The organism is Lentibacillus songyuanensis (assembly GCF_039548255.1).
Taxonomy (GTDB): Bacteria; Bacillota; Bacilli; order Bacillales; family Amphibacillaceae; genus Lentibacillus_C; species Lentibacillus_C songyuanensis.
Genome location: NZ_JBCLVH010000016.1, coordinates 1,832 through 59,502 on the forward strand (window position 1 = coordinate 1,832; position 57,671 = coordinate 59,502).

The window sequence follows — 57,671 nt, forward strand, 5'->3', positions numbered from 1 at the left end:
TCATTTAATTCCATTGGCAACGAATATAGCGGCAGCTGAAATTACGATTTTCGCCTTAAAACGTGGTGATTTTCAATGGCGAGAGATTGTCCGGCGTAAGAAGGAAGGTGAATCATGAAAAAAATAGGAATTACCTGTTACCCAACAGTAGGGGGATCGGGGGTTATTGCAACTGAATTAGGCATGATGCTTGCGGAAAAAGGTTATGAAATTCACTTTATCACATCCAGTTTGCCTTTTCGGCTTGATCATGTGCACCCGAGAATTTTCTATCATGAGGTAGAACTAAGTCATTATCCAGTGTTTCAGTATCCACCGTACGACCTGGCACTGGCAAGCAAAATGGCAGAAGTGATCGATCAGGAGAAATTGGATATTCTGCATGTTCATTATGCCATGCCACATGCAATATGCGCGATACTAGCGAGACAGATTGCCAATCATGACGTAAAAATTGTAACAACGCTGCACGGGACAGATATCACGGTTTTAGGGATTGACCATACATTTAAAAAGATGATCAAACATGGAATCGAACAGTCTGATGCGGTTACAGCTGTCTCCCACAGTTTAGTCAAGCAAACGGTTGATATGCTAGGTGTAACAAACGATATTTCAGTTATTTATAATTTTGTAAATGAACAGGAATACCACAAACAAAACGTTACAGCAGTACGTCAGCAATACGGAATTCAATCCGATGAGAAAGTACTGATACACATATCTAATTTTCGAAAAGTTAAACGTGTGCAAGATGTCATTTATACATTCAATATTATTCATAAACATGTAAAGTCTAAATTGCTGCTGGTTGGAGATGGTCCGGAATATTCGGATTGCCACCGACTCGTTAATCAATTACATTTACAAGAGAATGTGTTATTTTTAGGGAAACAGAAAAACGTAAGCGAATTACTTTCGGTATCGGATTTAAAATTATTATTATCGGAAAAAGAAAGCTTTGGTCTTGTCTTGTTGGAGGCAATGTCATGCGAAGTACCTGTCATTGGAACAAACGTTGGCGGGATCCCAGAAGTGATCAATCATGGAGAAACAGGATATATCGTAGAACCGGGCGAATTGGAACAAGCTGCCATCTATGCTATTTCGTTGTTACAGGATGAATCCAAACTGCGAGCATTTTCCGAGCAGGCCTTGCATCGGGCCCGGTCAGCGTTTCATTCGCGTAAAATTGTTAGCGAATATATCCAGTTATACGCTCAAGTAGCAAAAAATGAAAATGGTGATGCGAATGCAAAAAAGTCCATTTAAAAAGGCTGAACCAATATTGCAACGATTAAAGGAACATGGATATCAAGCATTTTTTGTTGGTGGCTGTGTTCGTGATCTGCTGCTCAACCGGCCGATTGGGGATATAGATATCGCCACATCGGCCAAACCTTGGCAGGTACAAGACATTTTTGAAAAAGTTCTTCCCGTGGGAATGGAGCATGGAACGGTAATTGTCCGTCATCAGCACGAATCATATGAAGTAACAACCTTTCGTTTAGATGGTACGTATAGTGATTTTCGACATCCTGATCAGGTTGAATTTATTCAAACAATTGAACAAGATTTACAGCGTCGAGACTTCACCATCAACGCCATGGCGATGGATATCGATGGGAATATGATCGATCCATTCGGTGGAAACATGGATCTAAAGCGAAAACGAATTCGTACCGTTGGGAAGGCTTCTGAGCGGTTTCATGAGGATCCGTTGCGCATGATCCGTGCATTACGTTTTGCGAGTCAACTGGGTTTTGCCATTGAAGAAACAACGCAGACAAGCATGAATAAACAACAGGAACAAATAAAAGATCTTGCCGTGGAACGAATTACATCTGAGGTAACAAAATTATTTGCCGGGTCATTTGTTAACAATGGTCTTCATTATTTACGGGAGACACAGATCTATCAACAGCTCCCTGTGATATCTGAATATCCAGATATCATCAGCCAAATACCAAGTTCTCTTCGTCCACTCCAGTCATTCGCGGAAGTGATTGCCCTATTCCATGTATTGGAACCATCGATCACCATAGAATCATGGGTAAGGCAGTGGAAGTGTTCGAATAAACAAAAACAGGAAGCCGTTCAGTTAACCAATGCGTGGTATCACTATAAAGCATATGGTTTAGACCGCTGGCTGACATATCGGCTGGATTCAATGTTCTTTCCCGGGTTTGTCCGGGTAGGAAAAAATCTTGATGAACACGTTACGCTATCAACGGATGAACTTGAGAAGCTAAGGAATTGCCTTCCGATCCGATCATTACCAGAACTGGCTGTAAACGGTAACGACTTGCAAAAGCTTTTTCCCAATAAACGAAAGGGACCTTGGATAAAGCATTTTCTCGGTGTTTTAGAGAAAAAAGTCGTTTATGGTGAATTAACGAACAATAAAAATGAACTGAAGGAATGGATAACATGGAATCCACCCGAAATAAATTAATTAAACTCCTGGCAGAAAACAAGGAAAACTATATTTCCGGACAAGTACTATCGGAAAAACTATCCATCTCCAGGGCAGCAGTTTGGAAACATATGAAGGAACTGGAAAAAGACGGATACCAAATTGAAGGTAAATCAAAAAAAGGTTATCGGATACTAGCCTTTCCTGATAAACTAAGTGAAAATACGATTCAATGGGGGCTGGATACAAGCTGGCTGGGAAAGACCGTTGTACATAAAGAAGTAACCACATCAACCCAGCATGTCGCTCATCAGCTTGCTCAAGAGCAAGCACTTCATGGCACCATCGTCGTTGCAGATGAACAGACAAAGGGGAAAGGACGAATGGACCATGCGTGGCATTCAACAAAGCATAAGGGGATTTGGATGAGCGTCATTCTCCGTCCTGCCATTTTGCCATATCTTGCACCACAGCTTACGTTACTGGCGGCTACCGTTCTGGCAGATGTATTAAAAACATATCAGATTACGCCCCAGATCAAATGGCCAAATGACCTGTTGCTGAATGGGAGAAAAACAGCCGGTATTCTTACTGAAATGCAAGCAGAACAAGATACGATCCAATATGTCGTGATTGGTATTGGAATGAATGTGAATCAATCTCATGATGATCTGCCAGCAGACATTCAAGATAAAGCGACTTCATTATTTCTTGAAACAAAGCAGCGATGGAATACAAGGAAGCTCATCCAAAACCTGTTGCGGACATTTGAAGCCGCATATGATGATTATATCCTAAACGGATTTCCAGATGTGAAGCGTAAATGGGAAAGCTATGGATTTAAAATCGGGCAACCCATTCGATTGAAGACAATGAAAACGACGTATGATGCAATTTTTATGGGTATAGCTGAAGATGGTGCATTATTAATAAACACCGGCGATGGGGAAGTAAAAAAACTGTATTCTGCAGAAATTGATTGGTTTAGCGAACAAAGGCGCAAGCACCCGTTTAGAGACGTATAAACTGCGCCCTGCCAAGCAGGGTGGTTCAGTGTTGCTGCGCAAAGCAGCGGTCTTAACTGAACATTCCTACCGTAGGAGATAAAGGAAACACGGTGAGCTGGGGGCTACAGGATGTAGGTCAGTTCGGTGTTGCGCCAGGACGTCGCGGTTTTAACCGAACTTCCCCTGAGCCGATGTTGACTTATCGTACGGAGGCGGGTGTTGGCTACTAGTCTCTGGGTGCTGGAGCCGGATTATCGCTGACAGTAAAATTAACAACGCCAAATTTTATGCTTTCTTTACTTATAAAAAAGTTGACGATCGCTGCCCTCATCTTTTTATATAAACTATTTTCTTTAACAAAGGGAGGAGAACCAAAATGCTGACAAGACTTGATTTGCAAAAAATGAAGCAAGAGAATGAGAAGATTTCCATGATTACGTCTTATGATTACCCAAGTGCCAAATTAGCCCAACAAGCTGGAGTTGATATGATTTTGGTAGGTGATTCACTTGGCATGGTAATGCTTGGATATGAATCTACTGTCCAAGTGACCGTTGACGACATGATCCACCATGCAAAAGCGGTAAAGCGGGCAGCAGATAATACATTTGTTGCGGTTGATATGCCGTTTATGTCGTTTCATATTTCACTTGATGAATCGCTGCGTCATGCCCAGCGTATTTTTCAGGAAACCAACGCCCAGGCACTTAAAATCGAAGGTGCCTCCAAAGAAATCCTGACACTAACCAAACGATTGACGGATGCTGGTATTCCAGTTGTTGCCCATGTCGGTTTAACCCCGCAATCGGTCAATGTTTTAGGCGGATTCAAAGTGCAAGGAAAAGATCAGAAGGCAGGGGAAAAACTGTTGGAAGATGCCAGACAATTAGAAGCGCATGGTGCGATTGCCGTAGTGTTGGAATGCGTACCAATGGAACTTGCCGAAATCGTCACCAGTAAACTGTCGATTCCAACGATTGGAATTGGCGGTGGTCCTTTTTGTGATGGTCAAGTACTTGTGTATCACGATATTGTCCAATATGGTGTAGACCGGTTAGCTAAATTTGTGAAACCATATGCTGATATGAATACTGCCGTGAAACAGGCAATTCAAAATTATCGCGAGGATGTTAAAAAAGGAAGCTTTCCAACCGAAGAATATAGTTTTAAAATTAAAGATCAAGCATTCCTTCCGAAACAATAGGCACCCGGATTGCGCCCTGCTCCATGTTGACTGATCGTACAGTGGAAGAGGTAGTCTACTAGTCACCATACATGGAGAAGGACGAGAAAACACAGTATGTAGGGCAGTTCGGCGTTGTGGCAGGACGCCCGCAACTTTAGCTGAACTCTTCCCAAATATGAGCAGAATTGAACCTAGTGTTATACTTTTTAAAAAAGGGTGGGCTGATGTATGGAAATTATTCGTTCACTGAACGATATGCAAACTAAATCACGAACAATTATACAACAGCAACAGTCAATCGGCCTTGTTCCAACAATGGGATTTTTTCATGAGGGACACCTATCATTAATGAAACAAGCCAAAAAAGAGAATGACGTTGTTGTAACAAGTATATTTGTCAATCCGTTACAATTTGGACCAAATGAGGATTACGAGCGCTATCCAAGAAATGAGGAAAATGATATTATGCTTGCAGAAAACGTTGGAGTGGATATCATCTTCATCCCAGACGCAGCAGAAATGTATCCAGAAAAACCGCTCATTTCAATGTCGATTGATAAACGTGCTGATGTGCTTTGCGGACGCTCAAGGCCAGGACATTTTGCCGGGGTGCTCACCGTACTAACAAAATTATTTCATTTAATTCATCCTTCTCGAGCTTATTTTGGATTGAAAGATGCGCAGCAGTTTGCCGTCGTCGATGCATTGATTAGTGATCTTAATTTCCCGATTCAGTTAATTGGTTTGCCAACCGTCAGGGAAATGGATGGGCTGGCAAAAAGCAGCCGAAACGTGAACCTGAGTGACAGCGAACGAAGCGAAGCAGTTGCCCTTTACCAGGCCTTACAAGCCGGGAGACAATTAGCGGTTGACGGGGAAAAAAATCCTGCTATCATTGTAGAAGAGGTTATGAACCGAATTGAACAGGAAACGAGCGGGTCCATTGACTATGTTGAATTATTAAGCTACCCAGCATTAAAGCCTGTTTCGAAAGTCGATCAGCGTGTTATCTTGGCGGTAGCCCTCCAATTTACGAAAGCTCGTTTAATTGATAACTTGATATGGGACAAAGATAGTCGTCCGGTCAACTTCATTAAGTAACCACTTATTTCCATGGGGTTTGCTATATCTAACAGGCCACTTATGTATATTTTATTACATTTTCGGGCGATACAATTGCTTGTTTAGAAGGGTCATGTTTCGAACCATGATGAAAGCAAAGATTCATCGTGCTCGCGTTACCGAAGCAAATCTTGATTACGTCGGAAGTATCGCAATCGATCAGCAAATTCTCAACCAGGTAGGAATTCTGCCACATGAAAAGATTTAAATCGTAAACAATAATAATGGCGCTCGTTTGGAAACCTATGTGATTCCCGGGAAACGTAACTCCGGGGTAATTTGTTTAAATGGAGCAGTTATTCAACTTGGTGACACAGTCGTTATCGTTTCTTATGCAATCGTAGAAGACGACGAATTATCAACAATTAAACCGCTGGTCGCTATCATGAACGAAGCCAATGAAAATACGCAAATAGTTGATCAAGAGCCGCCATTCACGGAAATAAAATGATACGCCAAAAGACTCTTATCGGTTAACAATGATAAGGGTTTTCCTTTCATATATGCAAGGACTCATCACTTGTCAACCTTTCCTCCAAAGCAAAAGCTGGGCAAAGGTGAGACTAGTCAAGCACCCTTGCTGTAAAAGAACCGATGAAGTAAGCAATGCTGAGTTGCAACGCCTTTGTGACCTGTATCGTGCAAACCCGAATAGTACCGGGCCTTGGACATTTTTTAAATCCACCTCAATCTTGAAGTGGAAGTCTTACTGCCCGTTGTGAATGGATAAATATATAATGGTAGCTGGTGGTTCATGGAAAAGAATAGAAGGTGACGTACATATGGATAAATTTGCCGTAATCGATCTAGAAACAACAGGTCACACACCGGCGAAGCACGATAAAATAATCGAAATCGGAATTGTCACGATCGAAAATAATCAAATCAGCAATACATTTTCTACTTTTTTAAATCCACAGCGTGATATCCCGCTATTTGTTACGAATTTAACGGGAATATCGGACAAGGATGTTGCTGATGCACCAACGTTTGAAAAAAAAGCAGATGAAATTGCTGCGATGTTTACGGATTGTTATTTAGTAGCCCACAATGTACCATTTGATTTAGGTTTTTTAAACGAAGAATTAGCAGCGCATAAAAGGGCAAGATTAACCAATCCTGTACTCGATACAGTCGAACTTGCACGTATCTTGTATCCACAAGCACCAAGCTTTAAGCTAGCCCAAATCAGCCGTTACCTGAACATACATCATGATGATCCACACCGTGCCTTGTCCGATGCCTATGTAACTGCAAAATTATTTTTGAAATTGAGACAAAAATTGGAAACACTGCCCTATGAGACGATCGATGGGCTGTTAAAACTGGAACAAACGCTTAAATCAGATATTTATGACTTATTATATCAACGCCAGCAGGAATTAGCGTTTTCAATCGAAACAGACGATGATATCATGGCGTTTCAAGGGCTGGCTTTTAAGAAACTTTCGGATGAGCAAAGCGATAAACCAACGGTCGAGACATCGTTTGGTGATTATCTAGATTCAATCTACGAGGAAGAAGGAACATTAAAGCAGGAAATGGATCATTATGAAAAAAGAGATGGGCAACGGGAAATGTCTGAGGAAATCTTTGATGCCTTCCGATCGCACCAGCATGCATTAATCGAAGCTGAAACAGGAACAGGCAAGTCGTTAGCATATTTACTTCCAGCCATTTATGAAGCAGTAAGCCAGCAGCAGCGCATTGTGATTAGTACGTATACGACACAATTACAGTCACAGCTACTTGAAGAAGAAATTCCATTGATTCATCAGCTTGTTAACTTTCCCTTTAAAGTGGCGCTCCTCAAGGGAAAGCAGCACTACATAAGTTTGGAAAAATTTGCCCATGACCTTGGACTAGATCAAAAGGAAAACTATGATGTTACCTTGACAAAGGCAATGATTCTTGTTTGGCTAACCGAAACTCAATCGGGGGACATTGATGAAATCCAATTGCCCTCAAGTGGGTACTTATTTTTCAAACGTGTTTGTGTGGAGGCAGAAGGCTATCGGGATCCGACATCCCCATGGTTTCAAAAATCATTTTATCAGCATACCAGAAGACAAGCGCAAAAGGCAGATGTGATTATTACCAATCACTCCTTGTTATGTACAGATATGTTTAACGATTATCAGTTTTTACCTGCCTATGAAAAGGCGATTATAGATGAAGCGCACCATTTGGAGGACACAGCATCGAGTCACTATGGATTGAAGGTTGATTATGCCAGTATTCACCATCGGCTCAATTATATCGGGACAACGGAGGAAGATCATTGGTTAAGTGAGCTGATAAACACATATGCCGTCGATCAACAAGAATCGTTATTAACAAATTGGAACACCATTTTCAATCAGGCAAAATATGAAGTAGATGATTTATTTCGATTTCTTTTTCAATACGTTGTTGATCAGCAGAAATATCAAAAATCGTATAGCGATATTGGCCGAACGCAGTATCGATTTGAAAATGGCAAAGAACAGAAAAAAAAATGGAATACGATAAAGGAAATGACAACTAGGCTGACTTTTTATTTTCGCGATCTCATCCACTTATTAAGCCAATTACAACAGTCCATTGAACAACAAGCAACCATGGACAAAAATGACAAAGACGCGATGCAAGGGATCACAGAAAGCCTCCAACGATTTATTGACCAGCTTGAACAATTATTTCTATTGGACGATAATGAACAACAAGATGTCAAATGGATTGAAATTGAAGCAAATGGGGCAAAGAATGCCGTTTATTTATATTGTGAACCAATTGAAATGTCCGGATTACTGGCGAAAGACTTTTTTGCACAAAAACAAAGTGTTATATTAACAAGTGCCACACTAACGATGAAACGCTCCTTTTCCTTTATTCAAAATCGGTTAGGATTGACAGCGGATCGCTTAGTGACCAAGAAGGTTTATTCCCCTTTTTCGTATCAGGATCAGGTGCAATTAATGGTGCCAAATGATTTTCCGGACGTCCGGCAGGGAAATAGTGCGGATTATATTTATTCTACTTGTGAAGCCATTTTATCATTAGCGGAAATTACGAATGGAAGAATGCTTGTTCTGTTTACATCGTATGACATGTTACGAAAAACATACAACACGCTAAAAGAAACAATGGATTTAACGACCTATACATTAATTGCACAGGGGATTTCAAGTGGAAGCAGATCAAGACTGAAGAAAAACTTTGTTCATTATGACCGTACGATCTTATTGGGAACCAATTCATTTTGGGAAGGAGTCGATATTCCAGGAGAGGATTTATCTTGTCTGGTTATTGTCCGTCTCCCATTTGAACCACCGGATCACCCCATTGTTGAAGCAAAGTCGGCCCAATTTAAAAACAATGGAAAAAATGCATTCATGGAGCTTTCCTTACCAAATGCAGTTATTCGTTTTAAACAAGGATTTGGCAGGTTAATTCGTTCTTCCAATGACAGAGGGATTGTTTTTGTTTGCGATGCGCGGTTAGTCAAAGCACGATATGGCAAGTACTTTACCGAGTCTATTCCCGAAGTTCCAATTACATTCAACTCGACAATGAAATTAATCGAAAAAGCGGAGGAATGGTTTTAGATCTTTTTAAAAAAACACTGATGCACCAGCTGATGCATCAGTTAAAGAAGAAAAAGGTATTGGCAAGGTACATTTTTTGGTTGAAATAAATACAAAACAAACAAAAGCTTGTTATACTAAATAAGGTAATCCTTGATATTTATCTTCAACTGTATCATTAGTTTAAGCATAGGTCCGTTTTAGTATGTGTAGTAAATATTGATAAATAAACGTAAAGCTTGTTTGGAGGGAATATAATTTGCAAAGAATCGAGACAGTATCAGCGATCAAAAACCAATATATAAGCATTCGTATTGGTAACTATTTATATCAATTAGTAAGGGAAGAACAATGACATGAATGTTAGGCGCGAATCACAGGTTGCCTGGTTCAAGTGGATACTAATCGTCATATGTCTCGTTCTTATTATTGGTTTCATTTATCTTGCTTATTTATATCATGCCATCCAGCAAAATAAAACAGACGGATTTCAGCAAACAAAAGCAGAAGTGATAAAGCATACAGACTTAACAGAAGTGGAAGATATATCCCGATTTCAGAGTGATAACACGTACGATATTGTTTTAGGGAAAACAAAGGACCAACAGCAGCAATACATTTTTGTTCCAAAAAATAAAAAGAGTACAAAAGATATAACGGTTGTGAATACTGCAAAAATAATAAGTAAACAGGATATCATTGACCAGTGGAAGCATCAGTGTAATCATTGCGAATTGATCAAAGTTACACCGGCAATGGTTGATGATAAAGCCTTATGGGAAGTGACTTACCGAAGCAATTCAAACAGGTATGTGTTGGATTATTTATCCATTTATGACGGGAAACGATATCAACAATTGCGTTTAAAAAGTATGTTTAATTAGAGGAAGGTGACAATATGGATTTAGCAAATCGTGTACAAACATTAACACCATCATCAACATTAGCAATTACAGCAAAAGCAAAAGAATTAAAGGCACAAGGACATGATGTTATTGGCCTGGGAGCCGGCGAACCGGATTTTAATACACCGGCATATATTCTGGATGCAGCAGAAAAGGCTATGCGTGAAGGCTTTACGAAATACACACCCTCGGGTGGAATTGTACCACTGAAGGATGCGATTATCCAAAAGTTTCAAGCAGATAACCAGCTGACCTATCAGGCCAACCAGATCATTGTTACAACTGGTGCAAAACATGCGCTATACACATTATTTCAAGTGTTATTAAATCCTTCTGATGAAGTGATTGTTCCTGCTCCATATTGGGTAAGCTATCCGGAACAAATTAAGTTAGCTGGTGGCAAACCCGTCATTGTAGATGCACAAGAGGACAATGATTTTAAACTAACTACTAAGCAATTGACATCAGCTATAACCGAAAAGACCAAGGCGGTGATTATAAATTCGCCTAGTAACCCAACCGGGATGATGTATAATAAAGAAGAATTAGCAGCAATTGGTGACATTTGCCTGAAGCATGATATTACCATTGTTTCTGATGAAATTTATGAGAAACTGATCTACACCACTGATGAACATATCTCGATTGCGCAATTGTCGGACGCCTTGAAGCAGCAGACAGTCGTTATTAATGGGGTTTCCAAATCACATGCCATGACTGGCTGGCGGATTGGTTATGCAGCTGGAAATGAGCAAATTATTAAAGCAATGACAAATCTGGCATCGCATTCCACGTCCAATCCAACATCCATTGCGCAATATGCAGCATTAGCAGCGTATACAGGTGATCAGACAACCACAGAGGATATGCGCAAGGCGTTTCAGACCCGTCTGGCTACCTGCTACGGTTTGCTAACTGATATACCTGGGATTAGTTGTGTAAGACCTAAAGGGGCATTTTATTTGTTTCCGAATGTCAAGGAAGCTGTTCGAATGAATGGCTTTGCATCTACGGATGAATGGGTAACAGCCCTACTGGAAGAGGAAAAAGTTGCCCTTGTTCCGGGATCCGGGTTTGGCGCGGATGACTATGTCCGTTTATCTTACGCAACATCAATCGAATTATTAACTGAGGCAATGACACGAATCAACCGCTTCGTTCAAAACCATCAGGCATAGGAGGAAATCGTTTTGAAAACTACTATAGATCAAGCAGCAAAACATGAAGGGCAAACCGTTACAATTGGTACGTGGCTTGCCAATAAGCGTTCCAGCGGGAAAATCGCCTTCTTGCAACTTCGTGATGGAACAGGATTTATGCAGGCGGTTGTCGTAAAAAGCGATGTAACCGAAGAAGTTTTTCATTTAGCTAAATCGATGACACAAGAAACATCCATGTATATAACCGGAAAAATCGTCGAGGATAAACGGTCCCCATTAGGCTATGAAATGCAAGCAGAAAACATTGAAGTGATTCATGAAGCAATCGATTATCCAATCACTCCAAAAGAACATGGAACCGAATTTTTAATGGATCATAGACACTTATGGTTACGATCCAAACGTCAGCATGCCGTGATGAAAATTCGTAATGAAATCATTCGCTCTACGTATCAGTTTTTTAACGAAAATGGATACGTGAAGATTGACCCACCAATTCTAACAGGCTCATCAGCAGAGGGGACGACGGAATTGTTTCATACCAAATATTTTGATGAGGAAGCCTATCTTTCACAAAGTGGACAGTTGTATATGGAAGCGGCAGCCATGGCGTTTGGAAAGGTATTCTCATTCGGTCCAACATTTCGGGCAGAGAAATCAAAAACACGCCGTCACTTAATCGAATTTTGGATGATCGAACCAGAAATGGCCTTTGTCGATCATGAGGAAAGTTTAGAAATTCAGGAGCAATATGTCAGCTTTGTTGTTCAATCGGTACTGGCTAATTGTAAATTAGAATTAGCGGTCCTTGAGCGAGATATTTCTAAACTGGAGGCAATCAAAGCACCATTTCCACGAATTTCGTATGACGATGCGATTGAATTATTAAAAGAAAAAGGCTTTGATGATATTGAGTGGGGAGAGGATTTTGGTGCACCGCATGAAACAGCGATTGCGGAAAGCTTTGATAAACCCGTATTTATCACCAATTATCCAAAAGACATTAAAGCATTCTACATGAAACCAGATCCAAACCGGGACGATGTTGTATTATGTGCCGACTTGATTGCTCCAGAGGGCTATGGGGAGATTATTGGCGGATCCCAGCGGATTGACGATTTGGCTTTAATGGAACAACGCTATGAGGAACATAACCTGACAGGCGAAGCATATGAATGGTATTTAGAGCTTAGCAAATATGGAAGTGTTCCACATTCTGGATTTGGGCTTGGGTTAGAACGAACAGTTGCCTGGCTGGCAGGAGTGGAGCATGTAAGAGAAACGATTCCATTCCCACGCTTGTTAAACAGATTATATCCATAAATTCGAAAAAATCCCTTGTACACAGCAGGGGGTTTTATTCGTTTATCCCGCCTTAACGGGCAGTAAGGCCCCCACTTCAAGATTTTAAGGTGAAACAAAAAAAGATAAGTGGGGGGCAACTGCATGACAAAGGTCCGATTCTGTTCTCAGCCTGCACGAGGCAGGTCACAAAGGCGTTACAACTCAGACGACTGAGAACTTAGCCTTTGTTCCTCTATTCAGTGGGGGAGAAAGGGCAGGCTAAAACCGTCACGTCCTTATGCCTTCGCCTGCACTAACACGTCTGAGTGCGTCGAAAACCCCCACTGAATGAAGTTTCACTTTATAAGAAATGTGGTTGTATTATATCTGTTACCATCCGTTTATACTGTAGATTTTCGGGCGCGATCACGTTTAGTTTGCTATACTATGTATGAGGTGCATGATCATGGAGAGACCAATTCAAATTCAACAAATTTTATTAAATCAGCTGCAAATTCCTGCACGGCTGTTAACGAATTATAAGACACTGGGGTTAAATGAGACGGAAGTCATGCTGCTATTACAGATTTATCGTTTCATTTTCGATGAGAATGATTTTCCAACGCCAACTGAACTTACCTCTTTTTTGACCATCAATGAACAGGAATGCTCAATGGTATTGCGGAAACTGATTCAGAAAGGATTTTTGGCGATTGAGCAAACCAAAAATGAACAGGGGATTTGGAGCGAGATTTATTCCTTGGATCCACTTTGGGAGAAACTATTTTTAGTAACCGAACCGGAAAAGGAACCGGAAGATGGAAAATTGTTTATTTTGTTTGAGCAGGAATTTGGCCGGCCGCTTTCACCAATCGAAATTGAAACGATCAATGTTTGGCTGGATGAAGACAAGCTAAGTACATCACTCATTAAAACAGCACTTAGAGAAGCAGTGTTAATGGGGAAACTGAACTTTAAATATATTGACCGCATTTTACGAGAGTGGAAAAGGAAAGGGATTCAAACGGTTGAACAGGCAAAGAAAGCATCCAAGACCTTCCACGATAACCAGACCAGCAAACAAACTGGTTCTGCGCCAAAGCGCGATACATCGTTTTATTATAATTGGTTAGAGGGGGACGAGTAAAGATGCTTACGAAAAAACAAGTTGCGTATTGCCTAGAGGTCATGGGAGAAATGTTCCCAGAAGCAAAATGTGAATTAAACCACAAGAATCCATTTGAGCTGGTTATAGCTGTGCTATTATCCGCTCAATGTACGGATGTACTTGTCAATAAAGTAACAAATGAGTTATTTAAAAAGTATAAAACCCCGGAAGATTTTTTGGCCGTTTCGTTAGAAGAGCTGCAACAAGACATTCGCTCGATTGGTCTTTATCGGAATAAAGCAAAAAATATTCGCAAGCTCTGCCAAATGCTCATTGATGATTATGGTGGCGTTGTTCCACGAACAAAAGAAGAATTAATGAAACTAGCTGGTGTAGGACGGAAAACAGCAAATGTTGTTGCATCTGTTGCATTTGACGAGCCGGCTATTGCCGTTGATACCCATGTCGAACGGGTGTCTAAGCGCTTAGCCATTTGTCGCTGGAAAGATTCGGTGCTGGAGGTAGAAGAAACATTAATGCGAAAGGTCCCAAAATCCGAATGGAGTGTAACGCATCATCGCATGATCTTCTTTGGCCGTTATCATTGTCGGGCAAAAAATCCCAACTGTCCGGAATGTCCGTTACTGGATATTTGCCGGGAGGGACAAAAGCGGATGAAGAAACGGGTGATGATATAAGAAATTCGCTATTCTATTTTTCCTACCATGTATAACTAAAAGAGGCAGCTCATAAATTGAGCTGCCTCTTTTGATACTTTTAACGGGATTGGTCAACTATCATCCGAATGCTCCCCATTATCCCCTTGATCCTGATCTTGTTCCTGATTATCGTTGTTTTCATCCTGGTCGTCACCATCATTACCACCATTATCGTCATGATTGTTCTCATTATCCTCAGCTGAATCATCACTGCCAGGAATGGTAATGGTTGTGCTTTCGGAAGGGCCTTTCTCACCCTCATTATCGCCATTTTTCCCAACTGGTGTAACCGAGATGGTATAGGTGGTTCCAGCATTGGCATTATCAATTTTTATGCCGTTTGAGTTGACTGTCTGCTGCTGTGGCGAGCCACCATCAGGAGCAACTGAAACTTCAAACGTTGCCGCAGGACCATTATATTTCCAGGAAACATCAATCGTATTGTTGTTGTACTGGGCGCTTAAATCACTAACGGGCTCCATTTCTTCCTGATCCTCATCATCGTCATCATCATCAGACGTTTTTACTTTGGTTGTTTTTGCTTCACTCTTCTCGTCATCTTTAACGGCAACCACTTGAATAGTATATTCACCACCTGATTCAATGTCAGAGATGTCCATCGACTTATCTTTTGTTGTGGATAGTTCTTTCATCTCTCCGCCGTCAACACTGGCACTGACCTGGAAGGAAACATCATCATCACTATCATAATCCCATTCCACATTGATTTTATCATCATCTTTATTATATTCAGCCGTTAAATTGCTGACCGGATCGAGTTTATCAAATTTCTCTGATGTTTTCGATGGCTCGTTTCCTTTTACAAACAACTCGGTAACGACTTCCGAATCTGGCGTGTAATCGCTTGGTAGCCGCGCTGGATTGGACCCTTTTTCAACACCAACCTCAACAACTGAATCGGGCTTTTGAAAGTCCGCGGTATCAATCCCATCGGAGATATACGACATTGTCTCTTTAAATAACGCCAGCGGTACCTTTGTATCAGGTAAAACAAGTTTTTGGTTATCATAGCCGGTCCAAACCGATATGGTGTAATTGGTCGTATATCCGCTGAACCAGGAGTCTGGGCTTCCCTCTGAGCCTGTTAAGTTCGTTGTACCTGTTTTACCAGCAACAGGAAGTCCCGGGATATTTGCTTCTCTTCCTGTACCGGAACCATCTGTCATGACAGACTTTAACATGTCTGTCATCATGTATGCGGTATAGTCCGACATTACCGGTTTTTGTTTTGGTTTTAAGTCAACTGTTCGTCCATTTGGATATTCCACCTTGGTAACGGAATAGGATTCGTTTGTCACACCTTCATTCGCAAAAGCCCGATAGGCACTTGCCAGTTGTAGCGGTGTCACATTTAAGTTACCACCGCCAATTGCGTCTGTAACAGTCATGTCTTTTTTCCCAAAGTTTAATCCTAATCCTTCTGCAAATTCTTGTGCTTTTCCTGAGCCAACTTCTTCAGCTGTTTTTAACGCAGGAACGTTCAATGATTGTGTTAATGCTGTGCGCATGGACATCCAGCCTTGATACTGACCGTTCCAGTTACCGGCTTTCTTATCCGTTCCAGGAATTTCATACGGATTATCGTCATTGATCTGGTGATAAGTAGACCATTTTTCATTTTCGATTGCCGGACCATACGCTAATATCGGCTTCATGGTCGAACCACCCTGACGGCCACCTTGGATCGCATAGTTGTAGCCATCATTTTCTAGTCCCCGGCCACCACCGATTGCCCGGATAGCACCGTTTTTGGAATCCAACACAACCATTCCAGCTCGCATATCGACCATTTCATCTTTTTTCGGGTCATTTATCTTTTCAGGGTATGAAATAGGGTTGTTCTCATCATCCGATAATAAAAATTCCACATGTTCTTGTATATCTGGATCAATGGTTGTATAGATTTTTAAGCCATCCGTATAAATATCGGCATCAAGCTTATCTTCCACTTCTCTTCTTACTTTTTGCAGAAATGCTTCATATTGGGTCAATTCTGGCTGTTCATCGGTTAACAAGGATTTAATATCAGTCTTTTTCGCTTCGTCTGCTTGTTTTTGTGTTATTTTACCATGCTTGACCATTAAATGAAGCACCGTATTCATTCGGTCTTTCGTCAATTCCGGGTGTTGCCGCGGATTATATGCCGTTGGACGCTGCGGTAAACCAGCTAAAATAGCAGCTTCCGGCAATGTTAAATCCTTTAAATCATTTTTCCCAAAATACGTTTGCGCTGCCTTTGCTACCCCATAAGCGCCATTTCCGTAATACACTTTATTCAAATACATTTCCAGAATTTCTTCTTTGGAATATTTTCGTTCAATTCTCATAGCCAGCCACATTTCCTGTACCTTTAAACGGATCTTTTTTTCGTGTGATAAAAATGATTTTTCCGCCAATTGCTGTGTGATAGTACTGGCTCCTTCAGAACCAAAACCATTTCTTATGTTACCAACAACAGCGCCACCGATTCGTTTCAGGTCAATGCCATGGTGCTTGAAAAAGCGCGAGTCCTCTGTGGCGGTAACCGCATCGACCAATACATCGGGCAAATCATCAAATGTGATTCTCGTTCGCCGTTCAGCCCCCATATCAGCAAACAAGTCACCATTTTTATCATAAATTTTTGAAGAAAAAGCGTCTTGTAGTTTTGATTCATCTAATTTTGGTGCAGAGGCAACGAAATATGCGAATGCACTGCCTGCACCAATGACCATAACTAAAATAATAATACCAACAATAAGAAATATTCGTTTCCATAATGGTTTCTTTTTTGTTTTTCTCTGTTTTCTTCTAGCAATACGAGATTGGCTATTGTCTGCCATTACTCATTCCTCCGTCTCTAAAAATAAAGCCTGTCAATAATCTGCAGATAGTCCACCCGTTTTTGTAAGTGAAAGGGGATCCTATACCCTTCTTGCTTGATAACCTGATAAGGGATCGATTGCCGTCCGCCATTACATTTGGCATGCCAATGCGGAAACAATTTTTCGGCTTGTAAATAATAGGTTTCATTCCAAACAGCAAACCGGATAATGATGAAGCTAATTCCGCCATGCTGGACAATCGACTGCATATGCTTAATCTGATGTTCGTGGATATTTGCAAGCGGAAACCGTGTTTTATTTTTGGTTTCTTTTGCCTCAAAATCGACATATTTGCCACTATACAGACCATTATAATCAGTTGTTGATGCTTGTTTAAAGTATCCTTCTGTTATTACTGCTGCACTCCGTTTGGGATAATGCACATTGACGATTTGGACTGGTGTTGGCTTTTTGTGAATAACAGCTTGATTGGTTTGTAAGTAATATAAATTGGTTACATTAATATCTTCCTCAAGTGTCATCCCACGGTTACCATAACTATCCTTTATTTTTGTGCCAATATTACTTCCCGGAGTATTATACTTTTGTCCGTTTGGATAATGCATCCTATTCCTCCTTGCATATGAAGATATCATACCAGAAAAATAGTAGCTTGATAACTGTTAATACAGTATTGGCACCAAAGTCAATCCTAAAACAATTTCCTATAAACAAATAATGAAACAAGAATATATCCATTATATAACAAACAGACCAAAAGAACATTAAATTAACAGGATTATTTGCTTAAAAAACGCGCGTAGAACTGTATCAAATCGTTTATGAACCACTGTTTTAGGCGGATTTATACCTAAGGGGCTTTAGACATAGGTACGTTACATCATTCGTAACCTATCCTGCATATGAGGGGGCAGGTGAGATCAAGCAGCAATTTGATAGTAACGTTGTGGATAGGAGAGGACTGATGGGTTACCTGATAAAATCGGCTTTTAAGCCGATTTTATCAGGTCGATGGCCGATTTGGTCCATCTAGTTTCTTATTCCCGTAACCGCGTTGCGTCTTTTTTTGTTTATCACTAGGTTGTTTTTTGCGATCTATTTTCATCATCATGCCTCCTTCTTACTTAGCTTGTCTAAAAAATCAGTTATAACACTGCTTTTAGCTCATTTTTTCTAGTTTTGTCGAACGGGAAGGTTATTCATTTCTTATCTCGAATTGGATTAAAAGCGGTTCAAAAATGAACGAAGGAGTGAGGAACGTGATGAACATGGCCCAGAAGCTTTCCTATCCAAATAATGGAATTGATAAAGCGATGTTCAATCATTTGTTACAGGAGTTATCCGACCAGCTAAGATGGGTGGATCAAAAGCTGACAATGAAGGTTGATCATGAAATCACGCAAACATACCACTTTCAACAGACAATGATTCAAAAGGTTCAAGCGAATATCGATCAAATCAGTAAGTAGTGAGAGTGATTGGAATATGAAGGCCCTGCTTTCTAAAAGTGAAAGTGGGGTTTGTTCGTTTCAGTGTCCATAATCCGTGAAACTATGCTAAATTAATGCTAAAGTATAAGAAAGGATTAGAAATTGCAGTTGGGAGCGTTTAACATTGACAGGATTGCAAGAGCAAACAGAAACACTAAAAGAACACTTGAATCAATTAAAAAAGCGCTATGAGGACAATCATCCTCCTGAAGATAGACGAGATAAAGACTTTTTTATGTATGTTAGGCAACAAACGGAAGCTATTTATAAACTTGTCGAAACGTGGGAGGGTACTTCTTTAAAAGCAATAAAGGACCGAACGTTAAATATTCACCCGCAGCAGATAACGTCAACACGCGAAAACATGGAGTTGCTGCTCATGCACAGTTTTTATATCGATGTAAAACAGAGACGTTATATGGAATTATACAAATCCATTCAATATATTTATGATCAAATGCTACGAGATATGAATGAATAGTGTGTGGCTGTAATTATCAAAGCTAGATATTTTTACAACAGCAAATGATTCCGTATAATAACATTCCACATGGAAGGAAGATGAAAATGAACAACACAAATCTAATCGATGAAGCAAAAAGCATACGAGAAAAAGCTTATGTTCCATATTCAAAGTTTCCTGTTGGCGCAGCATTATTAACCAAATCAGGCAAGATATATACCGGATGCAATATTGAAAACGCAGCATTTCCCGTTTCGTGCTGTGCCGAGCGGGTGGCCATCTTCAAAGCAATTTCAAACGGAGAAACGGAATTTAAAGAAATGGCTGTGGCGGCTGATACCCCAAGACCAGTACCCCCATGCGGATCCTGTCGCCAGGTGATGAGCGAGTTTTTTGACCAAATGATGCCTGTTCATCTAACCAACTTGCATGGTGACACCAAAACGGTTACAGTCAATGAATTGTTACCATTCTCCTTTAAACCTGATGATATGGCCAATGCGAAATAACAGCTGACGGTAAATGTCTGTTTAACAGTGTACGTGACCTTTTTTAATCGCTTCGTCTGTTAATGAAATAAACCTAACTTTAGAAAAAATCACAATTAAAATTGACATTTGCTTGTTTATTTGAAAAAATATAAATGTATTTTGTCCAGAATATGAGGTGAAAAAATATGAGCGCAAATCGTATTCAACTCGGCGGGAAAGAAATTCTTGAAAAAAATTTTAAAACGGCAATGCGTGGCTACAACCAAGAAGAAGTAGACGAATTCCTTGATACGATCATACAAGACTACGATGCATTTAAACAAGAAATTGAACGGCTTGAACTAGAAAATGAACGACTTCGAAAGCAATCTGATCAAACACGAACAAGGACACCAGCACCGAATCATTCGGTGAACTATGATATTCTGAAGCGTGTGTCCAATTTGGAAAAAGCAGTGTTTGGCAAAAAATTCGCAGACTCTTAAAACATGGATTCTGATGGATTAGCAGCTTTCTTGGCAAGGCCGAACTTGGCACGAGCCTTTACTTATTTTGGTAGTGCTATAAATCAAAAAATATGCTATACTAATGGTAAATAAGAATTGAATACTGACGTAATCGCTGCAACAAATCTTGCAGAGGAAAGTCCATGCTCACACAAACTGCGACGTTTGTAGTGCTCGTGCTTGACGAAATCATAAGTCAAGGTAACTATTAAGGTTAACGGCAGGGGAAATTCCTAAGTCGATTCGATAGGGAATATGATCCTTGAAGGTGCCACAGTGACGTAGTCCGAGTGGAAACGCTTGGAGTGGAACGAGGTAAACCCCACGAGTGAGCAACCCAAATAATGGTAGGGGCATCCTTGACTAGGAAAATGAACCGAAAAAGGGACAAGCTATTGCTTGTAGATAGATGATTACGCCCAATGTACGAGGCTAACCACCGTTTGCAGTACAAGGGGACAGAACATGGCTTATGATGTATTCAATGGTTAGAACAAACCTTTCTTAAGTAGTTTACTTTTGGAAAGGTTTTTTTGTTGCATTATTTATTGCCGTGGGATGGTGGATGCTAGAAAATTAATTAATTCGTTTTCTTTTTCCTTTTTCATAACTCAATGGTAAACTTAAGACATCTGTTTAAAGGAAATGAGGACATAATCTATGCAACAACATGTCAATTTAATTGCAACTGCAGCAATGGGCCTGGAATCCGTTGTTGCCTATGAAGTAAAAAGATTAGGCTACGAAGTGGAAGTTGAAAATGGAAAAGTGCGATTTAAGGCGCCGTTTTCAGCTATACCACGGTGTAATTTATGGCTGCGCGCAGCTGATCGTGTGCGACTACTTGTGGGTGAATTTACCGCAACAACATTTGATGAATTATTTGAACAAACAAAAGCATTGCCATGGGAAAGTTTTATAACAGAGGATGGACAATTTCCGGTGTCCGGTAAATCAGTCAAATCAACTTTACACAGCGTGCCAGACTGTCAGGCTATTGTGAAAAAAGCGATTGCCGAACGACTAAAACTGAAATATGGCCTCGCCACAAAAATGCCAGAGACAGGTGCCTCATACAAAATTGAGGTTGCTATTCATCAAGATACTGCTTCCTTAACAATCGATACGTCTGGAACTGGCCTACATAAACGGGGATATCGTGTGGGTCAAGGAGATGCGCCATTAAAAGAAACGATGGCAGCGGCACTGATCATGTTGACCAATTGGCAGCCAGACCGAACGCTCATTGATCCGTTTTGCGGCTCAGGCACCATCCCAATCGAAGCGGCATTGATTGGTCAAAATATTGCCCCCGGGTTTAACCGGGAATTTGCCAGTGAACAATGGGAATTTATTAAAAGTTCACTATGGACACAAGCATTTGAAGAGGCCGAAGATCTGGCAAACTATGATCAAGAACTTGATATTATCGGATCGGATATTGATCATAATATGGTTAAAATCGCCAAGGATAATGCAACCGAGGCAGGATTGGGAGATTTAATTACCTGGAAACAAATGCAAGTAAAGGATTTATTTATTCGCAAGGAAGGCGGTTATCTGATTGGAAATCCGCCATATGGGGAACGGATTGGGGATAAGGAAAGCATTGCTCAGATGTACAAGGACTTTGGTGCAGTTATGAAAAGTCATCCCAGCTGGAGCGTCTATATTCTTACCGCGTTTGGCGACTTTGAAAAACAATACGGAAAAAAAGCAACCAAAAAACGCAAACTATTTAATGGATTCATTCGGACCGATTATTATCAATATTTTGGTAACACTAAATAGAGAGAGGTAATAGGATGGATAATCAAACATACTTTATGGAAGAACTGGATTTTAAGGCGTTATTGAACGAGCAGCGTGCCTATCTTGAATCAATTATGTTAATCCAATGGGATATGCGAACCAAGATTCCCAAAAAAGGAGTCGAACAACGGTCAGAGGTTGTGGGGTTTTTATCGGAAAAGCTTCACCAATTGGAAACATCGGAGAAAATGAAGTATTTTATTGATACAATAAGAGAAAATTCCACGGATGAGATCCTCCTTAAAACGGCAGCAGATTGTGAAGAGACATACGAACGCAATAAAAAGATTCCACATGAGGAATTGAAAGACTATGTGATGTTGCAATCGAAAGCAGAGGCTATCTGGCAGGATGCACGGGCAAAGGCAGACTTTTCTCAGTTCCAGCCGTATTTAGAGAAGCTGGTTGACTACAAAAAACGATTCGCCGGATATTGGGGTTACGACGACAACATCTATGATGCTTTACTACATGAATATGAACCAGGCATGACAACGAAGACATTGGATACTGTTTTTCCAAAGTTGCGCAAATCACTAACATCACTTGTGGAACAAATTAATCAGAGCAGTCAAAAACCGGACCCATCCATTCTAAAGGGACATTTCCCAAAGGAGAACCAACGCGCGTTCACATTGGATGTCTTACAGCAAATGGGCTATGATTTTGATTCGGGCCGACTGGATGACACGATTCATCCGTTTGCTATTGGCATCAACCTCAACGATGTTCGCATCACAACCAGATATGACGAAGAGGATTTTCGAATGGCTGTGTTTGGTACTATTCATGAAGGTGGCCATGCACTGTATGAACAAAACATTAGTCCAGAACTGGCAAGAACACCGCTTGCTACAGGTACCTCGATGGGAATTCATGAATCCCAATCCCTGTTTTGGGAAAACTTTATCGGTCGAAGTAAAGCTTTTTGGCAATCCCATTACAAATCATTCGAATCGTACGCACCAAAACATTTCAACACGGTAGCCCTTGATGACTTTTACCGAGCAATCAATGAGGTAAAGCCATCACTCATCCGGATTGAAGCAGATGAATTAACGTATCCATTACATATTATGATCCGGTACGAGTTGGAAAAGGCGTTAATGAACGATACCATCAAGGTGGCTGAATTGCCACACCTCTGGAACGAAAAAATGGTAGAGTATTTAGGTATTAACCCAACATCCGATCAAGACGGTGTACTCCAGGATATCCATTGGGCAGGTGGTGATTTTGGTTATTTCCCATCGTATGCATTAGGATATATGTATGCAGCACAATTTCAGCATACAATGGCAAAGGAATTAAACCTGGATGAAACAGTTGCAAGCGGGGACTTTAGTCCAATTAGAGCATGGCTAAAGAAAAACATTCACCAATATGGAAAAGCGAAGAAACCACTGGAAATTATTCATGATGTGACAAACGAAGCGTTAAATCCCGATTACCTGGTTACTTATCTGAAAAATAAGTATACAACGATTTATAATTTATAAGAAAGAGGAGAGCAGCCAGCTCTCCTCTTTTAGTAGTTATTAAATTGAATTCATAATTCGTTTATAAACTCGATCCTGATTAAATCCTTTACCCATGGGAAATTGCTCTACTAAATTATTATTTTGATCCAAAAAATAAGTAAACGTGGAATGAATAATATCGCCTGTTCCTGGATCTCGGTATAAGAAGCCAAGGGCATCGGCAACTTTTTTCGTATCTTCGTCCGTACCTCGTAAAAAGGTCCAGCCATCATTCTCTGAGGTAACCTCGAAATTACTGGCATAGTTTTTTAATTTTTGTTTTGTATCATGTTTGGGATCGATCGTTATCGTAATAAATTCCACTTCATCCCCAAAAACACCCTGTTTCATTAGCTTTTGCCGAAGTTTAGACATTTCCAATGTAGTCGTAGGGCAGACATCCGGACAATTTGTATAAATAAATTCGATGAGGCGTACCTTTTTTGGCATATCAGCAAATGAATAGTCATTGGCAAATGCTGTTTCCATGACAACTTCAGATGGTAATTCAGCATTTCCTGGCCGAATGACCTTCAAGTAAAAAATCCCTGCTGAGATACCGATAACTAACAACACTGCAAATGTAATATATAACTTTTTCAAGCATCTTCCCTCCAATACACAGAAAGAGGGGGAAGACCTCTTTCCTGTGTTGTTTACCCGTTACCAGAACTTATACCCTGGTGATCCGGGTGGTGCATTCTGAATAATATCAATGAATGGTATCGTGTATGCAAAGAGAATCAATGCAGCTGTCACGCCAATCCATAGTTTCCAATTTTCCAGAATTTTAGGGGTTGGGCCGGCAATGTCGGCTACTGTACCAACTGGAAACTCTTCCTCACCTTTTGGTGCAAAGAAGGCCAGATTGATGAAAATAACAAGCATAATCACCATTCCAATAAATAAAATCGAACCGCCGACTGCTTGGGCAATCTGATACGCACCAAATCCCGCTGTATCTGCATTACCAGCGTATTCAGAATAAGCGGATCGCCGTGGCCCGCCTAATAAGCCTTCCCAATGCATCGCACCAGACATAATAGCCATACCTACTGACCAGACGATCGTTTGAATAATTCCCCAACGATTCATACGCGCTGTTAATTTCCGACCTGTTATCGATGGAATCAGCCAATATGCGATTCCAAAGAATGTCAGGATAACCGATGTTGCTGCTGTTAAATGGAAGTGTCCAGTGACCCAAATCGTGTTATGAATAACTTGGTTCATTTGATTGGATGCGTTAATAATACCTCCTGTACCAGCAGGGATAAACCATACCATGCCAATGAACGGAGCCAAAAATCGAACATCTTTCCAAGGCATTTTCTTGAGCCAGCCAAACATTCCTTTTGCCCCTAATTCCCGACCTCTCATTTCAAAGGAAGCAAAGAGGGAGAAGGCAGTCATTAGTGATGGAATGACGACCAGGAATGTTAAGACAACCTGCAAGTATTTCCAGAATGGATCGATTCCAGGCTCTGTTAGCTGATGGTGAAATCCAACTGGAATAGAGAACAATAACAATAAAATAAACGATAAACGTGCTAAGGAATCAGAAAAAATCTTTCCACCAATAATTTTTGGTATAATGGCATACCAACACATATATGCAGGCAGCAGCCAGAAATAAACAAGTGGATGACCAAAATACCAGAACAGGGTACGGCTGACTAACACATCAATCGTGTCGGTTAGACCTAGTGACCATGGAATAAATTGAATGAGTGCTGTTGCAGCAACTCCAAGTGTTGCAATTTGCCATAGCAGCATGGTGATGACACCCATGTAACTAAGTAACGGTGTTCGCTGACCACGATTTTCTTTTCTCCATCGCGCATGACGGTGGAAGATCACAAACCCTTCCAGCCAACTGCCGACAATCACTAGCACCAGGCCAATGTAAAATGCCGGATGTGCTTTCAATGGTGCATAAAACGTATAAAGCACGGAAGCCTCATTTAACAATATAACGGTGGCTGTACAGGCAACACCAATAACCATCAAGCTGAAGCCAATCCAAGCCAATTTTCGTTCTCCGGTACTATACGCACCAGCCGTTTTACTCTGTGCGGCGATTACAAATCCCACGATAAAAAAGGTAGTTAATACAAGTCCTAAAACAACCCCGTGCAATGTAAGTATTTGATAATATCCAATTCCGGCTGGTAAGGTTACTTTTCCCGAGCGGACAAGCGTTTGTAATAATCCAGCTGTTGCACCAAGCAATAATGCTGTGAACGCGACAATCATATGGGCCATCGTTAACCTTGCATCAGCAGTTGCGATGCTTCTCAATGACTTTTTCATCATTCCATCACCTCTATCGTTGCAGTCATATAATGGTGTCCTGTTCCACAATATTCATTACATAATAATGTATATTTTCCAGGTTTATCGAATGTATTGGTGTACGTACTGATATATCCAGGTTCGAGCATCATGTTTACGTTCGTACCAACTAATTCAAACCCATGCACCACATCTTTGGTGGTGGCGTTAAAGTGAACAGTTGCCCCTTTTGGAATTTGTACGAGCTTTTCATTATTTCCTACATCATAATTAAAAGCGGACGCTACAATTGTAAGCTCGTATTCGTTATCACCTAATTGTTTCAACCCTGGGTTATCAAATGGTGCTTGTTCATCGACTTTTTCCGGGTCAAGGGTGACAGCACAGCTTGGTGGTTGATTCCCTAAATAGAATGCACTAATCCCTATAATAACAAGAAAAATGAGTAATGTAGCGGTTCCAGATAATAGCCAAATCTTTTCATACTTGTGCATATGCATGTTTGTTGTCGTCTCCTTTCTACTTTAACGGGATAAAAACAGGATCCATACTCCAACCCAAGATACGATAATAAAAGCGCCCAATAACATTACCGAAGCAAATGTACCTTTAAGTGAGCTGTTTTGTTTGGATTCAAGCTTCTCCACGCTCTTTTGCTGGAGCTGATGATTTGCCATCGCCAATCCTCTCCTTTCAAGCATGATGTCGTTCGATACCATTATTCTTACGCAATTCGAATGTTCCGGCTGTGATAAACATCACAATTAGGTCGATCGTCATAAATTCGACAAACATTTATCCTGAAAACGTGATTTTGAACAAACATTTTTCATAATTTCAATGAAACGGCACATCCTATCCATAATGGATATCGCATTAACTTCGACGTTATTGTCGAAAAACTACTTCATTACGTTCTGATATCCGATGAAACGATCAAGAGAGCCTGTTCAGGCAGAAATGTAAAGGTGATAGAATGACGTATATTTGTTCGGCCGGCATTGGTGTTCCCGATTATGAAATTAGCCAGCAGGAAATTAAGGAACTAGTTAAAGGGTTATTTCCATATACAGAACGGCAATTAAATCGATTACTTCCTGTCTTTGACCATGCCGCAATCGAGAAACGGCAATTCGTTGTCCCAATGAATTGGTTTCAACAGGCACACACCTTTCAGGAAAAAAACAAATTATATCAAACGTACGCCATCCATTATGCATTACAGGCAATGGATGATTGTTTAACAAATAAGCGATTTGTTAAACAAACAATCCCTTTTGACGCAATTGATATGATTATTTTTATTTCCAGTACTGGTATTGCAACGCCATCACTTGATGCGCATTTGCTGAATCAGCGACCATTTCGTGAAGATGTCGAACGCATGCCGTTATGGGGATTAGGATGTGCTGGGGGAGCTATTGGATTATCCCGGGCATATGATTACCTGACTGCTCACCCCAAAAAGACTGTTCTCATTGTCGGAGCAGAGTTATGCAGCCTCACCTTTCAAAAGGAAGACCATAAAAAGAGCAACTTGATTGGTAGTGCTTTATTTGGTGATGGAGTTGGGGCAATCTTTTTATGCGGGAATCAATCAGCCTATCGAGCAAACCGGACAAAAGTATTGCCAAAAATCGTTCAGACAAGTTCTTTTACCAAGAAAGACAGTCTTGGAGTAATGGGGTGGGATATTACCAATAATGGGATGGAGGTCATCTTTTCAAAAAGTATCCCAAATTTGGTGCAGACACTCTGGAAAGATCATATCGATGCATTTTTTAAAAAACTAGGCACAACCGAAGCCGGGATTCACTCGTTCATTGTCCATCCTGGCGGCAAAAAGGTATTAGCGGCCATGGAGGAGACAGGAAACATTTCTGTTAAAAAGTTGGCGCATTCATACAACGTCTTACGAAATCATGGAAACATTTCCTCCGCGACCATTTTCTACGTTTTAAACGAATGGATGAACGAGCAATTTTCAGGAAATGAACAAAGCATTGTGTCCGCCTTGGGACCCGGTTTTAGTTCAGAATTATTATTATTGGAGTGGGGCATATGACATTATGGATGGGTATTTTAGTTGGCGCAATCATATGTCAACGGTTTGTCGAGCTTTACATCGCAAAGAGGAATGAAAAATGGATGATAGAACGTGGCGGGATTGAACAAGGTAAAAAACATTATAAATGGTTTATCATGCTTCATGTACTATTTTTTTTAGCTGTCATTGTGGAAGCAACTGCCAATCCAGCTGAGAGGCAATTAAATTACTTCCTGTTTGCGGTTTTTATCGCAACACAAATTGGCAGAGTATGGTGTATTCATACGCTTGGAAAGTTCTGGAATACAAAAATCATCGTTTTGCCGCGAGTTGCACTAATTAAAAAGGGACCTTATAAATATATGAAACACCCGAATTATCTCATCGTGCTGATCGAGCTATTTGTCATTCCATTGTTACTTGGAGCATATTTCTCCGCGATCCTGTTCCCGATGCTGCATCTTGGTCTGCTTCGATTGCGTATTCCGCGAGAAGAGCGGGCATTAACAAAAGCAACGTAAAAAAATGAGCTTTTATCCCGCCTTTACGGGCCTGCACGATGCAGGCCATGCCGATGTTGGCACAGGACGTACCGAATCTTAGTCGGCGTTCCTTTAACCGGGCGCTTGCGCCTTTGTTCCTCTACAGTGGGGGAGAAAGGGGAACCCCTACTGAATGAAGTTTCACTTTATTCAGTGAGATTCTACTGCCTGTTAAGGCGGGATAAAAGCGTATATCTATTCCATGAAAAGACACAAATAGAGCGGTAATCTAGTGGATTACCGCTCCAGTTATATTTAAATTATTTCTTCACGACGTTCGCTGCTTGCGGGCCACGTTCACCTTCAACAATTTCAAACGACACTTCTTGTCCCTCTTCAAGTGTTTTGAATCCTTCTTCTTGAATAGCGGAATAATGTACAAATACATCGTTTCCATCTTCAATTTGAATGAAGCCATAACCCTTCTCAGCGTTGAACCATTTTACTACTCCGTTTTCCATTGTATTTCGTCCTCCCTAAAACTTTCACGAGAAAAGCATGCATATACATCCTCTAACACGTGGTAATAATACAAAGCTCAGTATAGAAAAGGCAGCCCTATAGAAGCGTAGGATCATAATTGCATCCACTTCTATAGAAGCTGCCTGTCATTCATGATTCCATACATCTTCTTTGCTTGAGTAAATAATAGCTCATTTTACTTACTCAGTCAAGGATTAGGCAATAAAATTCAATGTTTTTTCGAAACTTTTCGGCTATATTTTTCAAACATTTCACGATATAATGGAGACACTTAAAAAACGACAGCTCACATAAAGGCGGAAGGGATGTCATAAACATGAAAACTGATATTGAAATTGCCCAGGAAGCAACGTTAAAAACGATCGCAGAAATCGCTCAACGTCTTGAACTTACAACAGATGATTGGGAACCATATGGACATACGAAAGCGAAACTGTCGGATAACCTGCTTCAAAAGCTGGACAAAAATCCGGATGGGAAAGTCATTTTAGTTACGTCCATTAATCCAACACAAGCAGGTGAAGGAAAATCCACGGTAACAGTTGGTTTAGGACAAGCATTAGATAAGATTGGAAAAAAAGCGATCATTGCTCTGCGTGAACCTTCCCTGGGACCGGTTATGGGAATGAAAGGCGGAGCTGCTGGCGGTGGCTATTCTCAGGTGCTTCCGATGGAAGATATTAATTTACATTTTACTGGCGATTTGCACGCGATTACCAGTGCGAATAATGCATTAGCAGCGTTAATCGATAACCATATTCAACGAGGAAATGCCTTACAAATTGATCCGCGCCGTATCGAATGGAAACGGGTCATCGACATGAATGATCGTGTGCTTAGACAAATTGTCGTTGGGCTTGGCGGTCCAAAACAAGGTATACCAAGAGAGGACGGTTTTACAATAACCGTAGCATCAGAAATAATGGCTGTTCTCTGTTTAGCAACAGGGTTAGATGATCTAAAGGAACGATTGTCCCGCATTGTTATTGGCTATACGTATGAGGAACAGCCAGTAACCGTGAAGGATTTAAAAGTCGAAGGTGCTCTGACATTATTATTAAAAGATGCAATTAAACCAAATCTTGTTCAGACAACTGAAAATACCCCAGCCATCATTCATGGTGGTCCTTTTGCCAATATTGCTCATGGGTGTAATAGTATCATGGCAACCAAAACAGCGGCAAAATTGGCCGATTATGTGGTAACGGAAGCCGGATTCGGGGCTGATCTTGGCGCGGAGAAATTTCTCGATATAAAAACAAGGGCAGGGGACTTTGAACCAAGTGCTGTTGTAATTGTAGCAACAGTCCGGGCATTAAAAATGCATGGTGGCCTGGCAAAAGATCAGTTAACCGAAGAGAATGTAGAAGCATTAAAATGGGGAATGACAAACCTCAAAAAGCACATCGAAACCATTGAACAGTTTGGTTTGCCATATGTGATTGCTATTAATAAGTTTCCAACAGACACAAAAAAGGAAACCGATTTTATTAAGACATGGTGCAATGAATTAGGGGTTGATGTTGCCTTAACCGATGTGTGGGCAAATGGTGGGGATGGTGGAATCGATTTAGCAGAAAAGATTGTTCGAAAAGCAAATGAACCTTCTCGTCATTTCCAACGGATTTATGAACTGGAGGAATCATTAACAAGCAAAATACAAAAAATTGCTCAGACTGTTTATGGTGCCGAAGCTATTGAATTGTCGCCTAAAGCAAGCCAGCAGTTACAGTTTTATGAACAACAGGGATGGAATAACTTAGCAATTTGTATGGCCAAAACGCAATATTCGTTATCCGATGACCCCACAAAGCTGGGAAGGCCGACTGGATTCACCCTCTCCATCCGTGAAACACACGCATCGGTTGGCGCAGGTTTTATCGTGGTGTTGACCGGATCGATGATGACGATGCCAGGTTTACCAGCACAACCGGCTGCACTAAACATGGATGTAACTGCTGATGGAAGGATTACGGGGTTATTTTAATGAAATCAGACGAACAGCTGACTAAAATCATGCATTACGTACAGCCGCTTTTTCAGGATGATCCAACGGGACATGATTTTACGCATATGAAACGTGTTGCAAGACTTGCATCTACCATTGCTGCGAAAGAGAACGCAGATATTTTTATTTGTGAAGCAGCAGCCTGGCTACACGATGTTGGGGATCATAAATTATTTACGGATACAGAAGATGTATTAACGGAAACGATTGTTTTCTTACAATCGATCGGAATTACCGATAACCACTTGGATCAGATCAGGGTCGCGATTAAAGATGTTTCGTTTAGTAAAGGCCAAATTCCACAAAGCTTGGAGGGAAAGATTGTCCAGGATGCTGACCGGCTTGATGCGATTGGAGCGATTGGCATCGCCCGAACCTTTGCATATGGGGGTGCACAAAGCCAGCTGATTTATGATGATACAAATAAACAGCAGACATCCATTCAGCACTTTTATGATAAACTATTAAAATTGACCGAACGGTTGCATACAGCAACAGCAAAACAAATAGCCATCAAGCGCCATCAATTTATGGAAAATTATTTGGAACAATTTTTTCAAGAATGGTCGTTTTAACCAATAAAAATCGGGCAAAGTTGTGCACTATGCCCGATCTTATTTTAACAGCCTTCCGAAAGAAGTCTCCCCCTTCCATCCTGTTACGGGTGAAACCCAAGGATAAGAGGGAGATGAATTTCGGTTTGCTTCAAGGGTGTTTTTGCCCAACCCCTCGAAAAGGTATGTTTCAGAATATTTAAATTAACCTCAAACCTCGTCAAAATGGTTACACCCTTTTACATTACTTTAATTTGAAACAAAAAAAGTTAGGTTTAAAGCGTCTTTCACAAGGTTTGTACCTTCTAACGGGATTGTTATAAATATTGATGGGGGTTATTAAGTTTTTGAATTAATCATTATTTATATTTTTGGGAAAATGCTTACATTTAATGCGAGGCTATGATAGCATTTATATATAAAATAGAAAAGGGGTTGTATTAATGAAAAGAAAGGCAATTTACGTCACATTTTTTATTGCGATACTCTCTTTAATCGCTATTGTTCCAATTACCTCAGCGTTTGCGACAACAGGTACTAACAAAACAATAAGCAAAGACCAAACAAAACCGGAGAAAGGTAAAATCATTATTAAATATACCGCTCCAGAAACAGATTGGGACAGTGCAACACCTAAAGAAAAGGAAGACCTAAAAGAAATTGGATGGGAATTAGAAGATGGGGTTCTTGTACAATATCGCTCGGTTCCGGAAGAAATTGATAAGGCTATAAAAGATGGTTATCTTCCTCCTGAAAATAAGATGCTGGAAAGCACAGAGCCTGAAAATCATGATGGTCATAATAATGAAAACACTTTAATAGTGAATGGGAAAAAAACAGAAATAAATGATGGTCGTTTTGAGGTAGAAGGTAACCCCGAAACAATTGAGGTTGAAAGTGATGAAAATAATAAAGAAACCATCAGAAAGAATGAAAATGGAGAATATGAAGTAATCTTAGAACAGAATTTAAATGAAATAATCGGGAACATGGACGAGCATGACAGTTCTGGAGAACACAAAATTGGATTAGCGAAAGTGAAAATGCCCCCTTATGGTTCAAAGACATTTAAATATGGAGATCCAGTCCATTGTAATAGATTTAATGGCCCAAAAAGCAATAATAAGCACCTACAAAAATGGAAGCCACAAGCGATTATTAATTTTTATCACAGTGACTGCGACTATGGCGCACTAAGATATTGTAAAGCGCATAATAAATGTAATCAAAAATACAGAGCAGCATATTGCTCTTACAAACAGGGGCACTATACAAAATATCATAAACATTAAACCATCTGTAGGCTAGATTATTTATGCAATAATCTAGCCCGCTTTATTGTTTAACAGAAACAAAATAAACAGATAATCACATTTCCCCTATTCCATAGGCAAGGACACTAAATAAAAAACTAATTATTGTTAGGCCTCCAACGGGAATAGAAAAAAACTTGTTGTTTTTGAATTCAACGATAGCTGTGATTGCACTCCCTACACACAACACTAACCATATGGGTACAAACAATGAATCCGCAACATTCACAGGTAGTAAAGTGTAGCCGCCAACCAGGAAAAACACCCATTGAAAAATCAATAGTCCTACTACTACGTAAGAAATACTATAGGGACGTTTTCCTTTTTCACTTTTTTTAATGGCTATAATCATCGGCGCAATAAACATTGCAAGTACAATGACACCTACAATCACTAAAAATATTAATGAAACTGTAATGATTAACACTTCCTTTCAATTTATGTAATAAGTACCGGCCTTCATTTCATTACCTGGTATTGATTAGCTAATCCTTTTGATATTCTAGAATATCTCCCGGCTCACAATCCAATGCCCTGCAAATGGATTCTAAAGTAGATAATCGAATCGCTTTTGCCTTTCCATTTTTTAAAATAGATATGTTAGCCATTGTGATTCCTACCTTCTCGGATAATTCTGTTACACTCATTTTTCTTTTTGCCAACATCACATCAATGTTGATTATAATTGCCACTGTTTTCACCTCAGACCGTTAAATCATTTTCTGATTTTATATCTAAAGCACTTTTCAACAACTTCTGAAGAACCATAGTAAAGACTGCAATAACAACGGAACTAAAAATAATTGTAAATATGATAATTGCTATTCCGGGATGTAAAGCGTTTTGAGTCAATAAGAAGATAGCTCCTATGGCGTATAAGACGCTAATTGTTATTGCACAGTATTTTATGTATCTTAATGCATTTACCGATAGCTTCGAGAAGGCATTGTTTTTATCAATGTAAGTTAAAAGTTTCAAGGCTTTATACAAAGCAAAGTAAAACGGAATTCCTGTTACATACAAACCGATTAAAACGGGAAATCGTAAATAGGAAAACTTCGGAAACATTTCTGCTGTATCGTCTGCTAATCTAGGCAACCAAAATATAAACAAGGCAAGTACCATAATCCCAATAAGATAAACAGCTATTCTTAAAAAGAGTGTTGTTCCTCGTTGCATTAAAAGCACCTCGCTTATCCATCATTATTATTATAATAACATACACATTTATTGTAATTCAATAACTATGTATTAAAAAATAATAAATTGTTATTGAACTGATGGAATAAGGATGTTTCTGCCCATCCCCCCAAAAAAGGTGGGATGGGCGCAATCCCCGAATAGAAGTAACAAATTGTAGTAAAAAAAGGTGTCTTCTTAATCGAAGTAGCACCTTTGTGTATTGTAAATCTGATCATGGATTGTTATCAGTTAATTGTTTGGTATTGCCGGAAAGTGATTCAATCTTTTAGTGATGGCATCCATATCGATCGATTCATGTGACTTATTAAATTCATAATGACCATACAAATTGATGTGTTGCCATGCCACGGGAGAAATTTGCTTTAATACATCTGAATCCTGTCCCTGATTTTCTCTGTAAGTCAGGATGTTTGATAAAATGCTGGCATTGTAATAGATGATGCAATTAGCAATGAGACGGCTACATTCATTCCAAATTTGTTGTTCTTGTTCGGTTTTGAAACGTAGTTTACCAAAATTAGCATGCGATACAGCCCGGCGTAATTTATGGTAACTCTCACCCCGGTTTAAGGTTCGTTGCACATTCCGGCGTAAGGGTGGCGAATCAATGTAATCCAGAAAATATAGGCTTTTGATGATGTTATCGTACTCCCATAATGCACGCTTGGTTCTGTTTTTACGGGCATAGGCACTTAATTTCCCAACGATGATGCTCTGTGTTGTGGATTTAAGGGCTAAAGATAAAACAATACGCTGGATATTCTCCCATTCCTCAGCAATCAGATCTGTGTTGATTTTTCGAACGGGTTTAATTAACATATCACCGTAGTGACTTGGATGTTGGAAACCGTATAATGATCTGCTGACGGTGCCATAAATATCCTTGTAACGAGGAGCAAACTGATAACTGAAAAAGTGAAGAATGGCAAAATTTACTTCATTGGTTCCATGAGTATCAGTAGAATGCACTTCGGGCTGAACATCGGTTGTGTTGTTATATAGGATGTCAAATACGTAATGACTTTCATGCTCATTTGCTCCAATAATCCGGGCGTTGACGGGAATATGGTTAGCAACCATAGTGTAAGAAACAATCCCCTTTTTCAAGCCGAAATATTTAGGTGAATGACGCGAATTCATGGTATTAATTTGCGTTTCGAATTTTTGGCCATCACTGCTGGAATGAATGGTATCATCGATATCGTAATGGTGAAAGATTGGCAGCTCTGTTACGGCATTACTGATTCGGTCATTGGCTTCTTTTAACGTTTCTAAACGAATAAAGTTATCCGATGTAGCTGAAAGCGAAGGATAACGAATATCAGAGATTTCCCCCATTCTTCCCAAGCCCATGTTTGTACCCCAAGCAATCAAACAAGCAACTAAAACATGATCCTCTCTTGGCTGTTTGGCATAACGACCTAAAATGTGGTCAAACGCTTCCATAAAGGAACAGTGTTGATTGGCGTAGTGCAAAACACTTCCAATATCAATCGGGCTCAGTGCATCAAAAAAGGTATGATTAATGGATTCCGTATCTCGCGTATTGGAAAGCGTCCATCGGCCATAGCGTCCCCGTTTTTTATGAACATGTTCATTTTCGCCAGACGCAATTCGTTGGTTCACCTCTGTTAAGCGTCTTTCTAGCTGTTGCTTTAATTTATCTAAATGCTCATGGATAGGCTGGCGGAAAGTTATTAAACCAGCATCAGCCAACAATTTGTCTTTCTGTTGCCACTTTTCATCATCAATGAGATCATCCTCAAAACTACGAAATCGAATGCTTTCACGACAGAAAGCATCCCCTGCTTCCAGTCGATTACGCAAAAGCCGATAAATAAGAAACTCATAGCGATCAACTTTGATGTTCTTTTCCTCATCAGGGTCTTGTTCATAGATGTAACGCCTCATACTATCCGATATAAAGAGTTGAGGTAAATGATCTGCAGCATATTGCCCTAACGGTTTATTTTGATGAAAAGCTTGCTTTATAAAATCTATAGCCTCCATAAGTGGATCATTTTTGGAGGGAGCAGCAAATTTAACCATAAGCAGCAAAGGGCGTAAATGACGTTTAAATTGACGAGCTAATTGGTCAATGTGTTCCCATTGGAGAATTGTTTCATCCCACTTTGCATTCGTGGCGATTTGATCGGCAAGATTAGTAAGTTTTTGCCGTTCCAAGATAGAAAAAGCTCTCGCTTGAATATCGCCAAAAGGGGTGTCAGCCTCAATGCTGTCGTCAGTGAGTAATTGAAGCACTTCGCCAGCCTTTTTCATGTTTTGTCGATTTTCCGCATAGTGCTGATATATTTGATCTTTAGCCGTTGACTTGGATTCATCGATGTATCGCCGAACATTGTAAATCAAGGTATTGATCAGATTGTCATTCATACGCTGATAGCGATAATACACAAAGCATAATAAATAAACGTACACCAACCACTCATCCAGCCTTTTGAGTTTGTAAACAGAGTAATAATTGACCAATGAAGCAAAGTATTTAATGCTTTCATTCGAAACGCCTAACTTGGGCAAAAGGGTGTGAGCAAGTTGGTATAAAGACTGGATTTGCTCCCCTCGGTCAATCTCACGTTTGATTTCTTTCAGGCTAAAATCCTTAGGTTCACGTTTAAGCAGTGTGATTTCATATAACCCTTGAGCATCTTCGAGTAGTGCCTTCAATGCCTGGATATCAGGCTGTTTTAGATGGTTATGCATGATGGCTGTTAATCGATTTTGTTCAAAGGTGATTGCCTGACTCACTGTTTCTTGAATAAAACTGTATCCTGGCACAACAATACGTTGTTCATTTAAATAATTCATGATTTCACGGAAGATAAAAATGGGTTTACCGGAAATGGTGACGGCATGATAGGCCTTTTTTTCAATTTGTTTTCTTTCCTCAGAACCACAACTGCGGTAATTGAATCGTTCAAGGATCAATTGTTGCTGCTTGAAACGAGTTGACTTATGAACGGTACTTAAATCAACCATTTTTCTATCATTAAAATGTTGTTTCAGCACGTATTGAAGATCTTCCTTTACTTCATGGAGATCAAATGTGAAAAATAGGTGCTTGGCCTTGAAATAACCAAGTTGCAGCACGAAATAAACTTTAGATTTAAAGGAATGCAGATTTTGTAGCAACTCTTTCTCGGGCTGGGAAAGGGAAAAATAATAACAACGATCTTCATATGTAAAATGCGGCCTTTCAAAGAGTGCTGTAAATTCATCCTCCCCCAAAATGCTTATTCGTTTTTGGTGTGTTTTCGTGGTTTCAACCGTCATCGTTTCTCCTTCCTTTCCCTATTTCAAAAAGTAAACCTTTTGAAAGAGTCCTTTTATCGTTGTTTTATATGTCATAAGTATAACATAAATCATTTTGAAACATGTCTATAAACTTGTAGATATTTTGAAACAAATCTATAATAGTTATATAAGTTTTTCTATATATCATCTAAGAAATCAATCATTCATTTAGGGAAGGTGTGGGACATCGTGAGATCCTTTTTTTATGCACGAGTCAGCAGCAAAGATCAATCATTAGAAAGGCAATTTGAAGCTGCCAAAGACATTGGCATTCCAGAGGAATATATATTTGTAGACAAAGCGAGCGGTAAAGACTTTAAGAGGCCTGAGTACCAATTGATGAAACGAATGTTTCGAGAAGGAGACGCTTTATATATCAAATCGTTGGATCGACTGGGACGTAATAAACAAATGATTTTGGACGAATGGCAAGACCTCGTCAAAACCAAGCAAATTGATATTGCCGTGTTAGATATGCCTTTGCTTAACACAATGAAATATAAAGACTTGGATGGTCTTGAAACCTTGATCTCCGATTTAATCCTGCAATTATTGAGTTACATGGCTGAGGATGAACGCAAACGAACAAGAGAAAGACAAGAGGAAGGCATTCGAATTGCTAAGCAAAATGGTGTAAAGTTCGGGAGGAAAAAACATAAGATCGATGATACCTTTAAAGCTGTTTATCCCGAATGGAAACACAATAAAATCACGGCAGTCGAAGCCATGAAACGAGTGGGCATGAAAAGCAACACGTTTTATAGAAGGGTCAAAGAGTATGAAGCGAATCTTTAATGTCTGAATGTATTAGGGGTTATATTTTTTGATTGTTTTGAAATGGGCCTTTTCGAGGGGTTGGGCAAAAACACCCTTCAACAAAATACTTGAAACCCCCGAACGTATGATCTATAATCAGAGTTAGGAGGTGCATTCATGTTACTAAACTATAAATATGAAATCTTTCCTTCACCCGAACAAATCAATATACTGGAATGCTTGCTTTCCTATTGCCGGTAAACATATAATTCTGCACTTTTGGACAAACAGCGTAAATACAACCAATCGAAGGAAACATATAGTCGTTTCGACATCCAAAAGCAATTGAAACAAGACAAAGGAAAATGAGAATTCCTAAAAGATGTACCATCACAAGTGTTACAAGAAGTATTTCGACGACTCGACCATGCCTATATCAAATTTTTTCGAAAAGAAGCAAACTATCCCAAACTCAAGAAATACAAGGACTACAACAGCATGACTTTCCCACAATTTGGCTTCAAACCGAACACCCATCATCGTTACGCAACATCTTTTGTGGAAAATGGCAAGTTGCAATTATCCAAACGCGGATCAGCAAATTATCTGAAAACAGTGATCAAAGTCCGTTCTCTTCACGAAAAGATAGCGAATCAGCGAAGAGACTTTTTACATAAATTGAGCTACCATTTGGCAAAAGACTATTCCGTCATTGTCTTGGAGAATCTTGACATTCGTCATATGGTAACGAATAAACGGTTGTCAAAATCCATAACTGACGCCGGGTGGGGCATGTTCCGAAATATGCTTGCCTATAAATGCGAGAGAAATGGTGGTCTCTTGTTAAAAATCGATCCCGCCTTTACGTCACAGGATTGTTCCACGTGTGGGACCAGAGTAAAGAAGTCGCTTTCTATTCGCACCCATATTTGCAAGAGATGTGGAACCATCATGGACCGCGACCACAATGCAAGTGTGAACATTTTGCGTAAAGGGATGGAGAGATTGGATCAGATGGCAGCCTTCAGCTAAATAAAAGACGAAAAACTGTAGGGCAAGGTTGTGTCCGAACAGTATAAAAAAGCCTGTGGAGACCATGTAAGACGTCTTGGGAATCCCCTAAGATGCAAGGGTCTGTGAAAACAGGAAGCCCCATCTTCAAGCATTCCGATAGGATGGTAAGGTGGGGTCATTCACAGTAAGCTAAAATAGTGATGTCGATTCACATAATCCGCTTGGCACCGATGTATTTTCCTTCCCAATAGGGATTACCCATCTCACTGATTTCCACGCCATGGGATTCACCAGCGTGGATAAACTTTCCATCACCCAGATAAATTCCCATATGCGACGGACCAGGTTTATAGGTCTCAAAAAATACCAGATCCCCAACAGAAGGACGGTCTACCGAAGCGGCGAAATTCCACATGTCACTTACTGTTCTGGGGGCTGTAATGTCTTGTGTATTGTAGACATACTGAATAAAACCGCTGCAATCAAAACCATCTGGAGTTTCCCCACCCCATACATAAGGCGTACCAATATATGCTTTAGCTGTTTGCACGACTTCTTGGTTATTTGTGTTTTTTACGTTAACATGCTTTACTTCATTTTCGTTTTTATCGGTTTTACGTTTGGTAGTTGAGTGCTTCTCAGGTGTTGGCTGATGCTTACTTTTTTCCTGGATGGCAGATTTATCTTCATTTGCTTGTTCGTATAACGTGGTAAGGGAATGTTTGGTAACCTTATTCGTTAGTTCAATACCCAGCTCTTGTTCAGCTGTTTCCAAGGCTCTTTTCGTTAAAGGCCCATAAATACCATCCAGTTCCCCTTCATAATAACCAAAATAATGTAATGCATGCTGGACAATTTTTACATCGTCATTGTGCTGACCTGGATAAATCGCTCCTGATAGCTGTTTGATTTCTTTCATATACATGGCTTTCTCAGCTTCAATTAATGTATGTATGGTTTGGATATCGGTCTGCCCGGTTACTGGAACGTGATTGTCGTGCTGAAACATTTTTATGGCGTGCTCAGTAAGAATACCGTAGTCTCCATCTAAACGATCATCATAGTAAGCCAATAGATTCAGTTTTTGTTGTACGACGCGGACGGTTTCACCATGTTCGCCATATTGTACGGACCCCGCTTCAATCAGAAGTTTATTTTGCAAAACAGGATATGCATCAACATAAACAGCGAGAGGCTGACTCAATACAAAACCGTATAAAACGGATTGTTTGATTACTTGCTCCGGCAGTACGTTTAACATATAATAACCACCTTCCCTGTAAACAGATTTATGTAGAAATAGGTGGTTTATGAGCTAATCGAGTTTACGTTTATGTTACAATGGAAAAAAGCAGAAGATCAGTGTAAAAAGCACCCAAAAGAATGACGATGCATGTAAGGTTTTGAACGACAGCCAATTCGGTATAGTAATTGACGTCGTGGCTGCTCATTAACGATTTGTCCGGGTGGGACGTGGACTAGCAACAGATTATGGACAAGTATTATTGGTAAAGGGAGAGTAACAACATGCTGAAAAATGAACAAGCGTATTTAGACTTGTGTAAAACCGTTTTAACTAGCGGTAATGATAAAAACGATCGTACCAACACGGGGACCAAGTCCGTGTTCGGTCACCAGATGCGATTTGATTTACGGGATGGATTTCCTCTGTTAACAACCAAAAAGGTACCATTTCGGCTAATAGCAAGTGAGTTGCTTTGGTTTATCCATGGCGATACCAATATTCGTTACTTGATGAAGCATAATAATAATATTTGGAACGAATGGGCCTTTAAGCAATGGGTGGAGAGTCCGGAATATGACGGACCGGATATGGCCGATTTCGGCAATCGATCGCAAAAGGACCCAGAATTTAATCAACGATATCAGCAGCAAATGTCTCGCTTTAAAGCAAATATCTTGAATGATGATACATTTGCCAAAAAATATGGAGACCTTGGTTCGGTTTATGGGAAACAATGGCGGGCATGGAAAACATCGAAGCAGGAAACGATTGACCAATTAAAAAACGTCATCCAATCGATTCGAAACAATCCAGATTCACGGCGTCATATTGTTACAGCCTGGAACCCGGAAGATGTACCGACAAATATGGCATTGCCGCCGTGTCATACACTATTCCAATTCTACGTGGCAGATGAAGAACTATCCTGCCAATTGTATCAACGAAGTGCGGATATCTTTTTAGGTGTACCGTTTAATATTGCAAGTTATGCCTTGCTGACCCATCTAATTGCCCATGAGTGTAATCTCAAAGTCGGGGAATTTGTTCATACATTGGGAGACGCACATATCTATACCAATCATGTGGAGCAAGTAAACATCCAGTTAAACAGGGAAATAAGATCCTTGCCAACGCTAAAAATAAATCCCGAAAAACAGTCGATATTTGACTTTGAGCTAACTGATTTTGAAATAGAAGGCTACGATCCCCACCCAACTATTAAGGCACCTATAGCAGTTTAATTGAAGGAGAGGAGAAGGCAAATGATCTCATTACTTGTTGCCATGGATCGGAATCAAATAATTGGTTCGAATAACGAACTGCCGTGGCATCTACCAAATGATCTTCAGTTTTTTAAAAAATTAACGACCGGGAATACCATCATTATGGGCCGGAAGACATTTGAATCGATTGGCAAAGCGTTACCGAATCGAAAAAATTATGTGCTTACCAGACACAATAAAGATGAATTTCCGGAAGATGTGTATGTATTAAATGATTTGGAAACGATAATAAACTTGAATAACCAGCATCCAGAGGAAGAACTGTTCGTGATTGGCGGGGGAGCTATTTTTGAACAAATGATGAAACATGCCGATCGTATGTACATTACGTACATTGATGCCTCCTTTAAAGGTGATACCCACTTTCCAATTTTCACCATGGATGAATGGTCATTAACATCTAAGATAAAAGGGGACAAAAATGAAAAAAATCCGTATGATTTCTATTTCTTACAATATGATCGAAGGTAAGGAGAACGTAAGCTTATGAAGACATGTGGCGTTATTTTGGCAGGAGGAAAATCTTCCAGAATGGGAAAGACAAAATCCTTGCTCCCGTTAAGAAACAAACCAGTAATTACACATATTATTGAGGAAATGGGCAAAATTACAGATACAATCGTAATTGTTACAAATGATCCTCCTGCACATGCATTTCTTCAGCTGCCAATCGTGCAGGACAGGTACCTGGAAATGGGGCCACTAGCCGGAATAGAGACTGCTTTGTTTCACCAGGATGCCGATTTATATATTCTTGCTGCCTGTGATATGCCGTTTATTGATCAGCAGGTGTACAGACATCTAATCAAACAGTCAACTGATAGTGAAGCAGTCATTCCTGTCTATCATAAGCGAAACAACCCATTATCAGGAATATATAAAAAAACTGTCTTACCCGTTATCCAACAACAGCTGGATAAGGATATTCGTAAGGTAGACCGCATATTTGATCCGTTACGTGTTACCTACGTTAATGATTACGGAACCATTCCTGAAGCATCTGTTCAAAAGCATTTTTTTAATATGAACTTTCCGGAGCAATATGAATGGGCGAAAAAGCTATAGGTTGTCCAATTGGAAGCACCGTGTTAAACTAGTTATGTTACATATTGAAGAATGTTTAACTAATGGATTTTAATTGAGTGAAATAGCGGTATAATGAATAATAAAGAGGTGGGGCATATGCTTGCAAATATCGGGATACCAGGATTAATACTAATTGTAATTCTTGCGTTAATCATTTTTGGACCCAAGAAACTTCCGGAAATCGGCAAAGCTGCTGGTCAATCATTACGTGCATTTAAAGATTCTACTCGTGAATTGACTAGTGATATAACCGATGAGGTAAACGAAACAAAAGAAATTATTAGTGGGAAAGAATCGAAATAAATCATTCGGAGTGATAAATTATGCTTAGCAATATCGGGTTACCAGGACTGATTTTAATATTGATCGTTGCATTGGTTATTTTTGGTCCATCGAAGCTACCGGAAATTGGCAAAGCTTTTGGCAGCTCACTAAAGGAATTTAAACATGCAACCAAAGATATTGTCTCTGATGATGAGAAAAAGGATAACAAAGAGTAGTTTGGAGAATCTGGAAAAGAAGAAGGTGTAGGGGTAAACCTTACATCTTCTTTTGTGCTAACGTACGAAGGAGCGTAAGTCAATGTCTGAAGATCAACAATCTGTATCACCAACGGAAAAGGAAATGAATTTTACCGGTCATTTATCCGAGCTCAGAAATCGTATCATCGTCACCGCAGTATTCTTCGTACTGTTTTTTGTCCTGGGCTTTATTTATGTAAAAGAGATTTACGGCTTTTTTGTAAACGATTTGCCATTCGATTTAAACGTTATTAGTCCTGGTGAAATTATTTGGATCTATTTTACGATGGCTGGATTGATTGCTGTAATTGGAACCATCCCAGTGCTTTTATTTCAAGTATGGCTGTTTGTCCGTCCAGGTCTTACAAACGTTGAAAGAAAAGCATCTGTTGTCTACATACCAGCAGCATTTCTATTATTTATCGCCGGTCTGGTTTTCGGCTATATCATTTTCGTTAAGTTGATTTTACCGTTTTTACTGTCATTAAATGATGGAATGTTTAACGAATTATTTACGGTGGATAAATATTTTAAATTTGTATTACGGGTAACGATCCCATTCGCTATTCTATTTGAAATCCCAATTGTTTCCATGTTTTTAACTAGAATTGGCGTCCTTACTCCTGCATTCATGCGAAAAACGAGAAAATATGCCTATTTCATACTAATTATTATTGGGGCGATTGTAACACCACCGGATTTTGTCCTGCAAATTGTTGTAGCCATTCCGCTTATTTTGTTGTATGAGGTTAGTATTTATTTCTCCAGTATCGTATATCGGAAAAAACTGAAAAAACACCAGGAATTTATGGAAAACGATGGGGTGGAATAGGGAGGAAAAAGGAATGCGAACGTTTTATCATTACATGATGACATACCGTGGAAAGAAACAGCCGGATGACAAAAGCAGGCTGGCAGATTGGATGTTTTATGATCATGATTTCCCAAAGCAGGCAAACTCATATACGGAAGTTAGCAGCTATTTGGAATGGAATAGCCCATTTCCAAATGCATTGATGGTGTTTGACAAGTTATGGGATTTATATACCCAGGAGGAAGCATAGATGTTTTCAAAGCACTCCGGCCAGGTGTCGCAGGAGTGCTTTTATTCTGCAAATTTCCAGATAAAGGTTAAACAAACGTTTGATCAATTTATTAAATCGTGTAGCGTTGCGGTATATACTAACGTAATGAAAGTACTAACAGGCATATACCATTATTCGTTTCGATTTTACAAAAACCACCAAGAAAAGAAGCTTATTTGTTATAATTTGCGGTTGCCCGGGAAATATTACGTCTCCATTATTGCCAATAATAATTCAACAAATTGACATCTCCCCTGTCTATTCTTAATACTTGTATTCGTTATACTATAGGTATAAACTCCGAAAGAGGGGATACCATGTTTGCTGTTATGTTGTTAGGGTTGATTTTGCCTGGCGCACTTGGATCAATCATTGCATCTGAAGTCATGAATTAAACAAGCTGCTGACAAGCCTTTGCGTTATCTAACGTAAGGGCTTTGTCTTTTTGGTATATTATTCTTATTCAGCCTACACTCTTCACACATAAATACGTACAATAATCTAGATACTATATGATGAAAAGAGGGATTAGAATGGCATTCCCATTTCAACAGCCACCAACAAACTTTCCTCCCAGCCAAATGTCCATGTTCCCTGGCCCTGTTAGTCGTGCACCGGGAAATATGATGTTGCCGGGGCAAGGTATACCACCAGGTGCAGTTGCTGCGCCAAAGGGTAATTTTATGCAAAATATTCTCGGAAGATTTTTACCATCCGGGGGCGGGGCAGGTGTGCAACAAGCTGCTTCTATACCAACTCAAGCCGCTGCTACTGGTGGAGGACTTACCAATACGCTGAACAATGTTCAACAAGTATTGAAAGTGGTGCAGCAAACTGCTCCTGTCGTTCAACAATATGGACCAATGGTAAAAAATATTCCTGCCATGTTTCGGATGATGAAGGCATTTAACGATTCAGAGTCCGATGATGAAGATAATGCGGCTAAAAAAGATAATGTCGATGAGGAATCAAACACAACCGAAGAGACAACGGATAAGTCAACAGTGAAAACAAACGATGTCAATAAACATAGCGCCTCAGATCAAACGCCCGAAAAACAGAAAGAATCCGTTAAAAAAGAGAAAAAAGCAGAAACCATTACCGGGCAATCCAAGCCATTGTTATATATTTAAACCAAGACACTTTACTTGATTTTTGTACAAAAACACGAAAAAATAAAAGCAATCATGATTATATGGAGGTAATCAATATGGCAGCTAACGAACAACTCGCTACATTCGCAGGTGGATGTTTTTGGTGCATGGTTGAACCATTTGATGAGCGCCCGGGTGTAATTAATGTAGTATCCGGCTATACTGGCGGAACAACACAAAATCCAACCTATGAAGAAGTATGCACCCATACAACAGGGCATGTGGAAGCCGTACAGATTACGTTTAATCCAACCCTGATGCCATATGAACAATTAGTTGAAACGTTTTGGCAGCAAATTGATCCAACTGATGCCGGTGGTCAATTTAATGACCGTGGTGAATCCTATCAAACGGCGATTTTTTATCATAATCAAGAACAGAAAGAAATAGCAGAATCTTCCAAACAAAAATTTGCAAACAGCGGGAAATTTTCACGTCCAATCGTCACGCCAATTCTTCCCGCTAAACCTTTTTATCCTGCTGAAGCAGAGCACCAGCATTATTACAAGACACATTCCTTTCATTACAATTTATATAAAAAAGGATCTGGCAGGGCAGATTTTATCAAACAAAACTGGCATAAACCGCATGACAAAGACAACCTAAAAGAACAATTATCACCGATTCAGTATCATGTAACCCAGGAAAATGGAACGGAAAGACCTTTTGAGAATGAATACTGGAATAATGAAAAAGAAGGAATTTACGTTGATATTATTTCCGGTGACGTATTATTTTCATCAAAGGAACAATTCGATGCCGGCTGTGGCTGGCCAAGCTTTACAAAGCCGATTGACAAATACCAAGTAAAGGAAAACACAGATACGTCACATGGAATGATTCGTACGGAGGTACGAAGCAGACATGCAGATTCGCATCTTGGTCATGTATTTAATGACGGACCAAAGGAGCATGGCGGTTTGCGCTATTGTATGAATTCTGCCGCAATGCGGTTTATTCCAAAAGAAAAAATGGCAGAAGAAGGATACCAGCAATATATGTATTTATTTTCCTGAGATTAGTTAACGGTAATAACATTATGTAAACCAAAAAAGATAATGGAGAGGTTGCTATATGATCCATCTTAATTGGGAAAACAGGGAGACAATCAAACAAATCACCTGTATTCACACGGACGCCAAAAAATTCATTGTTCATCGCAAACTGACGCCTGGGAAAGTATATGATGTAAAAAATGAAACCGATGAATTTTATTTTATTATTGATAATAGTGAACGGATTGGTGGGTATTTGAAAACGTACTTTAAAGAAGAAAAATAACAGGATCTCCTGTTATTTTTCTGGTATAATTTTATTTAATTTTGTCAACAATTAGCATTGCATGTAAATATTGCAACAACTAAAATTATGGTAATGATGATAAATTTGTTGGAATAATCTTTCTTATCCATATAACTAGTGCTATAATTAATGATATTATATTATTCTAGGATTTACCAAATTTAATGTCTAGCAAAGGACTGAATGGGATGAAAAGAATATTCTTGGTACGTCATTGCGCTTCCGATGGACAGCATAAGGATTCTCCATTAACATATGAAGGGATTCGGCAAGCGCAAGTACTTTCAACTTTTTTCGATAAACAAAATATCACATTCGACAAAATTATTTCTAGTCCTTATTTGCGTGCGATTGAGAGCATCAAGCCATATGCTGAACAGGTTAGTACCAAAATCGAAGTCAATGAAAATTTACGTGAGCGAATTTTAAGTGAACAGCCGATTGACGATTGGCTTGACGTACTGGAGCATTCGTTTGCTGATCTTAGTTTTAATTTACCAGGTGGCGAATCAGGAAATGATGCAATCAAACGGGCCAATTCTGTTCTGGAAACCATTTACGCTAATGATACGTTAAAAAACGTTATCATTGTCAGCCATGGTAATTTGATTGCGTTGTTATTAAAGCAATTTGACGACGCTTTTGGATTTGAGCAATGGAAAAACCTGCGAAATCCTGACGTTTATGTGATAAATAGTGATCTCCAATCGCATACTATTGAATGCTTATGGGATAGTAACATATAAAGAAATAATGTTTATTAGGCTTACTCTAGTTATTTGTCCGGTAAATATAAAAGAGCGAGCATGATTCCAAGGCTTTCTCGATAAATAATAGAGAATTGTTCAATCGGCAGTGGGTTTACCCCGCTGCCTAATTCAATGGTAAAACCAGGCTTATGAAACGTTTTAATGAACCAGTCTTTATACCCTGCATAATTATCTAAATGACGAACTGCCTGATAACCGCTTACCCGGGCATATTCATCAACAATACACGCTGCAAAAGCAGGCTCTAATCCCGCAAACCCCCAATATATTTCTTTTCCTTGTGTATGAAATGCCATTACCTGTGAAAAATTCTTTCGTTTAGCCAATTCTGCCATCGCAATGGACTCCGGCTCGGATAACGCTGTTTGTCCTGGAAAATCCCTTGGACCAGGTAATACCGGTTTTCTTTCAGCTTCTTTTTCCCATAATGCTGGATATTGCTTATTTAAATCCACACCAGAAATATTTGCTTTCCAACCGGAAAAATCATTTCGTTTATGGTTTAAGCGATATACTTTTTCCTGATAGGGGCCAGCAGCAGCAGCGCCATTTAATACGAGATTCACCCCATCTGGATTAACCATTGGGACAATGGATAAACATGTGTTCATGTACTGGGACAACATAAAAATTCCATTGAGTGACGTATTATTAGTGAGGGCTAGTACATAGTGATTCAGGAATTTCAAGATAACAGAGGTGGTTATCCATTCATTGGCATGAAATGAACCATTAATATGTACATGCTTGTCTCCCATCCCAATCGTTAGTTCCATTAAATCTTTTCCCATAACCGATTGACCAATGGATTGAGCCTGAATAAACGGATAAATAGTTATCAGTTGCTCGATCGAATCTACCAATTTTTCATATGTATAAGATTCCCCATCTGGTACAACAAGATGGTGGATACGTTCTGGTATGTTCAATTGTTGACCGGCCTGTATGGTATAATACTTGATAAAAGGATTTACTAGTAGCAGTGCATCCATTGCAAGATGATGTTGTTTCGCAATTTCCCACAATGAATCGTTTTCGCAGGCGATATATTCTCGTAACCGATATCCAGGAATTTGCAGACATTGTCCAGCAGATAGTGAGCTTGCAGTAAGCTTTGGATTCGATTTTTCAATGAGAAGTGTCGGAATATCAAATAACTGACTAAAATACCATAATGAATCATTGCGCCGTACTATCACTTCCATCTGATTTCCCTCCTAATTCAATCTATTGAATATATTATGAATGAAATGTTTGAAAAATGAATTTCAGCGAAAATCTTGAAACAATTGGGGTAGTTCGGTACTATATTAGTATACAAATTTTACATTGATATGGATTTGTACATATATATCGGTATAAGGAAGGAGGAGATCCGTTTGGCATTTATTATTACATCCCCTTGTATGAATGAAAAATCAGGCGAATGTGTGGAAGTATGCCCTGTTGATTGTATAGAGGAAGGTAAAGATATGTTCTATATTGATCCAGATATCTGTATCGATTGCGGCGCATGTGAAGCGGTGTGTCCCGTTGAAGCAATATATATGGAAGATGAAGTACCGGAAGAAGAGACGAAGTATATCGAACTAAATCGACAATTTTTTGAAAATCGGTAAGCAACAAAGCCACTATAATGTTATAGTGGCTTTGTTGTATTACAAATAATTGCAAAGTTGGCAAAGTTATATGTTACCCATTCATTTCCACGGTACCATTCTCCTTATGTTACACGAACCCGCTTCTAAGATAATACGCTTACGATCTTGACATCTCCATTATCATTTTCCATCCCACTATTGGACTAACCCAAAAAGAAAGGATGAATCATATGAAAAATATATCAATTGAGGAAATAAAAGGATTTCATTTTGGACATACTCATAACAGCGAGGCGCTGACAGGCTGTACAGTGATTATTTGTGAATGTGGTGCGGTAGCCGGGGTGGATGTTCGGGGTGGATCACCTGGTACACGGGAAACAGACGTGTTAAAACCGGAGAATTTGGTTGATGAGGTACATGGGGTTTTTCTTTCTGGTGGTAGCGCATTCGGGCTTGATGTTGGTGGCGGGATGATGGCTTTTTTAGAGGAACACGATATTGGATTTGATGTACAGGTAGCACGGGTGCCAATTGTAGTAGGTGCGATTCTATTTGATCTTTATCCAGGTGATCCATTGGTACGTCCGGATAAACAAATGGGTTACGCCGCGTGTGAAAGCGCCTTTAAAAAAGAAGTGTTTACGGAAGGTAGTGTTGGCGCCGGAATAGGAGCAACTGTGGGAAAATGCTGCGGCTACGAGCATGTTATGCGTGGCGGGATTGGGGTCCATGCAATCGAAATTGGTGATCTGAAAATTGGGGCTGTCGTTGCGGTGAATGCGTTTGGGGATATTATTAACCCAGCAACAAATGAAATTCTGGCAGGGGCCTATGATAAAAAGAAGAAAGCATTTTTAATAAGCGAGAAACAGCTACAGCATCAGCCTCAAACAACCAACCGTTTTTCCGGAAATACAACGATTGGAACGATTGTCACAAATGCGAAACTTACAAAGGCTGAGGCCAATAAAATTGCTTCGATTGGTCACGATGGATTTGCCCGAACGATTCGACCGTCTCATACATTTATAGATGGCGATACATTGTTTGCCTTATCAACAAACGAGGTGCAAACCGATCTTAATCTGTTAAGCATGCTTGCAGTAAGCGTTGTTGAGCAGGCTGTGATGAATGCTGTTTTAAAAGCTGATCGTGCTGGTTCCGTTCCATCATCAACAGGGGTTCGCAGCCACTAACTCAACACCTAAAAACAGTATATTACGTATAATACAGAACAAATAATGTCGAAAATGTAACAACGTGACACATATCACACAGGCGTGACGATGTATTGTTATACGTTTTTTACCGTGGTATGCTTATATTGTTAGCCGATAATTGGAAGTTTTTGCTGACTACTTGTCGGGTAAAGTCGATTAAATCATTTTGATTACATTACTATACCAACCAAGGAGAGATTACTATGTCAGGACCTGCATTGAAACATGCGGACAGCCATGCCGCAATTCATGAAGCGGCATTAAATGAAGCGGCAGAACTAACAGAATTACTTGATCGGCTCGTTAAAGATGGACATGCTGATAAAGCTCTGGAAGTAGCATTTGTTACGCTGGAGCATTGGGAGACAAGAACACTTCGGCATGCTGATTCAGAAGAAGAAGGATTATACAAGGAATTAGCTGAAGCGGATCCTACTCTCAAAAATTCGATTATTGAACTAACTCGTGATCATGATTTGCTTCGTCTATTGGCAAAAGAAATCAAAACCTTACTTGATGAAGGAACCGTTACAGATACTGTTGTTCAACGATTTCAATCCTTAATACTAGTTGATCAGCTTCATAATCAAGCAGAAGAAAAAATTTTACCTGATCATTAAGCAATCCATCAGATAATATTTCATATCCATGGAGGTGAGATTCGTTGGAGAAAGAGGATAAAAATAATAGCAAGGAACGTTCACTAAGAATTCAATTTCCAAAGCTATACAACCATATTGCAGCCAAATTGGAAGACTATCATGTCCACTCGTATGATGTACAAATTAATGTAAAAGAAGAAGAATCATATCATTGCATCGTCCTTCACTATGGTAATGGATATTCACATCACTTATCCCAAGTATTTACGCCGAAGCAAATGTATGAAATGGATACCGAAATTACTGATTTTGTTCAGAAAAGTGTAGATACGATCAAAGAAGTCATGGTTGCGGATTACTTTAAAATGATGAAAGTATGAGTTTTAGTGAAATCTTGCTTACAAAGAAGGGAAAGATTTTCAATGTTCATGTTTGAAGAAGATGCAAATTTTGTTCAGGACCGAGAAGATTTGATTGCCGTACTCCGGATGCGATTCGGCGATGTACCTGCCGGGGTTATTGATGCTATTTACAAAATTAATGATATGAACACACTGGAACGTTTAATTTTGGTAGCAGCAAATGCCCCGGAATTAAGAATATTCCTTGAAGAAATGGAAGAAGGATCGGGTACATTTAAAATATTGGGAGAACGTTTCAATCCAATAGATTCATTACATGAAGAAGGGTGATTCGGTTGAGGAAAACAAAAAATAAGCTGCTTGATTCATTAAAACATATTAAACGCGGAGAACAAATTAATCAGCGCTGGACAGAAGAAAGTCAACGGCCACGCGCCTGGGAAGATATTTACCGCAGACGCTGGCAGCACGATAAAGTTGTCCGTTCCACACACGGGGTAAACTGTACTGGTTCCTGCAGCTGGAAAATTTATGTTAAAGACGGAATTATCACTTCAGAAACACAACAAACGGACTACCCAAGCACAGGTGACGATTTTCCGGAATACGAACCACGCGGCTGTCCAAGAGGAGCAAGCTTCTCCTGGTATACATACAGCCCGATTCGTGTGAAATACCCATATGTTCGCAGTGACTTATACGAATTATGGAAGCAGGAACGTGAAAATGGAAGCGACCCTGTCCAAGCGTGGGAAAACATTGTTACAGATTCAGATAAACGAGATAAATATGTAAAGGCACGTGGTAAAGGTGGATTCGTTCGGGCATCATGGAGGGAAATGTGTGAAATCATTGCTAGTTCCTCGATCCATACGATTAAAAAATATGGACCAGACCGGATTGCCGGATTTAGTCCAATTCCAGCGATGTCGATGGTTAGTTATGCTGCTGGTTCACGTTTCCTATCCCTACTTGGAGGAACCATATTAAGTTTCTATGATTGGTATGCCGATTTACCACCTGCATCGCCACAAGTATGGGGAGAACAAACTGACGTTCCAGAAAGTGCTGACTGGTACAATTCTAAGTACTTTATTATTTGGGGTACGAACTTACCACAAACAAGAACTCCGGATGCGCATTTTATGGTTGAGGCACGCTACAACGGAACCAAAGTTGTTGGGGTTAGCCCGGACTACGCCGAGTACGAAAAATTTGCTGACATCTGGTTACCGGCACGGGCGGGAACTGACGCTGCACTTGCCATGGCGATGACCCATGTTATTTTGAAAGAGTTTTACGTAGATAATCAGACACCATACTTCCAATCTTATGTGAAGAAATATACAGACTTGCCTTTTTTGGTAACGATTGATAAAGACTCCCGAAGCGGAAGATTTTTGCGGGCATCCGATATTGATTCAGAGGAAACACCTGAATTAGCCGAATGGAAAACAGTTGTTTGGGACGAAACGACCAAGCAATTTGAAATTCCAAATGGCAGTCAAGGGTATCGTTGGGATAAAGATAGTAAATGGAATCTGGAATTAGAGAAGGGAGATGGGTCAATAATTGATCCAGCCTTAAGTTTTATTGATGAGTCTGATGAAACGGTTTTAGTAAAGTTTCCTTATTTTGCGGACGAAACCGGTAATGTCATTGAACGCGGGGTCCCTGTAAAACACATCCAAGATAAAGATGGAAATAGGATCAAAGTAACAACTGTTTATGACTTAATGATGGCCCATACTGGCGTGAACCGTGATTTACCTGGTGATTATCCAGTTGATTATAACGATCCGAAGCCCTATACACCTGCATGGCAAGAGAGTATCACAGGTGTAAATAAAAATCATGTAATTAAAGTAGCCAAAGAGTTCGCCGATAACGCTGCCCGGACGAAAGGGAAGTCGATGATTGCCATGGGTGGAGGTACGAACCATTGGTATCACAGTGATCAAATCTACCGCGCTATTCTCAATCTTGTCCTATTGACTGGATCACAAGGCGTTAATGGCGGAGGCTGGGCGCATTATGTCGGCCAGGAAAAAGTCCGTCCGCAAGAGGGCTGGCAGCAAGTTGCTTTTGCAAATGATTGGCAAAAACCGCCTCGTTTACAAAATGGAACATCATACTTCTACTTCCATACGGATCAATATCGTTACGAAACGAAAACGAATCAAGATGGGTATCCATGGAAGAGTAAATATAATCAAATGCACCCAGCAGATATGAATGCACTATCAGCTAGACTTGGCTGGTTGCCATCCTATCCGCAGTTTACGCAGAACTCGATCGATATTGTCAACGAAAGCCGCAAACGGGGAGCAACAAGCGAGCAAGAAGTAATCGACGATGTGGTGGAGCAAATTAAAGCAAATAATTTAGAATGGGCAATTGAAAATCCGGATGATCCAAGAAACTTCCCTCGTGTTTTCTTTAATTGGCGATCGAACTTACTTGGTGATAGCGGGAAAGGGCATGAATTTTTCGTTAAACATTTAGTTGGTGGCGATAATCAAGTGATGGCCGAACCGGAAAATTCCTGGCAGCCGACCGATGTTAAAATTAACGGTCAGGAAGCACCGACTGGCAAAGCGGACTTGTTAATCAGTGTTGATTTCCGAATGACGAGCTCCGGTCTCTTTTCTGATATTGTCCTGCCAGCGGCGACATGGTATGAAAAGTTTGATATCAGCAGTACCGATATGCACCCGTTCATTCACCCATTTAATGCGGCAATTAATCCGCCTTGGGAAGCGAAGAGTGACTGGAACACATTCCGAGAAATTAGTAAAGTATTTTCCGAACTTGCTGAAAAACATTTGCCAGCGACTGAAGAACTGGTAACTACACCTTTGGCACACGACTCAGAGGGTGAAATTGCCCAGGCATTTGGTGAGATTAAAGATTGGCGAAACGGAGACATTGAAGCAATTCCTGGTAAAACAATGCCTGGAATGAAAATTGTTGAGCGGGATTACCCAAACCTGTATCAAAAATGGACCACCATCGGACCGCTTATCAAACAGGGCTACGGTGGAAAAGGGGTAACAATTCCTGGAGAAGAAGTGTATGACGAATTAGGTTCCCGTCTTGGCAAATCGAAACGGGAAGGTATCGGAAAAGATCACCCGGACCTATATACAGATAAACAGGCAATTAATGCAATCCTTTTAATGTCAGGGGCAAGTAATGGCAAGCGTGCTGTTGCTGGATGGAAGTCGCTGGAGGCTAAAACCGGACAAAAACTGGAGGAGATCTCTAAAGGACGGGAAGAAGAGGATTACACACTGGATGCAATTACTGTACAACCCCGAACAGCCATTTCAACACCGGTATGGAGTGGAATGGAAAAAGATAACAGGCGTTATTCGCCATTTACGGTAAATACAGAATATAACATCCCTTGGCGAACACTTACAGGACGGCAATCCTTTTATCTCGATCATCAGATGATGCTAGATTTCGGTGAAGGACTGCCATTGTATTTACCACCATTAAGCTATGGTCCGTTCCTGAAAAATGAAAAAGGAGTAGCGGAAGATGGGCAATCCTTAACGGTTAGATATTTGACGCCACACCAAAAATGGGGCATCCACACCATGTTTACCGACACGACCAACATGTCCACCTTATTTAGGGGCTGGCAAGTGCTCTGGATGAACGAAGAAGACGGGAAATCAATTGGGCTGGTTGATAACGACTTTGTGGAGGTATATAACCGAAATGGGGCGATCGCAGCACGAGTAATCTTAACCTATCGTATTCCACGAGGCATGATTTATATGTATCATGCACAGGATCGCACACTTGGCGTACCCGCAACATCGATTAACAAGAAACGTGGCGGTACCCATAATAGTGTGACTCGGGTAACATTAAAGCCAACCCATATGATTGGCGGATATTCGCAATTAAGCTATGGCTTTAATTATTATGGACCAACCGGGCACCAGCGGGATACAATTGCGGTTATCAGAAAACTGAAGGAGGTTGATTGGCTTGAGAATTAAGGCGCAAGTTGCGATGGTCATGCACCTTGATAAATGTATTGGTTGTCATACATGTTCCGTAACCTGTAAAAACACCTGGACAAATCGTCCAGGTACGGAATATATGTGGTTTAATAATGTAGAAACCCGTCCAGGTCTCGGTTACCCAAAACGTTGGGAAGATTCCGATCATTATAAAGGTGGCTGGGTATTAAAAAATGGTAAATTGCAATTAAAAGCGGGCGGACCAATCTCCAAGCTATTAAATATTTTTTATAACCCGGACATGGCGAGCATGGATGATTATTATGAACCGTGGACGTATGACTATCAAAATTTGATTAAAAGTCCTAAACGTGAAAATTTACCGGTTGGACGACCTCAGTCAATGATTACTGGTGAATTTATTGATAAACCTGAATGGGGGCCAAACTGGGATGACGACTTAGCAGGGGGATCAGATGTTGTCTCCCAGGACCCAACAGTGCAAAAATTACAAGAACATATCTCGATGGAATATGAAAATACGTTCATGATGTATTTGCCGCGTATTTGTGAACATTGTCTTAACCCATCCTGTGTCGCTTCATGTCCATCAGGGGCTTTATATAAACGGGATGAAGATGGAATCGTATTGGTCGACCAGGAGGAATGCCGAGGCTGGCGTTTCTGCATGAGCGGCTGTCCATATCACAAGGTGTATTACAATTGGAACACCCATAAGGCGGAAAAGTGTAATTTCTGCTACCCACGTACGGAAGCAGGACTGCCTACCATTTGTTCAGAAACATGTGTAGGAAGAATTCGTTATATCGGTGTTGTGTTATATGATGCAGATAAGGTAAAAGCTGCAGCTTCCGTGGAGGATCCAAAAGATCTTTACGAAGCACAACTTTCAGTATTCCTAGATCCATTTGATCCGGAAGTTATCGAGGAAGCCAGAAAAGCTGGAATTAACGATGAGTGGATTGAAGGGGCACAAAAGTCACCGGTCTATAAAATGGCTATAAAATGGAAAATTGCTTTACCATTACATCCGGAATACCGGACATTGCCAATGGTTTGGTATGTACCACCATTAAGCCCAATCATGAACCACATTACCAATGAAGATGAATTGAGCACGGACGGATATATTCCAGCTGTTGATCAAATGCGGATCCCAATGGAATATCTCGCTTCGATTTTAGCGGCAGGGGACACAAAAGTTATCCGGCATGTTCTTCTTAAACTGACAGCCATGCGAGTTTACATGCGCGGAAAAACCGTTGGTGGAATTGATGCGTTCAGGCAAAGCGATTTATTACGAGAAGCTAATACCACTCCTGAGGAAATTGAAGATATGGCCCGTTTATTAGGTGTAGCGAAATATAATGAACGATTTGTTATTCCAACAGGCCGTAGAGAAATGGATGATGATCTATATTATGAGCAAGGTGCCTGCAGCCTGGAGGATCTTGCACCGCCAGAAGGAATACCTGCTACAATAGCACCTGGGAATGACACACAATCATTCGGAAAAGCTACCATTTCATTTGGAAAAGGGGACTAAAGAGTATGGAGCAGCAGGATCAAGCACTCTTAGTCATTGCATCAAGGTTATTAACATACCCTAATGATGACTTTGCTAAAGAAGCAGAAGAGATGATGGAATGCATCGAAGAAAATATAACAACACCAACCATGCGTACGGAAGTGGAAAAAGCGTTAAAACCAATAGTCAATTATTCTGTACCAAACTTGCAACAATTATATGTGGCGACATTTGACTTACGGGCAAGGCAAGGTTTGTACTTAACCGCACATGAATTAGGGGATAGCAACAAGCGAGGGGCTGCGTTAATCAAGCTGCAAAAGATTATTAACAAAGCCGGTTTTGAACGAGTTGATGATGAATTAGCTGATTACATGCCGATGTTGTTCGAGTTTCTTGCACAGGCACCTGACAGTCCTGATAACGAACGGCTAATTAGGAGACTTGCTGCGGCCATTCAGCGTATTATGAACAATATGCCGGAAGATAATCCGTACTACAATGTTCTTAGGACTCTAATGACATTCATTTTCCCTCAGCCAACGAAAGAGGAAATTGAGAAATTGGAATTTGAACGGGAAGAAGCTGATTTGGAAGAACTGCCGTATCCAATTATGTACCACTAAGAAAGGAGGGAGTAGAATGAGTGATATTTTTTGGTGGGTAGTATATCCATATATCTGTTTAATCATCATGATTTTTGGGATTTTGTATCGATTTGCTTTCCGACAATTAACCTGGGCAGCACCGTCAACAGAATTTTTCGAGAAGAAATGGTT

The 57,671-nt window shown here is 40.1% G+C and carries 56 protein-coding genes, 1 other RNA gene and 2 pseudogenes (1 of these 59 cut by a window edge); 46 read left to right on the top strand and 13 right to left on the bottom strand.

The window, feature by feature from the left end:
- The first annotated feature begins 114 nt into the window (after positions 1-114).
- The 12 genes and pseudogenes from bshA (at position 115) to nth (ending at position 14,452) form a co-directional block, all read left to right on the top strand.
- Positions 115-1,272 carry an N-acetyl-alpha-D-glucosaminyl L-malate synthase BshA gene (gene bshA, locus WMZ97_RS14810; RefSeq protein ID WP_343272873.1) on the top strand — a complete coding sequence of 386 codons (1,158 nt, stop codon included), beginning with the start codon at positions 115-117 and terminating at the stop codon, positions 1,270-1,272.
- Positions 1,235-2,455 carry a CCA tRNA nucleotidyltransferase gene (locus tag WMZ97_RS14815; RefSeq protein WP_343272874.1) on the top strand — a complete coding sequence of 407 codons (1,221 nt, stop codon included), beginning with the start codon at positions 1,235-1,237 and terminating at the stop codon, positions 2,453-2,455. The genes bshA and WMZ97_RS14815 overlap by 38 nt, the downstream gene beginning before the upstream one ends.
- The gene (locus WMZ97_RS14820) at positions 2,431-3,441 is read left to right on the top strand and encodes a biotin--[acetyl-CoA-carboxylase] ligase (protein ID WP_343272875.1); all 1,011 of its coding nucleotides are present in this window, start codon (positions 2,431-2,433) and stop codon (positions 3,439-3,441) included. The genes WMZ97_RS14815 and WMZ97_RS14820 overlap by 25 nt, the downstream gene beginning before the upstream one ends.
- Positions 3,442-3,799: 358 nt before the next feature.
- On the top strand, positions 3,800-4,627 hold the full coding sequence (panB, locus tag WMZ97_RS14825) for a 3-methyl-2-oxobutanoate hydroxymethyltransferase (RefSeq protein WP_343272876.1): 828 nt from the start codon (positions 3,800-3,802) through the stop codon (positions 4,625-4,627).
- 210 nt (positions 4,628-4,837) lie between these two features.
- Complete coding sequence (gene panC / locus WMZ97_RS14830) at positions 4,838-5,710, top strand: pantoate--beta-alanine ligase (protein WP_343272877.1); 873 nt, start codon at positions 4,838-4,840, stop codon at positions 5,708-5,710.
- A gap of 94 nt (positions 5,711-5,804) precedes the next feature.
- Positions 5,805-6,182 (top strand): annotated as a pseudogene (panD, locus tag WMZ97_RS14835) (aspartate 1-decarboxylase).
- Positions 6,183-6,513: 331 nt separating this feature from the next.
- Positions 6,514-9,318 (top strand): ATP-dependent DNA helicase DinG, encoded by a 2,805-nt coding sequence (gene dinG / locus WMZ97_RS14840; RefSeq protein WP_343272878.1) that lies wholly within the window; start codon positions 6,514-6,516, stop codon positions 9,316-9,318.
- Between the two features lie 335 nt (positions 9,319-9,653).
- Positions 9,654-10,181: a cell wall elongation regulator TseB-like domain-containing protein gene (locus tag WMZ97_RS14845; RefSeq protein ID WP_343272879.1), complete on the top strand. Its 528-nt coding sequence runs from the start codon at positions 9,654-9,656 to the stop codon at positions 10,179-10,181.
- Between the two features lie 14 nt (positions 10,182-10,195).
- Positions 10,196-11,380 (top strand): pyridoxal phosphate-dependent aminotransferase, encoded by a 1,185-nt coding sequence (locus tag WMZ97_RS14850; RefSeq protein WP_343272880.1) that lies wholly within the window; start codon positions 10,196-10,198, stop codon positions 11,378-11,380.
- 12 nt (positions 11,381-11,392) lie between these two features.
- Positions 11,393-12,685, top strand: coding sequence for an asparagine--tRNA ligase (gene asnS / locus WMZ97_RS14855; protein WP_343272881.1), 1,293 nt, complete (start codon positions 11,393-11,395; stop codon positions 12,683-12,685).
- 427 nt (positions 12,686-13,112) lie between these two features.
- The gene (locus tag WMZ97_RS14860; protein WP_343272882.1) at positions 13,113-13,793 is read left to right on the top strand and encodes a DnaD domain-containing protein; all 681 of its coding nucleotides are present in this window, start codon (positions 13,113-13,115) and stop codon (positions 13,791-13,793) included.
- Positions 13,794-13,795: 2 nt separating this feature from the next.
- On the top strand, positions 13,796-14,452 hold the full coding sequence (gene nth / locus WMZ97_RS14865; RefSeq protein ID WP_343272883.1) for an endonuclease III: 657 nt from the start codon (positions 13,796-13,798) through the stop codon (positions 14,450-14,452).
- 92 nt (positions 14,453-14,544) lie between these two features.
- Here the strand turns inward: nth and WMZ97_RS14870 are convergent, their stop codons facing one another.
- Both WMZ97_RS14870 and recU read right to left on the bottom strand, forming a co-directional pair.
- Positions 14,545-17,316, bottom strand: a complete 2,772-nt coding sequence (locus tag WMZ97_RS14870) for a PBP1A family penicillin-binding protein (protein WP_343272884.1) — start codon at positions 17,314-17,316, stop codon at positions 14,545-14,547.
- A gap of 17 nt (positions 17,317-17,333) precedes the next feature.
- Positions 17,334-17,924 carry a Holliday junction resolvase RecU gene (gene recU / locus WMZ97_RS14875; protein WP_343272885.1) on the bottom strand — a complete coding sequence of 197 codons (591 nt, stop codon included), beginning with the start codon at positions 17,922-17,924 and terminating at the stop codon, positions 17,334-17,336.
- 654 nt (positions 17,925-18,578) lie between these two features.
- On the opposite strand from recU, the gene WMZ97_RS14880 reads away from it, so the two are divergent.
- The 7 genes from WMZ97_RS14880 to WMZ97_RS14910 all read left to right on the top strand — a co-directional run bounded on the left by WMZ97_RS14880 (position 18,579) and on the right by WMZ97_RS14910 (position 23,580).
- Positions 18,579-18,788, top strand: a complete 210-nt coding sequence (locus tag WMZ97_RS14880; protein WP_343272886.1) for a hypothetical protein — start codon at positions 18,579-18,581, stop codon at positions 18,786-18,788.
- Between the two features lie 145 nt (positions 18,789-18,933).
- A complete protein-coding gene (locus WMZ97_RS14885; protein ID WP_343272887.1) occupies positions 18,934-19,290 on the top strand; it encodes a DUF1798 family protein in 357 nt (118 codons plus the stop codon).
- Between the two features lie 86 nt (positions 19,291-19,376).
- Entirely contained in the window at positions 19,377-19,781 is a 405-nt protein-coding gene (locus WMZ97_RS14890) for a cytidine deaminase (RefSeq protein WP_343272888.1), read from the top strand.
- Positions 19,782-19,948: 167 nt separating this feature from the next.
- Positions 19,949-20,248: a cell division regulator GpsB gene (gene gpsB, locus WMZ97_RS14895; RefSeq protein ID WP_343272889.1), complete on the top strand. Its 300-nt coding sequence runs from the start codon at positions 19,949-19,951 to the stop codon at positions 20,246-20,248.
- Between the two features lie 121 nt (positions 20,249-20,369).
- Positions 20,370-20,747: RNase P RNA component class B (gene rnpB / locus WMZ97_RS14900), an RNA gene on the top strand.
- Between the two features lie 182 nt (positions 20,748-20,929).
- Positions 20,930-22,060, top strand: coding sequence for a THUMP domain-containing class I SAM-dependent RNA methyltransferase (locus WMZ97_RS14905; protein WP_343272890.1), 1,131 nt, complete (start codon positions 20,930-20,932; stop codon positions 22,058-22,060).
- Positions 22,061-22,074: 14 nt separating this feature from the next.
- Positions 22,075-23,580: a carboxypeptidase M32 gene (locus WMZ97_RS14910; protein ID WP_343272891.1), complete on the top strand. Its 1,506-nt coding sequence runs from the start codon at positions 22,075-22,077 to the stop codon at positions 23,578-23,580.
- Between the two features lie 39 nt (positions 23,581-23,619).
- Here the strand turns inward: WMZ97_RS14910 and WMZ97_RS14915 are convergent, their stop codons facing one another.
- Genes WMZ97_RS14915 through WMZ97_RS14930 form a run of 4 tightly spaced genes read right to left on the bottom strand, consistent with a single transcriptional unit; the run spans position 23,620 to position 26,573 of the window.
- On the bottom strand, positions 23,620-24,204 hold the full coding sequence (locus tag WMZ97_RS14915; RefSeq protein WP_343272892.1) for an SCO family protein: 585 nt from the start codon (positions 24,202-24,204) through the stop codon (positions 23,620-23,622).
- 60 nt (positions 24,205-24,264) lie between these two features.
- Entirely contained in the window at positions 24,265-25,917 is a 1,653-nt protein-coding gene (locus WMZ97_RS14920) for a b(o/a)3-type cytochrome-c oxidase subunit 1 (RefSeq protein ID WP_343272893.1), read from the bottom strand.
- Positions 25,914-26,396, bottom strand: coding sequence for a cytochrome c oxidase subunit II (locus tag WMZ97_RS14925; RefSeq protein ID WP_343272894.1), 483 nt, complete (start codon positions 26,394-26,396; stop codon positions 25,914-25,916). Before WMZ97_RS14925 ends, WMZ97_RS14920 begins: the two co-directional genes overlap by 4 nt.
- Positions 26,397-26,420: 24 nt before the next feature.
- Positions 26,421-26,573, bottom strand: a complete 153-nt coding sequence (locus WMZ97_RS14930) for a cytochrome c oxidase subunit 2A (RefSeq protein ID WP_343272895.1) — start codon at positions 26,571-26,573, stop codon at positions 26,421-26,423.
- 299 nt (positions 26,574-26,872) lie between these two features.
- On the opposite strand from WMZ97_RS14930, the gene WMZ97_RS14935 reads away from it, so the two are divergent.
- Together WMZ97_RS14935 and WMZ97_RS14940 are read left to right on the top strand one after the other, a co-directional pair.
- On the top strand, positions 26,873-27,961 hold the full coding sequence (locus WMZ97_RS14935) for a type III polyketide synthase (RefSeq protein ID WP_343272896.1): 1,089 nt from the start codon (positions 26,873-26,875) through the stop codon (positions 27,959-27,961).
- Entirely contained in the window at positions 27,958-28,464 is a 507-nt protein-coding gene (locus WMZ97_RS14940) for an isoprenylcysteine carboxyl methyltransferase family protein (RefSeq protein ID WP_343272897.1), read from the top strand. The genes WMZ97_RS14935 and WMZ97_RS14940 overlap by 4 nt, the downstream gene beginning before the upstream one ends.
- 281 nt (positions 28,465-28,745) lie before the next feature.
- On the opposite strand, the gene WMZ97_RS14945 is transcribed toward WMZ97_RS14940, so the two are convergent.
- Positions 28,746-28,946, bottom strand: a complete 201-nt coding sequence (locus tag WMZ97_RS14945) for a cold-shock protein (RefSeq protein ID WP_088050414.1) — start codon at positions 28,944-28,946, stop codon at positions 28,746-28,748.
- A 338-nt stretch (positions 28,947-29,284) separates the two neighbouring features.
- Between WMZ97_RS14945 and WMZ97_RS14950 the strand changes: the two genes are divergently transcribed.
- The 3 genes from WMZ97_RS14950 to WMZ97_RS14960 all read left to right on the top strand — a co-directional run bounded on the left by WMZ97_RS14950 (position 29,285) and on the right by WMZ97_RS14960 (position 32,822).
- Positions 29,285-30,955, top strand: coding sequence for a formate--tetrahydrofolate ligase (locus WMZ97_RS14950; RefSeq protein WP_343272898.1), 1,671 nt, complete (start codon positions 29,285-29,287; stop codon positions 30,953-30,955).
- Positions 30,955-31,551 carry an HD domain-containing protein gene (locus WMZ97_RS14955; protein WP_343272899.1) on the top strand — a complete coding sequence of 199 codons (597 nt, stop codon included), beginning with the start codon at positions 30,955-30,957 and terminating at the stop codon, positions 31,549-31,551. Before WMZ97_RS14950 ends, WMZ97_RS14955 begins: the two co-directional genes overlap by 1 nt.
- A gap of 422 nt (positions 31,552-31,973) precedes the next feature.
- Entirely contained in the window at positions 31,974-32,822 is an 849-nt protein-coding gene (locus tag WMZ97_RS14960; protein WP_077706762.1) for a hypothetical protein, read from the top strand.
- A gap of 76 nt (positions 32,823-32,898) precedes the next feature.
- Here the strand turns inward: WMZ97_RS14960 and WMZ97_RS14965 are convergent, their stop codons facing one another.
- From WMZ97_RS14965 to WMZ97_RS14980, 4 genes are all read right to left on the bottom strand, one after another.
- Entirely contained in the window at positions 32,899-33,270 is a 372-nt protein-coding gene (locus WMZ97_RS14965) for a hypothetical protein (RefSeq protein WP_141130781.1), read from the bottom strand.
- Between the two features lie 58 nt (positions 33,271-33,328).
- On the bottom strand, positions 33,329-33,535 hold the full coding sequence (locus tag WMZ97_RS14970; protein WP_077706760.1) for a helix-turn-helix domain-containing protein: 207 nt from the start codon (positions 33,533-33,535) through the stop codon (positions 33,329-33,331).
- Positions 33,536-33,545: 10 nt separating this feature from the next.
- Complete coding sequence (locus WMZ97_RS14975; RefSeq protein WP_077706759.1) at positions 33,546-34,022, bottom strand: DUF2975 domain-containing protein; 477 nt, start codon at positions 34,020-34,022, stop codon at positions 33,546-33,548.
- Positions 34,023-34,274: 252 nt separating this feature from the next.
- Positions 34,275-37,337, bottom strand: coding sequence for a Tn3 family transposase (locus WMZ97_RS14980; protein WP_077706758.1), 3,063 nt, complete (start codon positions 37,335-37,337; stop codon positions 34,275-34,277).
- Positions 37,338-37,547: 210 nt separating this feature from the next.
- Between WMZ97_RS14980 and WMZ97_RS14985 the strand changes: the two genes are divergently transcribed.
- The gene (locus WMZ97_RS14985; protein WP_077706757.1) at positions 37,548-38,153 is read left to right on the top strand and encodes a recombinase family protein; all 606 of its coding nucleotides are present in this window, start codon (positions 37,548-37,550) and stop codon (positions 38,151-38,153) included.
- 138 nt (positions 38,154-38,291) lie between these two features.
- Positions 38,292-39,146: pseudogene (locus WMZ97_RS14990) on the top strand (RNA-guided endonuclease InsQ/TnpB family protein).
- A 190-nt stretch (positions 39,147-39,336) separates the two neighbouring features.
- Here the strand turns inward: WMZ97_RS14990 and WMZ97_RS14995 are convergent.
- Complete coding sequence (locus WMZ97_RS14995; RefSeq protein WP_343272900.1) at positions 39,337-40,389, bottom strand: C40 family peptidase; 1,053 nt, start codon at positions 40,387-40,389, stop codon at positions 39,337-39,339.
- Positions 40,390-40,655: 266 nt separating this feature from the next.
- Here WMZ97_RS14995 and WMZ97_RS15000 point away from each other — a divergent pair, with 266 nt between their 5' ends.
- From WMZ97_RS15000 to WMZ97_RS15050, 11 genes are all read left to right on the top strand, one after another.
- Entirely contained in the window at positions 40,656-41,615 is a 960-nt protein-coding gene (locus WMZ97_RS15000) for a thymidylate synthase (protein WP_343272901.1), read from the top strand.
- A 21-nt stretch (positions 41,616-41,636) separates the two neighbouring features.
- Positions 41,637-42,128: a dihydrofolate reductase gene (locus WMZ97_RS15005; RefSeq protein ID WP_343272902.1), complete on the top strand. Its 492-nt coding sequence runs from the start codon at positions 41,637-41,639 to the stop codon at positions 42,126-42,128.
- A gap of 15 nt (positions 42,129-42,143) precedes the next feature.
- Positions 42,144-42,722: a molybdenum cofactor guanylyltransferase gene (mobA, locus tag WMZ97_RS15010; protein ID WP_343272903.1), complete on the top strand. Its 579-nt coding sequence runs from the start codon at positions 42,144-42,146 to the stop codon at positions 42,720-42,722.
- A 117-nt stretch (positions 42,723-42,839) separates the two neighbouring features.
- Positions 42,840-43,046, top strand: a complete 207-nt coding sequence (gene tatA / locus WMZ97_RS15015; RefSeq protein ID WP_343272904.1) for a twin-arginine translocase TatA/TatE family subunit — start codon at positions 42,840-42,842, stop codon at positions 43,044-43,046.
- A 20-nt stretch (positions 43,047-43,066) separates the two neighbouring features.
- Positions 43,067-43,243 (top strand): twin-arginine translocase TatA/TatE family subunit, encoded by a 177-nt coding sequence (locus tag WMZ97_RS15020; RefSeq protein WP_343272905.1) that lies wholly within the window; start codon positions 43,067-43,069, stop codon positions 43,241-43,243.
- Between the two features lie 82 nt (positions 43,244-43,325).
- A complete protein-coding gene (gene tatC / locus WMZ97_RS15025; protein ID WP_343272906.1) occupies positions 43,326-44,096 on the top strand; it encodes a twin-arginine translocase subunit TatC in 771 nt (256 codons plus the stop codon).
- A 13-nt stretch (positions 44,097-44,109) separates the two neighbouring features.
- Positions 44,110-44,328: a YozE family protein gene (locus tag WMZ97_RS15030; RefSeq protein WP_343272907.1), complete on the top strand. Its 219-nt coding sequence runs from the start codon at positions 44,110-44,112 to the stop codon at positions 44,326-44,328.
- Positions 44,329-44,882: 554 nt separating this feature from the next.
- Complete coding sequence (gene vrrA, locus WMZ97_RS15035; RefSeq protein ID WP_343272908.1) at positions 44,883-45,482, top strand: VrrA/YqfQ family protein; 600 nt, start codon at positions 44,883-44,885, stop codon at positions 45,480-45,482.
- Between the two features lie 77 nt (positions 45,483-45,559).
- Positions 45,560-46,519, top strand: a complete 960-nt coding sequence (gene msrB / locus WMZ97_RS15040; RefSeq protein WP_343272909.1) for a peptide-methionine (R)-S-oxide reductase MsrB — start codon at positions 45,560-45,562, stop codon at positions 46,517-46,519.
- 58 nt (positions 46,520-46,577) lie between these two features.
- A complete protein-coding gene (locus WMZ97_RS15045; RefSeq protein WP_343272910.1) occupies positions 46,578-46,784 on the top strand; it encodes a DUF6501 family protein in 207 nt (68 codons plus the stop codon).
- Positions 46,785-46,993: 209 nt separating this feature from the next.
- Positions 46,994-47,551 carry a histidine phosphatase family protein gene (locus WMZ97_RS15050; RefSeq protein WP_343272911.1) on the top strand — a complete coding sequence of 186 codons (558 nt, stop codon included), beginning with the start codon at positions 46,994-46,996 and terminating at the stop codon, positions 47,549-47,551.
- A gap of 29 nt (positions 47,552-47,580) precedes the next feature.
- On the opposite strand, the gene WMZ97_RS15055 is transcribed toward WMZ97_RS15050, so the two are convergent.
- Complete coding sequence (locus tag WMZ97_RS15055; RefSeq protein ID WP_343272912.1) at positions 47,581-48,780, bottom strand: M14 family metallopeptidase; 1,200 nt, start codon at positions 48,778-48,780, stop codon at positions 47,581-47,583.
- A 174-nt stretch (positions 48,781-48,954) separates the two neighbouring features.
- Between WMZ97_RS15055 and WMZ97_RS15060 the strand changes: the two genes are divergently transcribed.
- The 9 genes from WMZ97_RS15060 to narI form a co-directional block, all read left to right on the top strand.
- Positions 48,955-49,194 (top strand): indolepyruvate ferredoxin oxidoreductase subunit alpha, encoded by a 240-nt coding sequence (locus WMZ97_RS15060; protein ID WP_343272913.1) that lies wholly within the window; start codon positions 48,955-48,957, stop codon positions 49,192-49,194.
- A gap of 212 nt (positions 49,195-49,406) precedes the next feature.
- On the top strand, positions 49,407-50,375 hold the full coding sequence (locus tag WMZ97_RS15065) for a P1 family peptidase (protein WP_343272914.1): 969 nt from the start codon (positions 49,407-49,409) through the stop codon (positions 50,373-50,375).
- Between the two features lie 227 nt (positions 50,376-50,602).
- Positions 50,603-51,019: a hemerythrin domain-containing protein gene (locus WMZ97_RS15070; protein WP_343272915.1), complete on the top strand. Its 417-nt coding sequence runs from the start codon at positions 50,603-50,605 to the stop codon at positions 51,017-51,019.
- A 44-nt stretch (positions 51,020-51,063) separates the two neighbouring features.
- Positions 51,064-51,381 carry a hypothetical protein gene (locus tag WMZ97_RS15075; RefSeq protein WP_343272916.1) on the top strand — a complete coding sequence of 106 codons (318 nt, stop codon included), beginning with the start codon at positions 51,064-51,066 and terminating at the stop codon, positions 51,379-51,381.
- A gap of 42 nt (positions 51,382-51,423) precedes the next feature.
- Complete coding sequence (locus WMZ97_RS15080) at positions 51,424-51,693, top strand: hypothetical protein (protein ID WP_343272917.1); 270 nt, start codon at positions 51,424-51,426, stop codon at positions 51,691-51,693.
- A 5-nt stretch (positions 51,694-51,698) separates the two neighbouring features.
- A complete protein-coding gene (locus WMZ97_RS15085; protein ID WP_343272918.1) occupies positions 51,699-55,379 on the top strand; it encodes a nitrate reductase subunit alpha in 3,681 nt (1,226 codons plus the stop codon).
- Positions 55,369-56,910 carry a nitrate reductase subunit beta gene (narH, locus tag WMZ97_RS15090; protein ID WP_343272919.1) on the top strand — a complete coding sequence of 514 codons (1,542 nt, stop codon included), beginning with the start codon at positions 55,369-55,371 and terminating at the stop codon, positions 56,908-56,910. Before WMZ97_RS15085 ends, narH begins: the two co-directional genes overlap by 11 nt.
- Before the next feature lie 5 nt (positions 56,911-56,915).
- The gene (narJ, locus tag WMZ97_RS15095; RefSeq protein ID WP_343272920.1) at positions 56,916-57,518 is read left to right on the top strand and encodes a nitrate reductase molybdenum cofactor assembly chaperone; all 603 of its coding nucleotides are present in this window, start codon (positions 56,916-56,918) and stop codon (positions 57,516-57,518) included.
- A 16-nt stretch (positions 57,519-57,534) separates the two neighbouring features.
- A protein-coding gene (gene narI / locus WMZ97_RS15100; RefSeq protein ID WP_343272921.1) for a respiratory nitrate reductase subunit gamma crosses the window boundary here: on the top strand, positions 57,535-57,671 show its beginning. 565 nt of this gene lie beyond the right edge of the window; 137 of the gene's 702 nt are visible here — the first part of the coding sequence; it begins with the start codon at positions 57,535-57,537; its stop codon lies off the right edge, out of view.

What these genes read in the sequence shown, in the direction of transcription:
- bshA (WP_343272873.1), top strand. Translation starts at nt 115, where the DNA reads ATGAAAAAAATAGGAATTACCTGTTACCCAACAGTAGGGGGATCGGGG.
- WMZ97_RS14815 (WP_343272874.1), top strand. Translation starts at nt 1,235, where the DNA reads ATGAAAATGGTGATGCGAATGCAAAAAAGTCCATTTAAAAAGGCTGAA.
- WMZ97_RS14820 (WP_343272875.1), top strand. Translation starts at nt 2,431, where the DNA reads ATGGAATCCACCCGAAATAAATTAATTAAACTCCTGGCAGAAAACAAG.
- panB (WP_343272876.1), top strand. Translation starts at nt 3,800, where the DNA reads ATGCTGACAAGACTTGATTTGCAAAAAATGAAGCAAGAGAATGAGAAG.
- panC (WP_343272877.1), top strand. Translation starts at nt 4,838, where the DNA reads ATGGAAATTATTCGTTCACTGAACGATATGCAAACTAAATCACGAACA.
- dinG (WP_343272878.1), top strand. Translation starts at nt 6,514, where the DNA reads ATGGATAAATTTGCCGTAATCGATCTAGAAACAACAGGTCACACACCG.
- WMZ97_RS14845 (WP_343272879.1), top strand. Translation starts at nt 9,654, where the DNA reads ATGAATGTTAGGCGCGAATCACAGGTTGCCTGGTTCAAGTGGATACTA.
- WMZ97_RS14850 (WP_343272880.1), top strand. Translation starts at nt 10,196, where the DNA reads ATGGATTTAGCAAATCGTGTACAAACATTAACACCATCATCAACATTA.
- WMZ97_RS14860 (WP_343272882.1), top strand. Translation starts at nt 13,113, where the DNA reads ATGGAGAGACCAATTCAAATTCAACAAATTTTATTAAATCAGCTGCAA.
- nth (WP_343272883.1), top strand. Translation starts at nt 13,796, where the DNA reads ATGCTTACGAAAAAACAAGTTGCGTATTGCCTAGAGGTCATGGGAGAA.
- WMZ97_RS14870 (WP_343272884.1), bottom strand. Translation starts at nt 17,316, where the DNA reads ATGGCAGACAATAGCCAATCTCGTATTGCTAGAAGAAAACAGAGAAAA.
- recU (WP_343272885.1), bottom strand. Translation starts at nt 17,924, where the DNA reads ATGCATTATCCAAACGGACAAAAGTATAATACTCCGGGAAGTAATATT.
- WMZ97_RS14890 (WP_343272888.1), top strand. Translation starts at nt 19,377, where the DNA reads ATGAACAACACAAATCTAATCGATGAAGCAAAAAGCATACGAGAAAAA.
- gpsB (WP_343272889.1), top strand. Translation starts at nt 19,949, where the DNA reads ATGAGCGCAAATCGTATTCAACTCGGCGGGAAAGAAATTCTTGAAAAA.
- WMZ97_RS14905 (WP_343272890.1), top strand. Translation starts at nt 20,930, where the DNA reads ATGCAACAACATGTCAATTTAATTGCAACTGCAGCAATGGGCCTGGAA.
- WMZ97_RS14910 (WP_343272891.1), top strand. Translation starts at nt 22,075, where the DNA reads ATGGATAATCAAACATACTTTATGGAAGAACTGGATTTTAAGGCGTTA.
- WMZ97_RS14920 (WP_343272893.1), bottom strand. Translation starts at nt 25,917, where the DNA reads ATGATGAAAAAGTCATTGAGAAGCATCGCAACTGCTGATGCAAGGTTA.
- WMZ97_RS14925 (WP_343272894.1), bottom strand. Translation starts at nt 26,396, where the DNA reads ATGCATATGCACAAGTATGAAAAGATTTGGCTATTATCTGGAACCGCT.
- WMZ97_RS14930 (WP_343272895.1), bottom strand. Translation starts at nt 26,573, where the DNA reads ATGGCAAATCATCAGCTCCAGCAAAAGAGCGTGGAGAAGCTTGAATCC.
- WMZ97_RS14935 (WP_343272896.1), top strand. Translation starts at nt 26,873, where the DNA reads ATGACGTATATTTGTTCGGCCGGCATTGGTGTTCCCGATTATGAAATT.
- WMZ97_RS14940 (WP_343272897.1), top strand. Translation starts at nt 27,958, where the DNA reads ATGACATTATGGATGGGTATTTTAGTTGGCGCAATCATATGTCAACGG.
- WMZ97_RS14945 (WP_088050414.1), bottom strand. Translation starts at nt 28,946, where the DNA reads ATGGAAAACGGAGTAGTAAAATGGTTCAACGCTGAGAAGGGTTATGGC.
- WMZ97_RS14950 (WP_343272898.1), top strand. Translation starts at nt 29,285, where the DNA reads ATGAAAACTGATATTGAAATTGCCCAGGAAGCAACGTTAAAAACGATC.
- WMZ97_RS14955 (WP_343272899.1), top strand. Translation starts at nt 30,955, where the DNA reads ATGAAATCAGACGAACAGCTGACTAAAATCATGCATTACGTACAGCCG.
- WMZ97_RS14960 (WP_077706762.1), top strand. Translation starts at nt 31,974, where the DNA reads ATGAAAAGAAAGGCAATTTACGTCACATTTTTTATTGCGATACTCTCT.
- WMZ97_RS14975 (WP_077706759.1), bottom strand. Translation starts at nt 34,022, where the DNA reads ATGCAACGAGGAACAACACTCTTTTTAAGAATAGCTGTTTATCTTATT.
- WMZ97_RS14980 (WP_077706758.1), bottom strand. Translation starts at nt 37,337, where the DNA reads ATGACGGTTGAAACCACGAAAACACACCAAAAACGAATAAGCATTTTG.
- WMZ97_RS14995 (WP_343272900.1), bottom strand. Translation starts at nt 40,389, where the DNA reads ATGTTAAACGTACTGCCGGAGCAAGTAATCAAACAATCCGTTTTATAC.
- WMZ97_RS15000 (WP_343272901.1), top strand. Translation starts at nt 40,656, where the DNA reads ATGCTGAAAAATGAACAAGCGTATTTAGACTTGTGTAAAACCGTTTTA.
- WMZ97_RS15005 (WP_343272902.1), top strand. Translation starts at nt 41,637, where the DNA reads ATGATCTCATTACTTGTTGCCATGGATCGGAATCAAATAATTGGTTCG.
- mobA (WP_343272903.1), top strand. Translation starts at nt 42,144, where the DNA reads ATGAAGACATGTGGCGTTATTTTGGCAGGAGGAAAATCTTCCAGAATG.
- tatA (WP_343272904.1), top strand. Translation starts at nt 42,840, where the DNA reads ATGCTTGCAAATATCGGGATACCAGGATTAATACTAATTGTAATTCTT.
- WMZ97_RS15020 (WP_343272905.1), top strand. Translation starts at nt 43,067, where the DNA reads ATGCTTAGCAATATCGGGTTACCAGGACTGATTTTAATATTGATCGTT.
- tatC (WP_343272906.1), top strand. Translation starts at nt 43,326, where the DNA reads ATGTCTGAAGATCAACAATCTGTATCACCAACGGAAAAGGAAATGAAT.
- WMZ97_RS15030 (WP_343272907.1), top strand. Translation starts at nt 44,110, where the DNA reads ATGCGAACGTTTTATCATTACATGATGACATACCGTGGAAAGAAACAG.
- vrrA (WP_343272908.1), top strand. Translation starts at nt 44,883, where the DNA reads ATGGCATTCCCATTTCAACAGCCACCAACAAACTTTCCTCCCAGCCAA.
- msrB (WP_343272909.1), top strand. Translation starts at nt 45,560, where the DNA reads ATGGCAGCTAACGAACAACTCGCTACATTCGCAGGTGGATGTTTTTGG.
- WMZ97_RS15045 (WP_343272910.1), top strand. Translation starts at nt 46,578, where the DNA reads ATGATCCATCTTAATTGGGAAAACAGGGAGACAATCAAACAAATCACC.
- WMZ97_RS15050 (WP_343272911.1), top strand. Translation starts at nt 46,994, where the DNA reads ATGAAAAGAATATTCTTGGTACGTCATTGCGCTTCCGATGGACAGCAT.
- WMZ97_RS15055 (WP_343272912.1), bottom strand. Translation starts at nt 48,780, where the DNA reads ATGGAAGTGATAGTACGGCGCAATGATTCATTATGGTATTTTAGTCAG.
- WMZ97_RS15065 (WP_343272914.1), top strand. Translation starts at nt 49,407, where the DNA reads ATGAAAAATATATCAATTGAGGAAATAAAAGGATTTCATTTTGGACAT.
- WMZ97_RS15070 (WP_343272915.1), top strand. Translation starts at nt 50,603, where the DNA reads ATGTCAGGACCTGCATTGAAACATGCGGACAGCCATGCCGCAATTCAT.
- WMZ97_RS15080 (WP_343272917.1), top strand. Translation starts at nt 51,424, where the DNA reads ATGTTCATGTTTGAAGAAGATGCAAATTTTGTTCAGGACCGAGAAGAT.
- narJ (WP_343272920.1), top strand. Translation starts at nt 56,916, where the DNA reads ATGGAGCAGCAGGATCAAGCACTCTTAGTCATTGCATCAAGGTTATTA.